Source organism: Bacillus sp. N447-1 (assembly GCF_022701035.1).
Lineage (GTDB): Bacteria > Bacillota > Bacilli > Bacillales > Bacillaceae_G > Bacillus_A > Bacillus_A cereus.
Window position 1 is genome coordinate 3,623,610 of record NZ_CP065509.1, and the last position, 57,671, is coordinate 3,681,280.

Genomic DNA, 57,671 nt, shown 5'->3' on the forward strand with positions numbered 1-57,671 from the left:
ATGTTTTTGAATTTCTTCTTTAAGCTCTGGGCTTTAAGATAAGAATATAAGAAAAAACATATGAGGTGAAGGAAATGAAAAGATACATTGCACTATTTAGTATTTTAGTTGTATTCGCAAGCTTGTTAGTTGGTTGTGATTTAAACCGTATGGGTAAAGATGAGTACTACGTTCAAATTACAGTAGATGGAAAAGAAGTTCATAGTAAAGCTGATAATGGTCAAAAATTTAAAGATTATGAATATAAGTTGACTGGCTTTGATAAAGACGGTAAAGAGAAAGAATTAGAATTTACAGCTCAAAAAAATCTTCGTAAAGAAGCATTCCTACGCGTATATCACTCAGATAAAAAAGGTGTATCAGCTTGGGAAGAAGTAAAGAAAGACGAGCTTCCAGCGAAAGTGAAAGAAAAATTAGGCGTGAAATAAGACAGATAGAAAAGGAATTGACGAACAGGGTCAATTCCTTTTTTTGCTTTCAAATTCTTCTTCTGAAATGACTTTAAATCCGTGTCTTTTAAATAAAGCAGTTGTCACTCCGAAACCAGTTTGTTTATTCCCGTTAAATTCTCCAGTGTAAATTGTAGAACTACCACAAGATGGACTACGTTCTTTCAAAATAATATATTCTGGGTGTAAATTTTTAATTTGTTCTAGCGCTTTATAAGCACCGCTCACGAAAGCTTCTGTAACATCTTCACCATCTTTTGTCATCACTTTCGCTTTTCCGTCTAAAACGTCGTCGCCATTCCCGCCAATAATTTCAGCTGAGGGGCGAGGTGTTGGTAATCCCCCTAATACTTCAGGACAAATGAGGACTGTATCTTCTTTTTGCAAAAGCTCCTCTATTTTTGAAACGAGATTGTCATTTCCGTCATATCGACAAGCTATACCACCTAAACAAGCGCTAATTACGATCATATTTTCATCTCCATTAAAAAAATATTAAATTCCACGCCAAATTCTCTTCCTGCCTCTTACTTATAAATGAGGTGATATAAATGGGAAGCTTATATAATTTAATGAAACCATACAGTGAATTTCGAAGTAAAGAAGAGTTTAATACATATCAAAAACAAGTTTTGAAACATTATCGATTTCAATTAAATAAAACGGATGCTACCATTATTCATTTTTTAGGAAAGTATGCAGTGAATGAGAAACAGAAAACAGTGGGGGTTGCTTGTCCATTAATGGAGACGATTGCTACAAATGTTGGAAAGAGTATTCGTACAGTACGCCGCTCTATTGCAAAGTTAGAGGAACTAGGAATTATAAAGCGTGTTGCGACAAAAGAAAGACATAGGCGCGGCGGATATAGTGCGAACTTATATGTATTTCTTATATCTGCAATTGACCGCATGGATGACCGTATGAAAATGTCCGCATGTGAAAGTGAGGATTATACAGCTGGCTGTAGCGGAAAGGAGCAAAAAAGCGAAAGGGAAACAATTCTTTCTAAAAACATTCCACAAATAAAAGAGAAAAGAAAAATAACGTACGAGCTTGATGAGACGTATTGCCGTCATGATATACCGAAGCCTTTTATATATGCACTTCTGCCGATGACGAGTAATCCGAAGAAGATTAATATATTTTGGAGTAAGGTGGAACTTGCATATAAAAAGAGTGGATTACTAGAGCAAGGTGTTTTACTGGAGCAAATATTAGCTGATGAAGAAGTGTATGGGAATTTCATTTGGCGCGTGAAAAGTGTTGTGAGGGCGTATAAATACGGGGAAATCCGTAAAAATGTGAAGGCACTTTTATATAGTACAGTGCGGGATTTATTTTTAGAGGTTGGATTAGAATGGGGAGCAGCTGTGAGAAGAAGTAAGGGGATACCGTTATTTGATCCTTTTAAAAAGGAGCCATGCGTAAATGCATGACTCCAAGTAGTTAATCAAACTTTCTTACAACTGGAACACGAATCGCTACAAAGAGTACGAAGACAATAACGGCGATTGCACCGCTTTTCATAACGGTTACGATTGGAATTCCTATTGCAAGCGCGATGGATGTGAATGCATAAGAGAGCGGGATAAAGCCCATTGATGATAGCATAAGTAAACTCATTACGCGTCCCATCATTTCTTCTTTGACTGTCGATTGAATCATTGCCATAAGCGGTACAATCGCCATTGCGATTGTAATACCGTAAAACATGCCAGCTAATAATGCTTGCCATAGTACGGTACTAAAGTTGATGGATAAGAAGAAGACACCAGACAGTAGCATCATGATAATACAAAATAGACCGCGTCTACGATTAATATTTTTTAAACCGACAATGACAGCACCGATTGCCATTCCGCCGCCTACAGATGCTTCTAAGTAACTAAACTGGAGCGAATCACCATGCAGCACGTTTTTAACAAAAAGCGGGAAACCAACTTGCATCGGACCGATTAAAAATAAGTTTAAAAAAGCGCTACAAATAAGGAAAGTTGAAAGGAATGGCGATTCCTTTACATATAAGATTCCTTCTTTAATGGAAGTGAACATACCTTTATCTGTATCTTTTTGTTCTGGCATCGTAAATTGTATTTTTTGAACGAGTATGGCAGCGACAATCAGTAATAAAATCGTAATGGAAAATATTGTCTCATAGTTCGTGAATTTAATGAGAATTCCGCCAAGTACAGGGCCTAAGATGACCGATGCTTGGTTCGTCATTTGTGTAAGTGAATTCGCTTGTGTTAACCGGCTTTTTTCTACCAATTCCGGTAAGATAGATCCATCTGCTGACCAGAAGAAAGCATCAGCAAGTCCAAAGAATAAAGCGAATAAAGCAAATGTATATAGCGTTACATCACCAACGATAAACCATGTGAGAATGGTTGCGACAAGAATCGCTCGAATGATATTGGAGTAAAACATAATATTTTTTTTCGGGAATTTATCAGCTACAGCGCCGCCGACAATCATAAAAATAAGCCTTGGAACACTAAGAGCTACGAAAACAACACCGAGTGAAGCTTCAAGGTTTAATGTTTTTGCTATGTACCACGTTTGTGAAAAAGTAAAAAAGGCTAAAGCAAAGCTTGAAAAAAGAGTAGCTGCCCAAAGAAAAAGGAAATTCGTATTTTTTAATAACGGTTTTCCGCTTCCTTCTAAAGCAGTTTTATTTTGTTGTAGTTCCTCCATATTGCTTCCTTTCTATGTGACAAATTTAAACTAAAAAACCAGTAAACGCCCGATTGGTGAGGGCTAATACTTAATGGGAGATGCCCCCACTGATTATAGTTTCACTTTATACAGTTTCTAATATTTCTATACTGCACTTTCTCATTGTAGACAATAATAATGAATTTGCCCAGTAGCTATTTAACGACAAAAAAAGATGCCGAATGGGCATCTTTTTTTAGGCTAACGCAATATAAATATCCAATTGTGCATGATTTGGGTCTAATGCTCTTTCGTCGTAAAGCTCGAAGTCTGTTGTGAAGGCACGTTTATTTTCTTTCGACCATTGCCAAATATATTCCCAAGCTTCGCAAACGACTTCAGCAACTGGTCCCTTTCTCGTTGTAAATACCGCATATGTAGCAGCAGGTATTGTTAAAGTTGTCATATTTTCAGGAACGTCTTCTAATGAAGAAACGGGCGTACCGATTGTGAATGTATATGTACCAGTTTCATCTGATTCGTAGTTTGAGTAGAAAGCAAATGTTGCTTTCGTTTTTTTGTTTGGGATGTGATGCATCATTTGTTCTTGAAAGTATCGGTTCCAGAGCTCGGGAATTTTTCCTTCAGTAGATGCCTCTATTTCGTTAGTCGTCGTAATCGAAACGCCGATTGCTTGGAAAGCTTCTTTTTTTACGATAATGGGTTCGTTTATCATTACAAATTCCTCCTTTAAAATAAGAACGTATGTTCTTTTATGATATAACATATTTTTACATGTAACGGTTATTGTTTTTTGAAAATTTTAATCATAAATAACAAACTGAAATGACTAAAAATGGTAAAATTTCTATTGTATGTATGAATAGATTAAGAGATATGTTAAGCTTTTTATGTATCCTTAAACTGTTATATAAACCTATACAATAGGGCATTTTTACTATGTTAAAAATGGTGAAGGTTTGTATAAGTGTCCGATATATATATATGCTATTTTTGATAAATTAAAATAGTAATATTCTATGAGATTTATATTGTTGACATTGGGATTTCAACGATACATTTTCGTAGGTCGGATTGTTGCGAGTGGATATATATTGCTATGTATACGGCTACGAAATTAAGTAGACGGATAGCAAGTATATAGAAAGGAGAAAGGTAGAAAATATGAAGCAAGTATTGAAGTGTTTTAATGTCGTAACGATGATCACACTTCTCCTATCCATCATATTGCCTTCACCCAGTGCTTTTGCTACAGAGATAAATAAAAAAAGCTGGGATGAGCTACAAGGAAATGATGTGAAAATTAAGGCAGAGCAAGTAAATGCTGAAATATATAAGGGAGAAGTAGCAGAGAGGGAGCACGTATTTCAATATACGATTGAAAATACGGGAGCTACACCAATTCAAGAATTGGTGCTTAAACAAAATAATGAAAATGAAATTACGTTCCCTTCGCAATCTGTGAAAGTAAACGGAGAGAAGTTACCTGAAAATAAGGTAGCGGATTTCTATGTAGAGGAAAAAGATAAGGGAGGAAAGGTTCTTTCTTCTAATCTTAAAATTAAAGATTTAAAATCACATGAAAAAATGACTGTGTTAATAAAAGCTCGTCGTGCACAACATTTTAATAATGAGTATAAGCAAAAAATTAGTGTGCAAAAGGATCAACTACAAATAGGGAACATGTCTGTAGATGTTGAGGGAATCCCTTCTGAAGAAAAGGTAGCAGCTAATGCCGATGAGGAGGCTGACAGTAGTAAGAAAGAAGTTGGCCCATCAGCTAATAATACAATTAAAAAAGTTGATGAAAAGCTAAAAGTATCTGTAGAAGATAAAAATAACCCTACATCAAAAACAGAACCACCAAAACAACCAGTAACCGAAGCTGAGAAACTAGAAAAAGAAGCGGAAAATCAGAGCGATGCAAAAGTACAAGCTGCATCAGAGAATGCTTCGAAGGTTCAAATGCAAACAGGGGATAAGCAAGGATTTGGAGATCCACTGTATTCTACAATTACTGCTGGTAATTTAGTACAGACTGGTAATGTAACACTTGGTTTGACGACCGATCATTATGGCAGACAAAGTATGGGTTATAAAACAAATAAAATGACTGTGGACGTTGATAACGATGATAGTACTTTTAATTCGTCAACAGGTGCATTTCCTAATATTCCTGCCGGAAGTAAAGTGAAAAAGGCTTACTTATTCTGGACAGCAGCAATGGGGTTACCAGGAAATATTGCTGATAGAAAGGTTACCGAGGATCAAGTAAGGCAACCAGTCAAAATGAAAATGGGAAATAAAGAATATGCAGATGTAACTGCTGATAGCATACGAAAAGCGGATAGCTTACCTTTTATTTCTAATTACTCGGGTGCTGGTGCTGGTTATGTTGCATATGCGGATGTAACAAATGTAATTGCGCAGCAAGGGATTTCTCAAACTTTGACAGTTGCAAATGTGCCACAAATTAAAGATGTAACAGGTGGCGGCTATTACTGGGGTAACTGGAATCTTATATTAGTTTATGAAAACTATAAAGAAACAGTAAAAGACATGAAGATTTGGGAAGGGCTAGTCTCTCAAAAAAGTACAGCCTGGACAGATATTAGTGTTAATAAAATAAATACACCCAAAGAAGGTACTTTTAAGGCGAAATTTAGTTATTTTTCATCGCAAGGTGATCCAGCTGAGAAAGATGGATATGCATATGATTATGGAGAATATGATTTTGGTGCTGGATATATAAAGATAAAAAATATTAACGGTAAAGATAATGATGCGAATGATTCGTCTATGACAGAAGTACAAGTAGACGGTACTAACGAGTTTGTTACGAAAAAATATCCAGGATATAATCCGGATTGGACGAATTCATTCAGTACTGACATTCATACGTATCATCTTGAAGGACCGAATCAAGTAAAAAATGATTTAAAAGAAGCAAAAATGCGTTTTAGAGCAAATAGTGGCTATGGTGATATTTACGTATTAAATAACGCTACATTTGTTACAGAACATAATGCTCCAAACTTACAAGTTGATAAAAAGGCGTTAGATAGTGCCGGAAAAGAAATTAAGGACATTAAAGCTGGTGAAGAGTTTACGTATCAAATTGAAGTGAAAAATGATACGAAAAATAACCAAGCACCTGTATCTAATGTAAAAGGTTTTGATAAATTAGATGATCGTTTAGAGTATGTTCCGGAATCTATACAATATATTTCTGGAAGTAATAAAGGAAATAAAACAGATAATGCAAGCGATGATGAAGCAGAGTTTGTAAATAATCAAATTGATTTCCGTATGGGTGAAGGGGCAGATGCTAAAGACGGCGGTGTTTTAAAACCTGGTGAGAGTGCTATTATTACATTTAAAGTAAAAGTGAAAGCTTCTGTACAATCAGATACAACAATAAAAAATATCGTTGCGGTAAAGGGAAAAGATAGTACCGAGGTAAATTATGAAACTGCAGATGATGCAAATGTTACGGTTACGCTTCCAAAAGAAGTTCCGGGAGAAATAGAGGCGAGAAAAATAGCTTCTAATAAAACACCGAAGTTAGGTGATGAAGTAGAGTATCGTATTACATTTAAAAATACGGTAAAAGATGGACGTCTAGATGTATTGACAATTGAAGACGAATTACCAAGTAGTCTTGAATACGTGAAAGATAGCTTGAAAGCAGAAGGTGCAAAACCAGAGCCAGTAGAGCTGAAGTTTGAAAATGGTAAAGTAATTGCAAAGTATCCAGAAATTATGGATATGGAAGAAAGAAGTATCGTCTTTAAAACAAAAGTAAAAGAAACTGCAAAAATTGGTGAAGAAATTGTTAATAAAGCAACCGTTAGTGATAAAACAAATCCACCAAAGGATTTAGAAGAGAAGATTACACCACAGCATAAGTCCGGTAAAATTGCTGCAAAGAAAAAAGCAACAAATAAAAAGCCGAAGCTAGGAGAAGAAATTGAATATCAAATTAGCTTCCAAAATACGGTGGAAAACGGAAAACTAGATGCAGTTACAATAGAAGATGAAATTCCAGCTAACTTAGAATTTGTTCAAGGCAGTGAGAGAGCTGAAGGTGCTGAACCAAATCCAGTAGAGTTAAAAGTAGAAAATGGTAAGGTAATCGCAAAATATCCAGAGATTACGGATACAAAAGAGCGAAGCATTGCCTTTAAAGTGAAAGTAAAAGAAGAGGCAAAAGCCGGAGAAACGATCGTTAATAAAGCGGTTGTGAGTGAGCCGAATGGACAAACTGAGCATCCAGAAGAAAAGATTACGCCGGATTATAAATACGGTAAAGTGGATGTTGAAAAAAGCGTAACGAATCAAACACCAAAACTAGGAGAAGAAGTGGAATACCGAATTACATTTTATAATTCGGTAGAAAACGGAAAACTAGAAAAGGTGCTAGTAGAAGATACACTACCTAAAGGTGTTGAATACGTGAAAGATAGTCTGAAAGCTGAAGGTATAAAACCAGAGCCAGTAGAACTAAAAGTGGAAGACGGAAAAGTAATGGCAAAGTATCCAGAAATTACGGATACAGAAAAAAGAAGTATTGTTTTTAAAGTGAAAGTAAAAGATTCGGCAAAAGTAGGGGAAGCAATCGTAAATAAAGCAATTGCAAAAGATCCGAAAAATGAGCCTGTTGAATCAAAGGTTGTTATTACACCGCAAAGTAAAAAAGGTGAAATTGCTGCTACAAAGGTAGTTAATAATAAGAAGCCAAAGTTAGGCGAAGAAATCGAGTACCGCATTAGTTTTCATAATACGGTTGAGAACGGAAAACTTGAAGAGGTGCGAGTGGAAGATACAATTCCAAAAGGTCTTGAATATGTAGAAAATAGCATCAAGGCCGAAGGAGAAGCACCTGGACCAGTAGAATTAGCTGTTGAAAATGGAATAGTCAAAGCTAAGTATATCGATATTATGGATATGAAAGAAAGAAGTATCGTCTTTAAAGTAAAGGTGAAGGAAGAAGCAAAAGTAGATAAAGAGATTGTCAATAAAGCAATTGTTGATGATACGAAAAATCCACCGATTGAGCCGGAGGAAAGAATTACTCCGCAACATAAGGATGGAATAATTGATTCGAAGAAGACAGTAGATAATCCATCACCAAAACTAGGAGAAGAAGTAGAATACCGAATTAGCTTTAAGAACACGGTAGAAAACGGAAAACTAGAAAAGGTAATAATAGAGGATACAATTCCTAACGGTTTAGAGTATGTAAAAGGCAGTGAAAAGGCTGAAGGTGATAAACCAGCTCCATTAAAGTTAAGTGTGAAAGATGGAAAAGTCATTGCTGAATACGAAAATATTACGGATATGAAAGAAAGAAGTATTGTCTTTAAGGTAAAGGTGAAGGAAGAAGCGGAAGTAGGTAAGGAAATCATCAATAAGGCAATTGTGGATGATATGAAACATCCGAAAGAACCAGAAGCAAAAATCACACCATTACACAAAGATGGAAAAATTAAAGCAAAGAAAAGCGTAAATAATGAAACACCGAAGTTAGGAGAAGAAGTAGAATACCGAATTAGTATGAAAAATACGGTTAAGTACGGAAAGCTAACAGACGTGATAATAGAGGATACTTTACCAGAAGGTTTAGAGTATGTAGAAAATAGTTTGAAAGCAGAAGGTGCCGGAACAGATTCAGTAGAGCTGAAATTTGAAAATGGTAAGGTAATGGCAAAATATCCAGAAATTATGGATACAGAAGAAAGAAGTATCGTTTTTAAAGTGAAAGTAAAAGAAGGAGTAACAGTCGGTAAAAAAATCATTAATAAAGCAACTATTGATGATTCGCAAAATAAGCCAGTTAATCCGACAGCGGAAATTATTCCTCAGTATAAAGATGGAAAAATTGAAGCGAAAAAGATGGTAAATAATGAAACGCCGAAGTTAGGAGAAGAAGTGGAATACCGAATCAGCTTTAAAAATACGGTAGAACATGGAAAGCTAACAGAGGTAAAGATAGAAGATGATTTACCAAATGGATTAGAGTATGTGAAAGATAGTGTAAAAGCAGAAGGTTCTAAGCCAGATCCAGTGGAATTGAAATTTGAAAACGGTAAGGTAATGGCAAAGTATCCTGAGATTACAGATACAAAAGAGAGAAGTATTACCTTTAAAGTGAAAGTAAAAGGTAAAGTGAGCGATTCAATTGTTAATGAAGCGATTGTGAGCGATACGAAACATCCGCCAGAAACACCGACAGCAGAAATTATTCCGCAACATAAAGACGGAAAAGTGAAAGCGAAGAAGACGGTAAATAATGAAACGCCGAAGTTAGGAGAAGAAGTAGAATACCGAATTAGTTTTAAAAACACGGTAGAAGACGGAAAACTAGCAGAGGTGAAAATAGAAGATACTTTACCAGAAGGTTTAGAGTACGTAGAAAACAGTGTGAAAGCAGAAGGTTCTAAGCCGGATCCAGTAGAATTGAAATTTGAAAATGGTAAGGTAATGGCGAAGTATCCAGAGATTACGGATACAGAAGAAAGAAGTATCACTTTTAAAGTGAAAGTAAAAGATGAAGTGAAAATCGGTAAAAAAATCGACAATAAAGCAATTATTGATGATACGAAAAATGAGCCAGAAACACCGACGGCAGAAATTACTCCACAGCATAAAGACGGAAAAGTGGAAGCGAAGAAAACGGTAAATAATGAAACACCGAAGTTAGGAGAAGAAGTGGAATACCGAATTAGCTTTAAAAATACGGTAGAAAACGGAAAGCTAGCAGAGGTGACAATAAAAGATGATTTACCAAATGGATTAGAGTATGTGAAAGATAGTTTACGAGCAGAAGGTTCTAAGCCAGATCCGGTAGAACTGAAAGTGAAAGATGGAAAAGTAATCGCAAAATATCCAGAAATTATGGATACAGAAGAAAGAAGTATCGTCTTTAAAGCGAGAGTAAAAGAAGAATTTAAGGTTGGTGAAGGCATTGTCAATAAAGTAGTTGTTGATGATACAAAAGATCCAACAACTTCAGAAGTAACAATTACGCCAGAATATAAAGACGGTAAGCTTAAAGCAGAGAAATTTGTAAACAATAAAAAACCGAAATTAGGAGAAGAAGTAGAATACCGAATTAGTTTTAAAAACACGGTAGAAAACGGAAAACTAGTAGAGGTTACAGTAGAAGATGAAATTCCAGCTGGATTAGAGTACGTGGAGAACAGTTTACAAGCAGAAGGTTCTAAACCAAGTCCGGTAGAATTGAAATTTGAAAACGGCAAGGTAATGGCAAAGTATCTAGAAATTGCGGATACAAAAGAAAGAAGTATTATTTTTAAAGTGAAAGTAAAAGAAGAGGCAGAAATAGGCAAGGAGATTGTTAATAAAGCAATCGTAGTAGATACAAAAAATGAGCCAGAAGAGCCTCGTGTGGAAATTACTCCGCAATATAAAGATGGTAAAATTGCTGCGCAGAAAGTAGCAAATAATCATAAACCGAAACTAGGAGAAGAAGTAGAATACCGAATTAGTTTTAAAAACACGGTAGAAAACGGAAAACTAGTAGAGGTAAATATAAAGGATACATTACCAAATGGTTTAGAGTATGTAGAAGGCAGCATCACAGCAGAAGGTTCTAAACCGAAACCAGTAGAGCTACAGGTGAAAAATAATAAGGTAATGGCAAAGTATCCAGAAATTACAGATACAGAGGAAAGAAGTATTGTCTTTAAAGCGAAGGTAAAAGAAAGCGTAAAAGTGGGAGAAGAAATCGTAAATGAGGCAATTATAGATGATACAAAGAATCTGCCAGAAGAGCCTTATGTACCGATTACACCACAATATAAAGATGGGAAAATTGAGGCAAGAAAAGAAGTAAGTAATCATGAACCGAAGTTAGGTGAGGAAATCGAATATCGAATTATTTTTAATAATACGGTGAAAGATGGAAAACTAGCAGAGGTAAAAATAGAAGATGAAATTCCAGCTGGATTAGAGTTTGTAGAAGGAAGCGAAAAGGCTGAAGGTGAAGAGCCAAAACCAGTGGAGTTGAAAGTAGAAAATGGTAAGGTAATGGCAAAGTATTCAGAGATTATGGATACGAAAGAAAGAAGTATCGTCTTTAAAGTGAAGGTGAAAGATTCAGTTGCAATAGGTAAAGACATCACAAATAAAGCGATTATCCATGTTGATGATCCGAACCATCCAGTAATTGATCCGACAGCAAAAATTACACCGCAATATAAAGACGGTAAAATTGCTACTCATAAAAAGGTGAATAATCATAAACCGAAGCTAGGGAAAGAAATCGAATACCGAATTTCATTTAATAATACGGTGAAAGATGGAAAACTGGCAGAGGTGAAAATTGAGGATGAAATTCCGTCTGGTTTAGAGTATGTGAAAGATAGTCTAAAAGCAGAAGGTGATAAGCCAGCACCAGTAGAGTTGAAAGAAGAAGCTGGTAAGGTTAGTGCGAAGTATGAAAATATCACTGACATGAAAGAAAGAAGCATTATCTTTAAAGTGAAGGTGAAAGATTCTGTTGAAGTGGACAAAGCAATTGTAAATAAAGCAATTGTTGATGATACAAAAAATCCACCAGAGCGACCAGAAGTAGAAATTACCCCGCAGCATAAAGACGGTAAAGTTAAAGCTGATAAAAAGGTAAATAAAAAAGATCCAAAGCTAGGAGAAGAAGTAGAGTACCGAATTAGTTTTAAAAATACGGTAGAAAACGGAAAACTAGCAGAAGTGAAAATTGAGGATCAATTACCAACTGGTTTAGAGTATGTGAAGGATAGTTTAAAATCAGAAGGTAATGAGCCAGCGCCAGTAGAGTTAAAAGAAGAAGCTGGGAAAATTACAGCGAAGTATGAAAATATTACTGATACAGCTGAGCGTAGTATTATCTTTAAAGTGAAAGTAACGGAAGTAGCAAAAGTCGGTAAGAAAATCGTGAATACGGCAATTGTGGATGATGACAATCCGAAGAATCCGCCGCAAAAACCAGAAGCGATTATTACGCCGGAGTATAAGGACGGAAAACTAAAAGCTGAGAAAACAGTAAATAATCCAGCTCCAAAATTAGGAGAAGAAGTAGAGTATCGAATTACTTTCCGTAACATAGTAGAGCATGGAAAAGTAGCGAAGGTGAAGATTAAGGATGAATTACCAACTGGCTTAGAGTTTGTAGAAGGTAGTGAAAGAGCCGAGGGAGAGAATCCGAAACCGTTGTATGTGAAAGTGAAAAACGGAATCGTCCTTGCGGAATATCCAGAAATTACGGATATGAAAGAAAGAAGTATCGTCTTTAAAGTGAAAGTGAAAGAAAAAGCTAAAGTAGGCGAAGAGATTGTGAACAAGGCGATTGTGGAAGATACAATAAATCCACCAGAGCAACCGAATATCTCTATTCAGCCTCAATATAAAGATGGTGCATTACAAGCAGAAAAAACAGTAAGTAATCATGAACCAAAGTTAGGAGAAGAAGTAGAATATCGAATTAGCTTTGAAAATACGGTAGAGAACGGAAAACTAACTGAGGTAAAGGTAGAAGATGAAATTCCAGCCGGTTTAGAATATGTACAAGATAGTATAAAGTCTGATGGGCCGGAACCATATCCGGTGGAACTGAAAGTAGAGAATGGAAAAGTAACAGCAAAGTATCCAGAAATTACGGATACGAAAAAAAGAAGTATCATCTTTAAAGTGAGAGTACAAGAGACGGTACAAGTAGGAAAAGAGATTGTAAACAAGGCGATTGTTGATGATAATAATCCGACGACTCCGCCAGTTGAGTCACTTATACCAATCACACCGCAATATAAAGATGGGAAACTAGAGGCAAGGAAAGAAGTAAGTAATCATGGACCAAAGCTAGGGGAAGAAATTGAATATCGAATTACTTTTAACGGCACAGTAGATGGCGGGAAGTTAGTTGATGTAAAGATTGAAGATGAAATTCCGTCTGGTTTAGAGTATGTGAAAGATAGTCTGGAGGCCGTAGGTGATAAGCCTGTGCCTACAGAACTTAAAGTAGAGAATGGAAAAGTAACAGTGAAGTATCCAGAAATTACGGATACGAAAGAAAGAAGTGTCATCTTTAAAGTAAAGGTAAAAGAAACAGCAAAAGTTGGAGGAGAAATAACAAATAAAGCGATTATTGAAGTGGATGATCCGAAACATCCAGTTATAGAACCGACAGCGAAAATAAAGCCAGAATATAAAGATGGTAAGTTAACAGCAGCGAAGACAGTAAGTAATAAAGAGCCAAAGCTAGGAGAAGAAGTAGAATACCGAATTAGCTTCAAAAATACGGTGGAAAACGGAAAACTAGATGTAGTTACAATAGAAGATGAAATTCCAGCCGGTTTAGAATACGTGCAAGGTAGTATTAGATTTGAAGGGGCTGAGCCAAATCCAATAGAGTTAAAAATGGAGTTTGGAAAAGTAATCGCCAAGTATCTAGAAATTAGAGATACGAAAGAACGTAGTATTATTTTTAACGCGAAGGTAAAAGAAGCGCCGAGTAAAGGGATAACAAATAAAGCAGTAGTGGACGATAAAATAAATCCGCCACTTGAGCCTACAGTTACAATTTTACCGAAAACAAAAGAAGATTTTAAGATACCAGAAGATCCGAAAGAGCCGAAGGAGCCAGAAGTGAAACCAGAAGATCCGAAAGAGCCGAAGGAGCCAGAAGTGAAACCGGAGGATCCGAAAGAGCCGAAGGAGCCAGAAGTGAAACCGGAGGATCCGAAAGAACCGAAGGAACCAGAAGTGAAACCGGAAGATCCGAAAGAACCGAAGGAACCAGAAGTGAAACCGGAAGATCCGAAAGAACCGAAGGAGCCAGAAGTGAAACCGGAAGATCCGAAAGAACCGAAGGAGCCAGAAGTGAAACCGGAGGATCCGAAAGAACCGAAGGAGCCAGAAGTGAAACCAGAAGATCCGAAAGAACCGAAGGAGCCAGAAGTGAAACCGGAAGATCCGAAAGAGCCGAAGGAGCCAGAAGTGAAACCGGAAGATCCGAAAGAGCCGAAGGAGCCAGAAGTGAAACCGGAAGATCCGAAAGAACCGAAGGAGCCAGAAGTGAAACCAGAAGATCCGAAAGAACCGAAGGAGCCAGAAGTGAAACCGGAAGATCCGAAAGAACCGAAAGAACCAGAAGTGAAACCGGAAGATCCGAAAGAACCGAAGGAGCCAGAAGTGAAACCAGAAGATCCGAAAGAGCCGAAGGAGCCAGAAGTGAAACCGGAGGATCCGAAAGAACCGAAGGAGCCAGAAGTGAAACCGGAGGATCCGAAAGAACCGAAGGAACCAGAAGTGAAACCGGAAGATCCGAAAGAACCGAAGGAGCCAGAAGTGAAACCAGAAAATCCGAAAGAACCGAAGGAGCCAGAAGTGAAACCGGAAGTAAGATTGGAAAAATTAATTAAAGAGCCGCAAGTAAAAACAGAAAGAGAATTACCGAAAACAGGGGCAGCGTCTCCATGGATGATGTCAGTTGGTGCTGGAATTTCATTCTTAGTTGGCGGAGTATTATTCGTATTAGGTAGAAGAAGAAAACAATAATTTTTTTAGACGAAAAGCACACTGAGTTCGATAGTTTATCGAATTCAGTGTGCTTTCGTGGTATATAAAATAAAAGCTCCTTCCACGTATGGAAGGAGCTTTTATTTCTACATATTAAAACATGCTTGAGCTATGCATTGGTTGAAGTTTTGCATTTGGATCGAAGTAAGCTTTTGCATTGTTTACTGCTGTTGGTGCTTCACCGAAGCCGCAAGCAATGAGTTTTACTTTTCCTTCATATGTACAAATGTCACCAGCAGCGTAAATGCCAGGAATATTTGTTTCCATTTTTGAATTTACAAGGATGCTGTTTTTTTGTATATCTAAGCCCCAGTTTTTAATTGGGCCAAGAGAAGAAACGAAGCCATAGTTTACAATTACGTCATCAACATCGATGATAACTTTTTCTTCCGTTTTTACGTGCTGAAGAACGACTTGTTCAATTTTGTCATCACCAATGAGTTCAACTGGAACATACGGTGTACTTACTTCTGCACGAGAATTCATTAAGTTTTCGACGCTATGTTCATGCGCACGGAATTTATCGCGGCGATGAACGATTGTAACTTTTTCAGCGATCGGTTCTAACATCATTGTCCAATCAACAGCTGAATCGCCGCCGCCAAATACTACGACGCGCTTACCGGCAAATTTATTCATATCATCAACGAAATAATGTAAGTTTTTCTTTTCATACTTTGCTGTACCTTCTAATTCTAAGCGGCGTGGTTGGAAAGCACCATTGCCAGCAGTAATAATAACTGATTTAGAATAGTGAGTTTGCTTATTCGTAACAAGTTTAAATATACCGTCAGCTTGTTTCTCAAGCGTATCGACAGCTTCTTCTAAACAAACGGTTGGGTCAAATTTCTTCATTTGCTCTTTTAAGTTATCAACTAATTCTTGTGCGCGCACTTTTGGGAATCCAGCTACATCATAAATGTATTTTTCAGGGTAGAGTGCGGATAATTGTCCTCCAAGTTGAGGTAAGCTTTCAATGATTTTTACACTTGCTTGTCTCATACCGCCATAAAATGCTGTGAACAGCCCTGTTGGACCACCACCAATAATTGTTATGTCGTAAACTTTTTGATTTTCTGCCACTTTCATTCCCCCTATAGATGGAATTTTGATATTGATTTCATATATTGTTCATATGTACACGAAAATCCTGCAAATGATGACACTTTCAAATAAATGATAGCATATTTGAGTTCATAATACTTCTGAAAACGACTGAATTGTGTGTAAGTTTTCGCATAGGTTCTTTTTTATTGTATAAAATATACAGAAAGGAAAATACATGAAAAAAAGTCTAAAAAACCCTTGAAAACGCTATGTTATTTTAAAATATTGATAATTCTCCAGACGCTTGAATTCTGGAATAAAACCGACTAATATAGGGAAGTATTATGTTAAATTTCTATGACAAAATTCGTACGATTTTTTGACTGCGTTTTGTTATGATATAGAATGTGATAAATTCCACATTCTTGACAAATAGAGTTTTTAGTACTTGGTATTATTTCTCATTACTATTATATAAAGAAAAGGGTTGTGATTTGGTGAAGACTCCAAAAATCGTAGTTTTAGGTGCAGGTTATGGCGGGATGATTACGACTGTTCGTCTGCAAAAAGCATTATCTGTAAATGAAGCTGAAATTACGCTAGTAAACAACAACAGCTATCACTACCAAGCGACTTGGTTACACGAGAGCGCAGCTGGTACATTACAAGATGAAAAAATCTGTCTAGATATTCAAGACGTTATTGATACAAATAAAGTAAACTTTGTACAAGACACAGTAGTAGAAATTAAAGCTGCTGAAAAACGCATTATCTTAAAAGACGGCGAGTTAGAGTATGACTACTTAGTAATTGGTCTTGGTTTCGAATCAGAAACATTCGGAATTACAGGATTAAAAGAGCATGCATTCTCAATCGCTAACATTAATGCAACTCGTGAAATTCGTGAGCATATGGAAGCTAGTTTCTCTAAATATGCAACTGAACAACGCGATGAGTTAGTAACAATCGTAGTTGGTGGTGCTGGATTTACTGGTATCGAGTACGTAGGTGAGCTTGCAAACCGTGTTCCTGAACTTTGCAAAGAGTACAATGTACCACGTGAAAAAGCACGTATCATCTGTGTAGAAGCTGCTCCAACAGCACTTCCAGGTTTCGATCCAGCGTTAGTAGAATACGCTGTAAAACAACTTGAGAAAAAAGGTGTAGAATTCCGCATCGGTACAGCAATTAAAGAAGCAACTGAAGAAGGTATTATCGTTGCGAATGGCGATGACACTGAATTAATTAAGTCTGAAACAGTAGTTTGGGCTGCAGGTGTTCGTGGTAACGGTATTGTGGAAGAGTCTGGATTTGAAGCAATGCGCGGACGTGTAAAAGTTGATGAGTACATGCATGCTCCAGGATACGAAGATGTATTCATGGTTGGTGACGCAGCGTTAATCATTAATGAAGAAATTAACCGTCCATACCCACCAACAGCACAAATTGCAATTCAACAAGGTTACAATATTGCACACAACTTAACTGTATTAGTTCGTGGTAAAGGTGAAATGAAAAAATTCGCATTTGATAATAAAGGATCTGTATGTTCTTTAGGTCATGACGATGCAATGGGCGTTGTTATGGGTAAAAAGTTAACAGGTTGGAAAGCTTCCTTCATGAAGAAAGTAATCGATAACCGTTACCTATTCTTATTAGGTGGACCTTTATTAGTTCTTAAAAAAGGTAAATTAAAGTTCTTTTAATATATAGTAGAAAAAGCAGAAACGGCTAAGAGCTGTTTCTGCTTTTTTCATATTAAAAATATAGTATAATATAAAAAGAAAGAATATTCTGTCCGTTCTGAAAGAGGAGGTTATTACATCATGGAGAAACGAGGGAAGGTATGGCTAGCTGTTAGTGGTTTAGTAGCTACAAAAGATGGTAGGTGGCTATTTGTTAAGAAGAAATACAGTGGATTAAAAGGGAAATGGTCTTTACCGGCTGGTTTTGTAAATGAAGGTGAGACGGTTGATGAAGCTGTGAAACGCGAAGTGTTAGAAGAGACAGGCATTGTCGCTCATGTGAAGGGGATCATTGGTGTTCGATCGGGTGTTATTCGTAATGAGATTAGTGATAATATGATTATTTTTCTTTTGGAGCCTGAAGGAGAAAATATTATTATACAGGAGAAAGAATTGTCTGAAGTGGCGTTCTTACATCCGGATAAGATTGTAGACGATCCGAATACGTCTGTGCTTATTAAATATTTGTTAGAAGGAAGATCAGAACTACATCTTGAAGTGGACAAAACATTAAATCCAGGCGAACCATTTGGTTATACAGCTTATCACGTATTTACGGCACGTGCGAAGGAGAGGGGAAAAGAGTGAGTATACCGGTACTACTTATTTCAATGATGTTATTCTTTATTTTGTTCTTTGGAATTGGATTTTTACTCAACATGATTTTGCGAGCTACTTGGGTAATGGTTATTGTGTATCCGATTGTTTGTATGCTTATTATTAATAAAGCGAGTATGTGGGATTATTTTTCAAAACCGAAAGAAACATTTTCTTCATTTGGGACAAGTGTATCGCACTTAGGACAAGCAGACGTATTTATTCTATCTACTGGATTAGTAGGGGCTGCTTTAGCAGGAGTCGTAATCAAGAAACTTCGGAAAAGCGGATATCAAATGTTTTAATCTCCAATTAAGTTGGAGATTATTTTTTTGCATATTCCTTCATGGTATAGGGAATGATTAACGATGAAGGAGTGTGGAATATAAAAATGTTAAAACGATATTGTATTCGCATTATGATGACTTGTTTACTTGCAATTGCATTATGCGTAACATGGAATGCTTTCACAGGAGTTTCTTTATTAGAGATTGTAAAGAAGTATGAGGGAACGAGTGCAAAAGAAGTACATGCAGCAGAAGTTAAGAGAAATGTTGCTCCGAGTAAAGAAGTGATAAATGCTTTAGAGCAGGCAAACGACTGGTCTAAATATCGTTCAATTGAAATGACTGCAACAGGTTATACATCGGGGATTGAGTCAACTGGTAAGAGGCCAGGGCATCCAGAGTATGGTATTACATATTCAGGTGTTAAAGTGAAAAGGGATTTATATTCCACAATCGCTGCGGACTTACGCGTATTTCCGATTGGAACGATTCTATTCGTACCAGGTTATGGATATGGTGTAGTAGCTGATAAGGGCGGTGCAATAAAAGGAAACCGTCTTGATCTATATTATGATACGGTGAAAGATGTTTATAGCCAATGGGGTAAGAAAAAAGTAAATGTGTACGTAGTAAAAGTAGGAAATGGTAAGTTTACAGAAGAAGAGTTAACGATGTTAAATCAAGACGAAACGATGCAAGTGTTTCGTGGTCAATATTTAAAACAAAGATAGTCTAGTCGTAATTACGCTAGACTTTTTTTCTTGGCTTATTTCATAATAGAGGGGATTTTACACGTCATATAACTGTAGTTAGAATTGTCGCATTTTATCGAAAATAAAGTTATAATGGTGGTAGAGAAATTTAGGGGGTCTGAACATGTTTCAAGTACAAAAAGAATTAGCAGGTCATGAAGCAGTAATTGTTGCTTTATTTGAAGAAGAGAAAATGAGTAGTTTTGTACAAGAACTGGACAAAGCGTTTGAAGGACAATTACAAGTTTTACTAGAAGAGAAAGAATTATCTACGAAGAAAAAGGCCATTTCGAAAGTGCATAGCTTAGGAAAAACAAATGTGAAACGTTATTACTTTGTTGGTTTAGGCAAGAAAGAGTCTTACACGACAGAAACGTTACGTGCGGCTCTTGGTAAGGCATTTAAAACACTGCAAGCAGCAAAAGTACAAGATGCAGCAATCTTACTTGATTCTTTCGTAACAGAGAAATTAGACGCGATTGATGTCGCTCATATTGCAGCAGAGGTACAAGGCCTTGGTACATATGAATTACAAACGTATAAATCAGATAAAAAGGATCGTGTAGAGTTAGAGAAGTTCACGGCTATTACATCGGAAGATGCACAAGAAATTGAAGCCGCATTAACAGTTGGCTACGTACATGGACGTGCAACAAATTCAGCTCGTACACTTGTAAATATGCCGCCAAACGTATTAACAGCGACAAAGCTTGCTGAGTATGCTGTTGAATTAGCGGAGAAGTATGATATGGACTATAAAGTTCTTGAGAAAGAAGAGATGGAAGATCTTGGTATGGGTGCGTTACTTGCAGTAAACCAAGGTAGTGTAGAGCCACCAAAAATGATCGCTCTTATTTATAAGGGAAAAGAAGAGTGGAAAGATGTCATTGGGTTCGTTGGAAAAGGTATTACATACGATACAGGTGGTTATTCTTTAAAACCACGTGAAGGCATGGTCGGTATGAAAGGTGATATGGGCGGTGCAGCTGCTGTATTAGGTGCGATGGAAATTATCGGTGAACTTCGCCCAGAACAAAATGTGATCGCTGTTATTCCTTCAACTGATAACGTTGTAAGTGGTACGGCATTTAAGCCAGACGATGTAATCACATCTATGAGCGGAAAAACAATTGAAGTATTAAATACGGATGCAGAAGGTCGTCTAGCTTTAGCTGACGGTATTACGTATGCGAAAAAACTTGGTGCAAACTACCTTGTTGATGTTGCAACATTAACAGGCGGTGTAATTGTTGCACTTGGAAACTATACGACAGGCGCAATGACAAATAATGAAGAGTTATTTGAGCAAGTGCTAGAGGCTTCTATGGAAACAGATGAGCCAATTTGGCAACTACCGATTTTTGATCGTGATAAAGAACGCGTTCGAAACAGTAAGTTTGCTGATTTAAATAACTCACCAGGCCGTGAAGGACATGCGGTTATGGCAGGTACATTCTTAGGCGAATTCGCTGAAGATACACCGTGGGTACACTTAGATATCGCTGGAACATCAGAAACAAAAGGCGCGCACGACTTAGGTCCAGCTGGAGCAACTGGTGCAATGGTACGTACACTTGCAACACTTGTGGAGCGTTTTGGAGAAGAATAAGAGTATAAGTGAAGACTGTTCCAATATTTTGGAACAGTCTTCTTTTTATAGGTTTGTTTACCCCGCTATTTGCCGGGTAGTAAGACTCGCACCCAAAAATTCAGCGAAAGCAAAGCAGTTAGGTGGGGTTGTCGTAAAAGCCCGATTGGTGAGGGCTGATTAAAGTTTCACTTTATAAAGAAATCGTATACAAAATCCCGTTTAAAGCAAAAGAAGTACGGCCCGTTTCTTCAGAGACAACTAATATAAGTGCATCACTCTTTTCTGATAAGCCAATTGCAGCTCTGTGACGTGTTCCTAGCTCAGGATCAACTTCTGTACTTTTCGTTAAAGGAAGAATATTAGCAGCTGAGACAATATGATTATTTTTTACGAGAACGGCACCGTCATGAAGAGGGTTACCTGGATAAAATATTGATTCGAGTAATGGTGCAGTTAAATGAGCGTTTAATGTCGTTCCAGTTTGAATGAGAGCTTCAAGCGTCTCGTTTCTTTCCACAACGATAAGAGCACCATGTTTTCTGGCGCTTAAGTGTTGGATAGCTGTCGTAATAAAAGATGAACTTTCCGTATAAGGTGATAAATATGCCTGAATATAGTATGTAGCTGCCAATGTTTGTACATTTGCTAACATATGATGAATATCTTCCATTTTGCATAAAATACATTCGTCTTCTTTATCGATTGCGTTCCTCATAATCGATAGTTCTTTTTCAGCAATTTCAATCATTTGCTTTGTTTGTATTTTGAGCTCTTCTGACAAGCCCCATTCGTGCATAATCCTCATTCCCTTTAGTGGAGTATTTAACAATAGTGTATACAAATATTCCTAGTAAAATCCTGCTAGATTTTATAAAATATTGAGATACAGCATGTTTTTTTCATATAATAAAGGTATGACGAGCGAGAGGAGAGAGAAGAATGAATTGGAAACAAGAATTTAGTCGCTGGCTTTCTTACGCACAATTAGATGCAGAATTAAAAGAACAGCTAGAAAATATGAAGCAAGATGAGAAGAAAATCGAGGATAGCTTTTATAAAAATCTAGAGTTTGGCACAGGTGGTATGCGTGGTGAACTTGGTGCTGGTACGAACCGTTTAAACGTATATACAGTTCGTAAAGCAACAAAAGGATTAGCAAGCTTTATTGAAAAATTAGGTGAGGAAGCGAAAAAACGCGGTGTTGTTGTAGCCTATGATTCTCGTCATAAATCACCTGAGTTCGCAATGGAAGTTGCTGCTACACTTGGGGCACGCGGTATCACAACATATGTGTTTGAAAGCTTACGTCCAACGCCAGTACTTTCTTTCGCAGTTCGTCATTTACATACAGTAAGTGGAATCGTTCTTACGGCAAGCCATAATCCACCTGAATATAACGGATACAAAGTATACGGTGAAGATGGTGGACAGTTACCTCCAAAAGAAGCAGATGAGTTAATTAGCTACGTAAATGCAGTAGAAGATGAATTAACAGTTGAAGTCGCTGATGTAGAGCAATTAAAAGCTGACGGTTTATTACATATTATTGGACAAGAAGTAGATGATGCATATGCTGCAGAATTGAACAATGTCATCATTAATAAAGAAATGGTGCAAAAGGTCGGCAAAGACTTAAAAATCGTCTTTACACCATTGCACGGAACATCAAATATTTCTGTACGCCGTGGTTTAAAAGAAGTTGGATTTACAGATGTAACAGTTGTAAAAGAGCAAGAGTTACCAGATCCAAACTTCTCTACAGTAAAATCACCGAACCCAGAAGAGCACGCAGCGTTTGAGTATGCCATTCGTGATGGTGAAAAGGTAGGTGCAGATGTATTAATCGCAACTGATCCTGACGCAGATCGTCTAGGTGTAGCAGTGCGTAATCATAATGGTGAGTTCCAAGTATTAACAGGAAACCAAACAGGTGCATTAATGCTTGATTACTTACTATCTCAAAAGAAAGAAAACGGAACGCTTCCGGAGAACGGTGTCGTATTAAAAACAATCGTAACGTCTGAGATTGGTCGTACAATTGCAAAAGCATACGGTTTAGATACAATTGATACGTTAACTGGATTTAAATTTATCGGTGAGAAAATTAGACAGTATGAAGAAAGTGGACAATATGAATTCCAATTCGGTTATGAGGAAAGCTATGGTTATTTAATCCGCCCATTCTGCCGTGATAAAGATGCAGTACAATCTGTCCTATTTGCATGTGAAGTAGCTGCATACTACAAATCACAAGGGAAAACGTTATATGACGGTCTATTAGAAGTATTTGAGAAGTACGGTTTCTTCCGTGAAGACCTTGTATCGTTAACGTTAAAAGGAAAAGATGGAGCTGAAAAAATCCAAGAGATGATGGCAACGTTCCGTGAGAATCCGCCGAAAGAAGTAGCAGGCTTAACAGTCGTAGCAGTGGAAGACTATAAAGCAAGCATCGTTACATCTTTACAAGATGGACATAAAGAAGAGATTCACTTACCGAAATCAAATGTGTTAAAATATCAATTAGAGGATGGTTCATGGTTCTGCCTACGTCCATCTGGAACTGAGCCGAAGATTAAGTTTTACTTTGGTGTAAAAGATAGTTCTTTACAAAATAGTGAACAAAAGTTACTTACTATTAAAGAAGACATTATGAATCGTTTATAATACAAAGTAATTTTAAGTAGTAAGGAACAAAAGGGAGCGAAATCTCCCTTTTGTTTTATGTAGGAAATGCTTGCTATTGATTCCGACAGGAGAGAGGGTATTTTGTGATGAAAAAAGTAAGAAAAGCGATAATCCCAGCAGCTGGATTAGGAACACGTTTTTTACCAGCAACGAAAGCAATGCCGAAAGAAATGTTACCGATAGTAGATAAACCAACGATTCAATACATTGTAGAAGAAGCAGTGAAATCGGGTATCGAAGATATTATTATCGTTACTGGTAAAACAAAGCGCTCTATCGAAGATCATTTTGATAACGCATTTGAACTAGAACAAAACTTATTAGAGAAGAAAAAATATGAGTTGCTTGAAAAAGTACAAGCTTCTTCAAAAATGGTAGATATTCATTACATCCGTCAAAAAGAGCCGAAGGGACTAGGACATGCTGTTTGGTGTGCGCGTAAATTCATTGGTGATGAGCCGTTTGCAGTGTTACTAGGTGATGATATTGTCCAAGCTGAGAAACCGTGTTTACGTCAATTAATGGATGAGTATGAAAAAACACTTTCTTCTGTTATTGGTGTACAAACTGTTCCAGAGTCGGAAACACATCGCTATGGAATTATCGATCCATTAGAACAAGAAGGTCGTCGTTACCAAGTTCGCAATTTCGTTGAGAAACCAGCACAAGGTACAGCTCCTTCAAACTTAGCAATTATGGGCCGTTACATTTTAACGCCCGAAATCTTTATGTTCTTAGAACAGCAACATGTCGGTGCTGGTGGTGAAATTCAATTAACAGATGCAATCCAAAGCTTAAATGAAATCCAACGTGTATTTGCTTACGATTTCGAAGGAAAGCGCTACGACGTAGGTGAAAAGCTAGGATTCGTTCAAACGACAATTGAAATGGCCCTGCAACACCCAGAATTACGTGATGACATGGTTGCAATGATGAAGAAAATTTTAGAAGAACAAGCGAATCAAGAGTCTTAATATAAAAAAAGAGTTATTGCAGCAAGCTGCAATAACTCTTTTTTATTATGAAATCGTCGAATGAGAATGCTGATAAGCAGAGCGACGCACAGCATAGTATATGCGAGGTGCGATAATAGCACCGATAATTGTAAATGCAATATCTTTTACTGCAAACCACATCATAATCATCCAAGCAGCTTTATAGCTCATATTACCGCCCATAAAGAGATTGACTGCTCCGTACATGTAAGTAGTACCGATTATATAAGTTAAAATAATTCCAGTGAAAGAGGCAATTGCAAATGTAATGAAAGTGGGTCTTTCTTTTTGTTCTACTAGTTTTCCTGATACGTAAGCAACGATAATAAAGGCGATAATAAAACCACCAGTAGGATCTAAAAGTGCTCCAAATCCAGCTTTGAAGTTAGCGAAGATTGGTGCGCCGGCTAAGCCAACGAGCATATATACAGTCATGGATAAGGCACCAAGTCTACTTCCAAGAAGAAGACCTGCTAAAATTGCGAAAAATGGTTGCATAGATAATGGGATGCCTGCTACTTGTAAGAAAGGTGCCCAAGATACAATATTTGCACCGATGGCCATAAGAGCAACGAACATGGCAGCTAATGCTAAATCTAAAACATGTAATCTTCTCATAATGTTAACCTCCTGTTGTTTTTAGGTTAACATTATCGTAGCGAAAATATTTACTTGTTGTCAATCAAAATATTTTGATAAGAAGGCTTTAAATAGTCTCTTAGCAACGTATATGGAATACGAAATTGCGGAATTCCACTTGAATAGGGAGCAATCTCATATAAAGGGAAATAAATGACGAGATTGTCTGGCTCTAAAAAGAAGTGAAATTTTTTCATACTCATTACTTTTTCAGTTGCATCAGGAAAATAAATGCTTTCATTTTGTTTAATTTGTCGTACAATCTCTGCACGGATTACATCTTTATATTTATCCTTTTGTTGAAATAAATCGTCTAAGTGCAGCACCTTTTTTTCGTTTAAATCAAATGTATTTGCCTTCCACGTATAAAGACCGTGTGCTCCGCCAGTATATTGATAGTAATTCACATATAGGCTAAGAAAAGGTGGTTTGTTTAAAGAGACTTTATAATCAACATTTGCTACGTACGGATGAAAAGGTGTACTAGATCCTGCTGTCTCTTTATAATATTTTTTTGCTTCTTTTTCTAATTTGTTTTTAAATTTGTCAGTGGATTTTTTGTAGTATAAATTGAGTTTATTTTGAAATTTAGAATCAGAAAAGTTGTGAAAAGAAGGCCTATTTATTTGATATTCTATATAAGGTTTCTTACCTTTTTGCGTTACAGTCTTAACATCGATTGTCAGGTTAGATGCTTTGGCTGTTATTGCACAATTTGGTACAATAGTCAGCAAGGAGAACATAAGCAGTAATATACAAAATTTCTGTTTCATTTAGGTGAAGCCTCCTTATATAAGTGTTATAAGTAGTTTGAAAATAAATAGGTAAAATTATACATTTAATTAAAGTAAGAGAAGGGGGAAGCGATATGGCAAAAACTTTAATGGATTCACTTGGAATTGAGTTGTTAGAGATGACAGAAGATAAGGTAGTTGCTACGATGCCTGTTGATGAGCGTACGCATCAACCGTTTGGATTTTTACATGGAGGTGCATCGGTTGCATTAGCGGAAACAGTGGCAAGTGTTGGTTCATATAATTTAATTGATCAAGAAAAATGTATTTGTTTCGGATTAGAAATTAATGCAAACCACATTCGCTCAAAGAAAGATGGAATTGTAACGGCGATCGGAACACCGATACATAGAGGACAATCGACAATGGTTTGGGATGTTCGTATTATTGATGAAAATGATGATTTACTATGTATATCAAGATGTACAGTAGCAATTAAAGAAAAACGTGAAAAGTAAAAAAGAGGCGCTCTTACGAGCAGCCTCTTTTTCTTATAATTAGAACTGGATTTTCTTCTCTAAGAAACCTTTTAGTTCGCTAATTGGCATACGAACTTGTTCCATTGTGTCACGGTCACGTACTGTAACAGCTTTGTCTTCAACTGAGTCGAAGTCGTATGTGATACAGAATGGTGTACCGATTTCGTCTTGACGACGGTAACGTTTACCGATAGAACCAGTTTCATCAAAGTCTACCATGAAGTCTTTAGCTAATTCTGCGAATACTTCAGTAGCACCTTCAGATAGCTTCTTAGATAATGGTAAGATAGCTGCTTTGTATGGTGCTAAAGCAGGGTGGAAACGAAGAACTGTACGAGAATCGTTTTCTAATTGCTCTTCTTCATATGCATCACATAAGAATGCTAATGTTACGCGGTCTGCGCCTAAAGATGGCTCGATGCAGTATGGCACGTAACGCTCATTCGTTTGTGGATCAATATAGTTAAAGTCTTCGTTTGAATGTTCCATGTGACGTTTTAAGTCGAAGTCTGTACGAGATGCAATGCCCCAAAGTTCGCCCCAACCGAATGGGAATTTGAATTCAATGTCAGTTGTTGCATTACTGTAGTGAGATAACTCTTCTTCACCGTGGTCACGAAGACGCATGCTCTCTTCAGACATACCAAGTGAAAGTAACCAGTTTTTACAAGTTTCACGCCAGAATGCAAACCACTCTAAATCTTCACCAGGCTTACAGAAGAATTCAAGTTCCATTTGTTCGAATTCACGTGTACGGAATGTGAAGTTACCAGGCGTGATTTCGTTACGGAAACTCTTACCGATTTGGCCGATACCAAATGGAAGCTTTTTACGCATAGAGCGTTGAACGTTTTTGAAGTTTACGAAAATACCTTGTGCTGTTTCAGGACGAAGGAAGATTTCGTTTGTGCTAGACTCTGTAACACCTTGGAATGTTTTGAACATTAAGTTGAACTGACGGATTTCAGTGAATTCTTCACTACCGCAATCAGGACATTTTACTTCATGTTCTTTCATTAAGTCAGCCATTTGGTCGAAAGTAAGACCGTCAACAACCATTTCGATGCCTTTTGCATCTAAAGCATCCTCAATTAATTTGTCAGCACGGTGACGAGCTTTACATTTTTTACAGTCAATCATTGGATCGTTGAAGTTACCAACGTGACCAGAAGCGATCCAAGTTTTAGGGTTCATTAAAATAGCTGCGTCTAAACCAACGTTGTGTGGAGATTCTTGAATGAATTTTTTCCACCAAGCTTTTTTAACGTTATTTTTTAATTCGATTCCAAGTGGACCGTAATCCCAAGTGTTTGCAAGACCACCGTAAATTTCAGAACCAGGGAAAACAAAACCGCGATGTTTCGCTAAGTTTACAACTTGTTCCATTGAATACATAAGAAAATCCTCCTTTTGAAAGTTAACGTATTGGCGATGACATACTCTGATACTTTGGAAACGAGCAGTATATGCTAAAAAGAACATAAAAAAACGCTCATCCCAAGGCTTATTTGCCTAGGGACGAGCGTTTGCCCGCGGTTCCACCCTAGTTGATACACAAAAGGTGCATCCACTTTATCATGTATTGCTCGGGACTGCCGTTTCCTTGCGGCTTCAGGCTTTCACTATCCCTGAATCGCTTTTTATGCAAGTACTTATAAGTCCGTCATCGCTACTTATATTAATAATAATGAACATATTCTAACACGTTCTTTTTTAAATCTCAATAGAGGAACGCGTCTATCTATGATAGAGTCTCGCCTATTTTTTCATTATTTATTCCGTAATTTTGCTTAATATGCTTAATTGCTTCACGCTTACTTAATGGAGCGAGCTCATTGTTTTGAACGTATTCCCAAACTACATCCGGATTTGTTTTTGCATATTCACGAAGGACCCAGCCAATCGCTTTTTGAATGAAAAATTCTTTTGAAGAATGTAGTTGTCCAATAATCCAGAAAAGAAGTTCTTCATCCATCTTTTGTTTATATTTTAGTTGGAATAAAATAGCGGCACGTTGTAACCATATGTTATCTGATGCAATCCATTTTGGAATATAGGCAGAAATTAATTCTGGATGTTTTAAAAAGATATCGCCTAAAAATGTAGGGACGATGCTATCGACAGAGTCCCACCAAGATTTTGTGACAATCAGTTCTTCTAAGAAGGGGATATGAGTTTCGTTTATATGCTTTTTATATTTTTGCATAATATCAAGTGCGGCCGCTTGGAATTCACGTTCTGGTAAGTCCCAAAGCTCACGTATGATAATTTGGAAGTCTTTTTGATCTGGGAGAGTATGTATTTGAATGATGTCTTTTAATAATTGGCGTCTTTCCGGTGTTTGAATACCTAGAAATAGGAAGTGATTTTTCATATAACGAGCCATAGGTTCTGCTTTTTCAGGATTTTGATGAGCTGTGAAATGCTCTTGTAATGCTTTTACAAATGGATGCATAAGTGTTGCTCCTCTCTTATTCTCTTTCTTCTCTTATTATACAAAGAGTTTGGATAAATTTTAAAACATAACTTGCAATGTAATGAAATATGTTGAAAGTAGAGAGGAGAGGATAAGATGGAGGATCAAGGCGTATTAGCAGGTTTCTTTGCTCTTAGTTTTGCGTTTATTCTTGTTATATTGATTTGGGCAATTATTTCATATTTGTTAACGGCTTTTGCACTTTATTCGATGGCGAAAAATGATGGTGCAACGGACGGGGTGCTTGCGTTTATTCCGTTTTTGAATAGTAAGACATGGGGTGACTTAGCGAAAGATAAATTACCAGATTTTTTGAAAGAAGAAGCAGGGTGGAAAGTATTCGGTATATACGTTGCATGTTTTATTTTTAATTTCGTACCAATTATAAGTTTACTAGCAACAGCTGTATCGATTGTATTGTCCATTTATCTTATCTACGCTATTTTAGACAGATACGGAACGAACTCTATATTATTTACGATTATTCATGTAATCACATTTTCAGTGTTCTTACCGATTCATTTATTTATCATTCGAAATGAACCGGTGAGATATAAAGAGTAGATTTTTCTTTTTTGTTGATAAGTCGATATATTTTAGATATAAGTAAAAAAGCGCCCTGATTATCAGAGCGCTTTTTTTACTACATAAGATAGCGTAAATAAATATAAATGTGAGAAATGATTAATGAAACGATCATAATTGGGAAACCGACTTTTAGGAAGTCCATGTAACTAAATTTATGTCCTTCGCGGCTCGCGATACCTGCAACGATTACGTTAGCAGAAGCTCCGATTAATGTTCCGTTTCCGCCCAGACAAGCACCTAGTGCTAATGCCCACCATAATACATCGATTTGTGCGTCAGATGGTGATAAGCCTAGCCCAACTGCCATATCGTTAATAAGTGGAATCATTGTTGCAACGAATGGGATGTTATCAATTGTTGCAGAGGCGATACCAGATACCCATAAAATAAGGATGGATGCGTAAGAAATATCTCCGCCTGTTATACCAATTACTTTTTGAGCTAACATTTTGATAAGACCGATATCGATAAGTCCTCCAACAAGTACGAATAGCCCTGCGAAGAAGAAGATTGTTACCCACTCTACACTTGCGAATACCTCTTCAATTTCATGTTCTTTCACACCAATTAACATAAGTACAGTAGCACCAGTTAAGGCGATAATAGCGGCATCAATATGGAAAATAGAATGAGTCATGAAACCTACAATTGTAAGTCCAAGTACCGTTAAAGATTTTTTCATTAATACTGGATCTTTAATGTATTGTTTTTCATCTAAGCTCATTAATTTTTTAACTTGTACAGGATCGGCAATTAATTGTTTACGGTACATGAAGTAAAGTATTGTTGCTGTAACTGCAATAATAATAATTACGATTGGTGCTAGATTTAATAGGAAAGCATTGAAGTCTAAATGCTTATTTGCAGAACCAATCATAATGTTAGGTGGATCACCAATTAATGTTGCTGTTCCTCCAATATTTGAAAAAATAATTTCAGAAAGTAAATAAGGAACAGGATTTACTTGCAGTATGCGCGTAATAGATAAAGTAACTGGAACAACAAGAAGTACAGTTGTAACGTTATCTAAAAATGCGGAGCCAAGCGCGGTAAGTAGGGAAAGGGAAATTAAAATTTTAATTGGATTTCCTTGTGCCCCTTTTGCTGCTTTAATGGCAACGTATTGGAAAACACCTGATTTACTCGTAATGTTCACCAAAATCATCATACCGATGAGTAGCGTAATCGTTCCCCATTCAATATGTTTCGTAAAGGCGTTATGTAAATCGACGACCCCCACAATTACCATGAATGCTGCACCGAGAAGTGCGATGACAGCGCGATTAATTTTTTCAGAAATAATAATGGCATATGTAATTAAAAAGACTGCGATAGCAAAATAATACTGCCAGTTAGCGAGTTCTTGCGTTGTTTCGTGCAAAAATCTCATCTCCTTTCATTCATTTTTCTTAGTGTGTCAAATATTAACTAGATGAAACACACATAACGTCATTATAAAGTAGAAAAACTGCGGATGTAAATGAAAGGAGAGATTTTGTCATATTTTCTGCATAGGTCATTTTTTCTTATTTTTTAAAATATTTGTGGGCATTTGACATATATATAAGATACATCCAATCTGAATATTTAAAATGGAATTAGCATTCGAGCTTGTTCGTGTAGGAGTGTCAAATAGAAAGGAATGACAAAAATGATAAGGAAGGGATCGTATGGATGAACAACGATTTTTATTTTTAGACTTTGAGTTTACGATGCCCCAGCATAGAAAGAAACCGAAAGGATTTTTTCCAGAGATTATTGAGGTAGGACTCGTTTCAGTTGCTGGCTGTAAGGTAGAAGATACGTATTCATCACATGTCAGGCCGAAAACATTTCCTTCTTTAACGGATCGATGTAAGAAGTTTTTGGGAATAAAACAAGAAGTCGTGGATAAAGGGATTTCATTTCCTGAACTCGTTAAGAAGCTTGCAGAATACGAAACGAAATGTAAACCGACAATTGTAACGTGGGGAAATATGGATATGAAAGTGCTGAAACATAATTGTGAAATGGCAGGGATAGCTTTTCCATTCTTCGGACAGTGTCGTGATTTATCGCTTGAGTATAAGAAGTTTTTTGGAGAAAGAAATCAAACAGGATTATGGAAAGCAATTGAGGCGTATGGAAAAGTAGGGACAGGGAAGCATCATTGTGCGCTTGATGATGCGATGACGACGTACAATATTTTTAAACTAGTAGAAAAAGATAAAGAGTATTTAGTAAAGCCAGCACCTCCAACATTAGGAGAACTTGTTGATTTTTCAAAAGTGTTAAAGAAAGTGAGCACACAGTAACGACCAAATTGCACATTATGTAATTTGGTCGTTTTGTTTTTTAGAGTTTGTAGTCTTTCTTTAACTGTTGTAATGTTTCTAGACTACGCTCTGCAAAAGGTGAATCATCTTCAGAAAATGAATTCATTTGAGTTTCTAATGCTAATTTTAGTGACTCGGTATAATCCGGAATTTCTCCTTCATATTTTTTCACCATTTGCTCTGGAATGTTCGTCTGTTCACGGAAAGCTAAAGCGCGTCTTTCATGGAAAAATGGTACGTCAGCTTGTTTTACGTTATGTAAGTCACCTTGCACCGGATGTTTTAAAACAGCTAATACTTTTACGACGTAACTGCCAGGGCGGCTATTTGTAACTTCGCCGATGTATTTTCCTGTTTTATAAATACCAGTAACGATTTCGCCAATTTCAAATGTTTCTCTCATATTTTTCACCTCAAGTTTATAGTAAGGAAAGTAGGAGAAGGAGTCAAAGAAATCATTTGCTTTCAGAACGCCCCTTGAGAATATAGATAGGTTCCACTATAATTTAAAATGATATAACAGAAAATTCTGATGTTTTATAAATCCTATAATAAGGAGTGTTCTATATGATGCCTTTATATTTTCCGGAAGATAAAACAGAATATATTATTCCAGGGATTGTTTGCGTTCTATTTATTATCGGTGCTATTGCCACGTGGCGCATGTTTATTCGTGTATCAAAAAGAGAAGCAGAGCGATTGCAGAAAGTTGAAGAAAAACTATTAGCTGAAAAGAAACAGTAATGCATTTTTGTATGTTTCCCTCTATGCTCGGACAATCTAAGGGCAGAATATATTTTGGAGGGAATAAAATGAAGAAACGGCTTTTTTTCAGTTGTTGTTTATTATTTCTGATGGCAGGTTGTGACCAAGGAAAGCCGAAAGAAATTGAAGTGAAATTACATAATGCTTCAGGAGATGAAGTAGGGACTGCGAAAGTAGTGCAGCAAACAAGTGGCGTGAAAATTACGATTAAAGGAGAAGGTTTCACGCCAGGACCACACGGACTACATGTACATGAAATTGGAGAGTGTAAGGCACCTCGTTTTGAATCATCCGGGAATCATTTTAATCCTGATGATAAAAAACATGGTCTTCTTAATCCGAAGGGTGCAGAAAACGGTGATTTACCGAACGTAGTTGCAGATGGTTCTGGAAAGATTAAAGCGGAAATCGATGCACCTCACATCACACTTGAAGAAGGAAAAACGACGATTCATAGAAAAGATGGAGCGTCTATTATTATTACAGAAAACCCTGATGATGGTATGACTCAACCGACAGGTAAATCAGGGGATCGAATTGCTTGTGGCGTAATTGTAAAAAAAGCATCGGATATGAAGAAAAAGTAAAAGCTACCGTGAATGGTAGCTTTCTTTGTGAAATGTAATTGAAAATATATCAGCGATTATTGGAATTTATCGACTGTAACTCAAATTATATCGGCGATTATTGGAATATATCGACCGTAACTTGAAATATATCGACTTACCGACAAAATATTACAAAGGAGTCTGTCCAAGAATGATTAGGGGGACAGACTCCTTTCTTATTATGAAAACGTATGACGCAGTCTGTTTAAAATTTCTTCTAAAACAGATCGTGGACAGCCGATATTAATTCGAATATGTTCTTCGCCACCTAACCCGTATTTCTCACCAGGTTCAACAATGATTTTTCCTTTTTCCTCAAGTAATGCAGTACGCTCGTTTTGAGAAAGCTTTAGACGAGAACAATCAATCCATAATAAAAAGCTACCTTCTGGCTTCGTTACGGAAAGAGCAGGTATGTGAGTTTTAATATATTCACAAGCAAATTGAGCATTATCTTCTATATATAATCGAATTTCGTTTAGCCAATCATTACATTCTGTATAGGCACTTTGCATCGCTGTATAAGCGAAGATATTTAATCCGTGGAAGCCTTGTCTATATTGGATAGATGTAAAGGCTTGACGGAGTTTTTCATTTGGAATGATAATAATCGATGCTTGTAATCCAGCGATATTAAATGTTTTACTTGGAGCCATACAAGTAATCGTGCGAGCTGCTAATTCTTCAGATAAAGAAGCGAACGGTGTATGTGTATGATCTGCATAAATAATATCGGAATGAATTTCATCCGCCACAACGATTACGTTATATTTAGTACATAACGATCCGAGCTGCAAAAGTTCCTCTTTCGTCCAAACGCGCCCGATTGGGTTATGAGGGCTACAAAGAAGCATGAGTTTGATGCCTTGCTGAAACTGCTTTTCTAAATGCTGGAAGTCTATCACATATGTATCATTTTGTTTCTGTAATGGACTCACGTATAACTGTCTGTTGTTTGTTGTGACCATTTCGAAAAATGGAGGATAAATAGGTGGTTGTACGAGAACGGATTCGTTTTCTTTTGTGAAAGCCTGTATGCTCGTACTAAGAGCTGGAACGATTCCGGCGCTAAAGACAATCCATTCTTTTTGAATATCCCAGTCGTATTGTTGTTTTGTCCAGTTACAAATAATATTCCCAATATTTTCGGGAGGAAGTGTATAGCCAAAAATCGGATGTTCGATTCGTTGTTTTAAGGCAGTTTGAATTGGTTTTGGTACTTCAAAATCCATATCAGCAATCCAAGCATGGATAAGTTCTTCGTTTTTATATGTATCCCATTTTATACTATGCGTTCCACGTCGATTGATTGCTTTATGAAATAGTTGCATAAGTTTGCTCCCTTCTTCTGTAAAACCAATAAGTTATGAAAGTTCTCTCTCTTCTTATAGAATAGCTGATGTGATAGGATAAAGAAAAGTATTAAAAAGTGAAAAGGCGGGAAGCGAATGGGTACATATGAAAAGATGATAGAGGTTGTGAAGAATTGGGATCCGTTTCAAATGGGACCGGAGTTTTATGAAACAGAAGCGAGCGATGTTGTGAACGTCATAAGTGTGTTTGACGATCCAAAATACATCGCAAAGAAGATTCAACATATATACTTTATGTCTTTTGAGGAAGTACCTGCGCTTGAAAAATGTGAGAAGTTAGCTGTGGAATTACTTGTAATAAAAGAAGGCGGAAGTTGTTCATTGTAGGCTGTCGGAATTTCCGACAGCCTTTTTATATTACTGCGCAGAAAAAGCCATAATTTCTTCATAAACATGTTCCGGTTTTTCTTCAGGTAGTAAATGTCCTGTGTTTTCGTAAGAAATAAATTTCGAATTCGGTAAATCTTTGTGTAGACGATGACCTACATGTACAGGGACGACGCGGTCTTTTTCACCCCAAATGAGTAGGATAGGTGTTTCGATTTTTTGTAATTCAGTTGAAGATAAGTCACCTTCACGGTCTCGTATCATGCGAGTTAAAGCGGGAAATATACGGTTGTCATAAAAAGGAGCGGAGTAACCTTTTTTCATTTCATCGTCAATTAATGAGTGATCATGAACGACATTCATTAAGTTATGAACAATGCCGCGCCGTATAATCCAGTTCTTTACGTATAAATGAAAGAACGGTAAATAAGAAGAGTATAGTAAAGGTAAGGTTGCGCGCGCTAAATAGCTCGAGCTACATAGTAAAATCGTCTTTGAAATGAGTTCAGGACGTATACGGTTTACATAGAGAGAAATTTGCCCACCCATAGAATGCCCAACTAATACAATGTTTGAGAGAGATAAATGTTCAATTAAATCAATAATAATCGTTGCTAAATTGTGATAAGAATACTTAAACAGATGAGACTTATCACTTTTTCCGAACGGTGGTAAATCAAGAGCAATGACTGTTCCTTCCTTCGCTAGTAAAGGAATGAGACGGCGGTAACTGAATGAGGAAGATAAAAAGCCGTGAACGAGTACGAAAGTAGGGCGTTCTGTTTTATTATCATGTTCATACAATTCGTAATGAACAGTAGTGCCGCGAGTGGAAAAAGTGAAATAAGGACAAGTATATTTATGATTCATTTTTTGTCACTCCATTGATTTTTGTTCATATCATCTCCAAGGAAGAAGAAAATATGTTAACAAAAAAAGGCAAGATGACGATGTCATCTTGCCTTTCGTTTATTCAGTATTACCCGCGCACAATATTAGGCGGTGTTTTTCCTTGTAATCCTGCAACTAAATTTTCAGCGGCGGTCATGGCCATTTGCTGACGAGTTTTTAATGTTGCAGATCCGATGTGCGGTAAAGTCACAACATTTTGTAATGATAAGAGTGGATTATCTTTTTGAATTGGCTCTTGTGTAAAAGTATCGATGCCTGCTGCAAAGATTTTCTTTTCTGTTAAAGCATGGATTAACGCTTCTTCATCTACTGTTTTCCCCCGAGAAGCATTAATGAAGATTGCTGTTTCTTTCATTAATGAAAATTCCTTTTCTCCGATAAGGTGATATGTTTCATCTGTTAATGGAGTAAGAAGAACAATAAAGTCAGACTGCTTCAGTAGCGTCTGTAAATCACAATATGTAGCATCGAATTTTTGTTCAGCTTCTTCTTTACGACGGCGGTTATAGTAAAGAACATTCATATCAAATCCGAATTTTGCTCGTTTTGCAACGGCTTCTCCAATTCGGCCCATACCGATAATACCAATTGTGCTATGGTGTACATCTAGTCCGAAGTGTTCTTTTCCGATTTCAGCGTTCCATTCACCATTTTTTACGTAAGAATCGAGTTCGCAAACGCGGCGCCCAGCTGATAGCATAAGGGCGAAAACGAGATCAGCTACTGTATCATCTAATACGTATGGTGTATTCGTTCCGATAACCTTTCGATTTTTCATCGCTTGTAAATCAAAATTATCGTAACCAACAGAAATGTTGCTCACTACTTTTAAGTTAGGAGCCACTGTCAGTAATTCTTCATTAATAGCAGATCCGAAATTTAATAACCCATCTTTATCTTGTATTTTCTCTAATAGAACATCACGAGGTACTTTCTCATTTTGATCCCATTTTTCATAATCACAGTGTTCTGATAAATAGTTTTCTACAAATGTCGGAACTGGTTCAGCAATATAAATTTTTGGTTTCACGGTTCCATCCCCTTTCGCTTTATCACGCATTTTTCCGCTGATTAAAGTTTCACTTTATTTTGACATAATTCAATAGAAAAATCTTCTTTTCAAACTGGAAAGGGTATTTGTATAATTTAGACACAAACGAAAAGGAAGGATGATTTATATGGTGACAGAAAAAGAATTAGAATTATTAGCTTGTCTTGAAAAGAGTAGTCGATTATCTGTAGATACATTAGCGAAGCTGTTAAATATAGAAGTAGAAGAAGTAAAGAAGATGGTTGCGAGATTAGAAAATGAAAAGATTATTGTGGATTATGTAACACATATCGATTGGACGAAAGTGAAAGAACATACAGGTTTAACGGCAATGATCGATGTGAAAGTTACGCCAAAGCACGGCGTTGGGTTTGATGCGGTTGCTGAGCAAATTTATCGTTATTCAGAAGTGAAATCCGTTTATTTAATGTCAGGGACATATGATCTTTCTATTACATTAGAAGGTAAAACGATGGGGGAAGTAGCGATGTTTGTTTCTGAGAAATTAGCAACAATTGAATCTGTCGTTTCTACAACTACTCATTTCATTTTGAAGAAGTATAAACATGAGGGCGTTATTTATGAAAAAGACGATGATGATAAGCGAATTGTGGTGACACCATGAAGCAATTTGAACTATCTAGATCAGCAGAATCTTTAAAACCATCTGGTATTCGAAAATTTTTTGATTTAGCAGCAAATATGAAAGGTGTTATTTCCCTCGGGGTAGGAGAGCCGGATTTTGTTACCCCTTGGAATGTAAGGCAAGCATGTATTCGTTCTTTGGAACAAGGGTATACGTCATATACAGCAAATGCAGGATTATTGGAGCTCCGTCAAGAAATAGCAAAGTATCTAAAAAAACAATTTGCAGTATCTTATGATCCAAGTGATGAAATCATTGTTACAGTTGGAGCGAGCCAGGCGTTAGATGTAGCGATGCGTGCCATTATAAATCCTAATGATGAAGTGCTCATTGTTGAACCAAGCTTCGTTTCTTATGCACCACTTGTGACATTAGCTGGAGGAGTTCCGGTTCCTGTGGAGACTAAGCTAGAAAACGAGTTTAAAGTACAACCAGAACAAATTGAAGCAGCTATTACAGCGAAAACAAAGGCGATTTTACTTTGTTCACCAAATAACCCGACAGGTGCAATGCTAAATAAATTCGAGCTTGAAGAAATAGCAGTGATTGTTGAGAAGTACAATCTAATTGTATTATCTGATGAAATTTATGCAGAGCTTGTATACGACGAAGCATATACAAGTTTCGCGAGTATTAAAAATATGCGCGAGCATACGATTTTAATTTCAGGATTTTCAAAAGGATTTGCGATGACAGGATGGCGTCTCGGTATGATTGCAGCTCCTGTTCAGTTTTCAGAATTGATGCTCAAAATTCACCAATATTCCATGATGTGTGCACCGACGATGTCTCAGTTCGCAGCACTTGAAGCGTTACGTGCGGGGAATGATGAAGTAATTCGGATGAGAGATAGTTATAAGAAGCGTCGTAATTTTATGACGACATCTTTCAATGAAATGGGCTTAACGTGTCATGTGCCGGGCGGAGCATTTTATGTTTTCCCTTCTATATCTTCAACAGGATTATCTTCAGCGGAATTTGCAGAACAGTTATTGCTGGAAGAAAAAGTAGCTGTTGTCCCTGGTAGCGTATTTGGCGAAAGTGGTGAAGGGTTTATTCGTTGTTCTTATGCGACGTCGCTTGAACAACTTATGGAAGCAATGAAGAGAATGGAACGGTTTGTTGAAAATAAAAAAAGGACAAAACGTAATACGTTTTGTCCATAAAAGGGGGGGAATACTAGAAAGCCATGTGTTAGTAGTCTATCCCAATATTGGAGAATTATACTTCTTTAAGGGAAATTTTTCATGAATTTTGAATGAGTTCTGTCATAGTGGTATAATTTACTAATATAAGGTATGCGCATTCTAGATATTGTTATCTAGAATGCGTACTAACCAATCGGATATTTAAAATAAATATATCTGCTTTGCTCTCTATAATTGTAGAGAGAATGGTAAACGTATGGGAGTGTTTCATATGTCAGAACAATATACAACAGGAGTGGTTGTAACAGGGAAAGTGACTGGAATTCAAGATTACGGTGCGTTTGTAGCGTTAGATGCAGAAACACAAGGACTTGTGCATATATCTGAAATTACAAATGGATATGTAAAGGATATTCATGACTTTTTAAAGGTCGGCGATACAGTAGAAGTAAAGGTACTTTCAATTGATGAAGAGCACAGAAAAATGAGTTTATCGTTAAAAGCGGCGAAAAGAAAACAAGGAAGGATTCTTATACCGAACCCATCTGAAGACGGATTTAATACGCTGCGAGAAAAGTTGGCAGAATGGATTGAAGAGTCCGAGTTAACAAAGTAAAAGAGGAACGCATATGAGCGTTCCTCTTTTACTTTATCTTATGATATATATTTGCAAATATGATTGCATGCAATCATATTCGTATGTCGGAGGTGAAAGGACATACTGATTATCGAATTTCGTTTGTTTCTGGGTGCGTACCAAGATTTTCAGATGGTTTAAACAGTAAACCAAGGTTGATAAGCCCAGATATACCAACGATGCCGTAAATAATACGTGCAAGAGCTGAATTTTGTCCACCGAAAATGGCTGCTACTAAGTCAAACTGGAAAAACCCGATTAGTCCCCAGTTCACAGCGCCAATTACAGTAAAGACTAATGCGATACGTTGCAAAGTACTCATGAAAAAGCCCCCCTTAATTGTGAAGCATGAGCAAGCGATGAGTTAATTAACTCTTTTATAGAATGGGGTAGTTATGTTGTTTTTATACATAAAAAATGTTTAGAAAAGGATGTATATACATCTATACCGAAAAATGCGAATTTTTATGCAAAAAATGAACTTTTTCTAAAAAATATATATTGGTTACGTTTACAATTGCCTAATCGCTTGATTTACAACTTCAGTTTCGCTAAAGTGAATACAGAAATACATATCCATAATTGGAGGGAAAAAGATGAGTACACATGTAACGTTCGACTATTCTAAAGCGTTATCCTTCATCGGTGAACATGAAATCACTTATTTACGTGATGCAGTGAAAGTAACACATCACGCAATCCACGAAAAAACTGGAGCTGGGAACGATTTCCTTGGGTGGGTAGACCTTCCGCTTCAATATGACAAAGAAGAATTCGCTCGCATTCAAAAATGCGCAGAAAAAATTAAAAATGACTCTGACATTTTACTTGTTGTAGGTATTGGTGGTTCTTACCTAGGAGCACGCGCAGCAATCGAAATGTTAAACCATTCTTTCTACAACACGCTTTCTAAAGAACAACGTAAAACTCCACAAGTGCTATTTGTTGGACAAAACATTAGCTCCACTTACATGAAAGATTTAATGGACGTATTAGAAGGTAAAGACTTCTCTATTAACGTTATTTCCAAATCAGGTACAACAACAGAGCCAGCACTAGCATTCCGTATCTTCCGTAAGTTATTAGAAGAAAAGTATGGAAAAGAAGAAGCTCGCAAACGTATTTATGCAACTACAGATAAAGCGCGTGGTGCATTAAAAACATTAGCTGATAACGAAGGTTACGAAACATTTGTTATTCCAGATGATGTTGGAGGTCGTTTCTCTGTATTAACGCCAGTTGGTTTATTACCAATCGCAGTAAGTGGCTTAAATATTGAAGAGATGATGAAAGGTGCAGCTGCTGGTCATGATGACTTCGGAACATCAGAACTAGAAGAAAATCCAGCTTACCAATACGCAGTAGTTCGTAACGCTTTATACAATAAAGGAAAAACAATTGAAATGCTTGTTAACTATGAGCCAGCACTTCAATACTTCGCTGAGTGGTGGAAACAGTTATTTGGTGAAAGTGAAGGAAAAGATCAAAAAGGCATTTTCCCATCTTCAGCAAACTTCTCAACTGATTTACACTCATTAGGTCAATACGTTCAAGAAGGGCGTCGTGACTTATTTGAAACAGTTCTTAAAGTAGGTAAATCTACACATGAACTAACAATCGAATCAGAAGAAAACGATTTAGACGGATTAAACTACCTTGCTGGTGAAACTGTAGACTTCGTAAACACAAAAGCATACGAAGGTACATTACTTGCACATAGCGACGGGGGAGTACCAAACTTAATCGTAAATATTCCTGAATTAAATGAGTACACATTCGGTTACCTTGTATACTTCTTCGAAAAAGCATGTGCGATGAGCGGCTACTTATTAGGCGTGAATCCATTTGACCAACCTGGAGTAGAAGCATACAAGAAAAACATGTTTGCTTTACTTGGTAAACCAGGATTTGAAGAATTAAAAGCAGAATTAGAAGAGCGTTTAAAATAATAAAAAGCGACCGGATTCCGGTCGCTTTTTATTATTTTATCGAAAAGTCCATCAGTATATTCAAACTAAAGTGGGTATGCTAAAGGAAAAGTCTAGGAGGGATGGGCTTGATTCCGATTCAATCAAATTTAGAAGGACGTACATATGCGTTATATAAGTTAGAAGAGATTATGAAACCACTTGGATATAGCATCGGTGGTAATTGGGATTATGATAAAGGATGCTTCGATTACAAAATTGATGAAGAAGATGGGTATCAATTTTTACGAGTTCCATTTACAGCCATTGATGGAGAACTAGATGTACCAGGCGTAATAGTTCGTCTTGGAACGCCGTATATTCTTTCGCACGTATATCAAGACGAACTAGATGATAATGTGAATACTTTAACAGCTGGAACGAGTGGAATGGATCAATTTGCTGAGCCGAAAGATCCAGATGGAGATGTGAAAAGAAAATATATCAATATTGGGAAAGTGCTCATGCAAGAATTAGAGCGTCATTTTACTAATGGTGAATAACAATGAGTATGTCGCTTTCAATGAGAACAAAGGAATGAACTGGATTAATCATATATTGTTCGTCGCGCTTTATACCTAGTAAGAGAATGTTTTGCTTTAAAAGAGTATAGCTACAATTGGCAAAAGTTTGTCCGGTGCAGGACGATGGAAGCTCCATCAGTTGTAATTTATTATCAGAGATTTCGTCGTAAAGTGAAAATAGTACACCTGAAATGGAAGGGAATAAAAGAGAAGCGGTAAATACATAGCTCGTTAATTTATTTCCTTCTATAATTTCTGACACGCCAGCTCTCGTTGCGTTTTGTATTTGTTCAGAAGTAAGAAGTTCAGCGATGCAGTGAATGTTTGGGTTGAGCCCTTTTGCAGTTAAAATATTTAAAATGGACTGTGTATCCGCTAAGCTTTCGTTTTTTTCTTTATCAGCTGTTATTAATATGGTGTGTGCCGTTGCAATATTGGCTTTTAATAAAGTTTGATCGTGATGCGGACAACCTTTTATAAATTCTAAATGATGAAATGGTTTTGGGAGTAAAGAAAGTGTTTCATCAATTAAAACGATATCAAGGTTTGGTTGTAATACGTGCATTTGCTTTACAACATGTTTTGCGCGCTCATTCCAGCCAACGATAATCATATGACCGTTAGAAGTAGCGGCTTCTTCACCTTTAATTTTCATATATTGTTTATTAATCATTTCAGTAGCAAACAGCACCATATAATAAGAACAAAAGCCAGTTCCTAATAAAATAATACTTATACCTATTAGTTTTCCTATCGTCGTATGGGGAGCAAAGTCTCCATATCCAACTGTAAAAATGGTAACGATTGACCACCAAATTCCGTCAAACCATGTAGTGAAATGAAAAGGTTCTAATCTATGTATAAGAAAACCGGAAAAAGCAGTCAGTACAATAATAAAACAAATTAAACGAAAAATAATGGAATCACGAAATGTATCTACTAAATTCGGACGGGATTTCAATTGCCTATTCCTCCTTACTTTGTAGGACTACATTCATTGTTGCCATTATAGAAAAAAGAAAAACTCTCTAATTAAAGAGAGTTTGTTTTATGTTACATACTTTCCACTTCAGTTTGTTGGACACTTTCAAGATGCTGGAGAGCATAGTAAACATCAGCAGTATGTCTTTTTTGATCAATGGACAGTTTAAGATGTAAATAGTGAGAACCGTTTTCTAATGTTTTAAGCTTCATATTCTTAACTTTTATATCCATTTCTTTTATTTCTTCAATTACGATTGGGATATTGTCCATATTTCGTACAACAAGTTTCACAGCGATATCACGTTGACGAAATGATCTAGGGCCTACATATTTCATCGCGAGTGGTATAAGTTCGACACTAATCATAAGGAAACACATTCCGAATATCGCTTCAATATAGAATCCGGCCCCAACAGCAATACCAATACCAGAAGCACCCCAGATCATAGCGGCAGTCGTGAGCCCTGCAATGCTATCGTTACCTCTTCTTAAAATTACGCCAGCACCTAAAAAACCAATTCCTGATACAATTTGAGCGGCAAGTCGAAGTGGATCCATATTCATATGATCGGTATGTGGTAAGTTATAAGCTGCTTTAATAGAAACAATCGTTAGGAGGCAACTAATAATAGAAATAACTAAACACGTTTTTAAACCAAGTGGTTTCCGTTTTAATTCACGTTCTAAACCAATGGCAAATCCTAAAATAGCCGAGAGACCTAGTTTGATTAATAAATCGGTATAGTCCATATATATTCCTCCCTGTATGATATGCTATATGAATAAAACGCTTATTATAGAAAGAAACGTCTTTTGATAGAGTAACTTTATATAAAATATATGTAGGAATTGCTCATACATGAAAGAGATATTTCGTTTAAGTATATGATATAAAAAAAGAAATGTGGGCAGTTTTAAAAAAAGTTTATAAAAGGTGTTGCATTTCATTTTTCACCATGATATATTAATAACCGTCGCTGATGCGGAAACGCAGAAAACGACAAAAAAGAAATTGAAAAACTTAGTTGACATCGAAAAACGAAGATGTTAACATAAGGAAGTCGCAAATGAGCGACCAAGTAGTTCTTTGAAAACTGAACGAAACAAACAACGTGAAACGTCAATTTTTATTTTAGATGCTAGACAAACTAACTTTATTGGAGAGTTTGATCCTGGCTCAGGATGAACGCTGGCGGCGTGCCTAATACATGCAAGTCGAGCGAATGGATTAAGAGCTTGCTCTTATGAAGTTAGCGGCGGACGGGTGAGTAACACGTGGGTAACCTGCCCATAAGACTGGGATAACTCCGGGAAACCGGGGCTAATACCGGATAACATTTTGAACCGCATGGTTCGAAATTGAAAGGCGGCTTCGGCTGTCACTTATGGATGGACCCGCGTCGCATTAGCTAGTTGGTGAGGTAACGGCTCACCAAGGCAACGATGCGTAGCCGACCTGAGAGGGTGATCGGCCACACTGGGACTGAGACACGGCCCAGACTCCTACGGGAGGCAGCAGTAGGGAATCTTCCGCAATGGACGAAAGTCTGACGGAGCAACGCCGCGTGAGTGATGAAGGCTTTCGGGTCGTAAAACTCTGTTGTTAGGGAAGAACAAGTGCTAGTTGAATAAGCTGGCACCTTGACGGTACCTAACCAGAAAGCCACGGCTAACTACGTGCCAGCAGCCGCGGTAATACGTAGGTGGCAAGCGTTATCCGGAATTATTGGGCGTAAAGCGCGCGCAGGTGGTTTCTTAAGTCTGATGTGAAAGCCCACGGCTCAACCGTGGAGGGTCATTGGAAACTGGGAGACTTGAGTGCAGAAGAGGAAAGTGGAATTCCATGTGTAGCGGTGAAATGCGTAGAGATATGGAGGAACACCAGTGGCGAAGGCGACTTTCTGGTCTGTAACTGACACTGAGGCGCGAAAGCGTGGGAGCAAACAGGATTAGATACCCTGGTAGTCCACGCCGTAAACGATGAGTGCTAAGTGTTAGAGGGTTTCCGCCCTTTAGTGCTGAAGTTAACGCATTAAGCACTCCGCCTGGGGAGTACGGCCGCAAGGCTGAAACTCAAAGGAATTGACGGGGGCCCGCACAAGCGGTGGAGCATGTGGTTTAATTCGAAGCAACGCGAAGAACCTTACCAGGTCTTGACATCCTCTGAAAACCCTAGAGATAGGGCTTCTCCTTCGGGAGCAGAGTGACAGGTGGTGCATGGTTGTCGTCAGCTCGTGTCGTGAGATGTTGGGTTAAGTCCCGCAACGAGCGCAACCCTTGATCTTAGTTGCCATCATTAAGTTGGGCACTCTAAGGTGACTGCCGGTGACAAACCGGAGGAAGGTGGGGATGACGTCAAATCATCATGCCCCTTATGACCTGGGCTACACACGTGCTACAATGGACGGTACAAAGAGCTGCAAGACCGCGAGGTGGAGCTAATCTCATAAAACCGTTCTCAGTTCGGATTGTAGGCTGCAACTCGCCTACATGAAGCTGGAATCGCTAGTAATCGCGGATCAGCATGCCGCGGTGAATACGTTCCCGGGCCTTGTACACACCGCCCGTCACACCACGAGAGTTTGTAACACCCGAAGTCGGTGGGGTAACCTTTTTGGAGCCAGCCGCCTAAGGTGGGACAGATGATTGGGGTGAAGTCGTAACAAGGTAGCCGTATCGGAAGGTGCGGCTGGATCACCTCCTTTCTATGGAGAATTGATGAACGTTGTTCATCAATAAAAGTTTCCGTGTTTCGTTTTGTTCAGTTTTGAGAGAACTATCTCTCATATATAAATGTATGTTCTTTGAAAACTAGATAACAGTGTAGCTCATATTTTTTAATTTTTAGTTTGGTTAAGTTAGAAAGGGCGCACGGTGGATGCCTTGACACTAGGAGTCGATGAAGGACGGGACTAACGCCGATATGCTTCGGGGAGCTGTAAGTAAGCTTTGATCCGAAGATTTCCGAATGGGGAAACCCACCATACGTAATGGTATGGTATCCTTATCTGAATACATAGGGTAAGGAAGACAGACCCAGGGAACTGAAACATCTAAGTACCTGGAGGAAGAGAAAGCAAATGCGATTTCCTGAGTAGCGGCGAGCGAAACGGAACATAGCCCAAACCAAGAGGCTTGCCTCTTGGGGTTGTAGGACATTCTATACGGAGTTACAAAGGAACGAGGTAGACGAAGCGACCTGGAAAGGTCCGTCGTAGAGGGTAACAACCCCGTAGTCGAAACTTCGTTCTCTCTTGAATGTATCCTGAGTACGGCGGAACACGTGAAATTCCGTCGGAATCTGGGAGGACCATCTCCCAAGGCTAAATACTCCCTAGTGATCGATAGTGAACCAGTACCGTGAGGGAAAGGTGAAAAGCACCCCGGAAGGGGAGTGAAAGAGATCCTGAAACCGTGTGCCTACAAATAGTCAGAGCCCGTTAACGGGTGATGGCGTGCCTTTTGTAGAATGAACCGGCGAGTTACGATCCCGTGCGAGGTTAAGCTGAAGAGGCGGAGCCGCAGCGAAAGCGAGTCTGAATAGGGCGTTTAGTACGTGGTCGTAGACCCGAAACCAGGTGATCTACCCATGTCCAGGGTGAAGTTCAGGTAACACTGAATGGAGGCCCGAACCCACGCACGTTGAAAAGTGCGGGGATGAGGTGTGGGTAGCGGAGAAATTCCAATCGAACCTGGAGATAGCTGGTTCTCCCCGAAATAGCTTTAGGGCTAGCCTTAAGTGTAAGAGTCTTGGAGGTAGAGCACTGATTGGACTAGGGGTCCTCATCGGATTACCGAATTCAGTCAAACTCCGAATGCCAATGACTTATCCTTAGGAGTCAGACTGCGAGTGATAAGATCCGTAGTCAAAAGGGAAACAGCCCAGACCGCCAGCTAAGGTCCCAAAGTGTGTATTAAGTGGAAAAGGATGTGGAGTTGCTTAGACAACTAGGATGTTGGCTTAGAAGCAGCCACCATTTAAAGAGTGCGTAATAGCTCACTAGTCGAGTGACTCTGCGCCGAAAATGTACCGGGGCTAAATACACCACCGAAGCTGCGGATTGATACCAATGGTATCAGTGGTAGGGGAGCGTTCTAAGGACAGTGAAGTCAGACCGGAAGGACTGGTGGAGTGCTTAGAAGTGAGAATGCCGGTATGAGTAGCGAAAGACGGGTGAGAATCCCGTCCACCGAATGCCTAAGGTTTCCTGAGGAAGGCTCGTCCGCTCAGGGTTAGTCAGGACCTAAGCCGAGGCCGACAGGCGTAGGCGATGGACAACAGGTTGATATTCCTGTACCACCTCTTTATCGTTTGAGCAATGGAGGGACGCAGAAGGATAGAAGAAGCGTGCGATTGGTTGTGCACGTCCAAGCAGTTAGGCTGATAAGTAGGCAAATCCGCTTATCGTAAAGGCTGAGCTGTGATGGGGAAGCTCCTTATGGAGCGAAGTCTTTGATTCCCGCTGCCAAGAAAAGCTTCTAGCGAGATAAAGGTGCCTGTACCGCAAACCGACACAGGTAGGCGAGGAGAGAATCCTAAGGTGTGCGAGAGAACTCTGGTTAAGGAACTCGGCAAAATGACCCCGTAACTTCGGGAGAAGGGTGCTTTCTTAACGGAAAGCCGCAGTGAATAGGCCCAAGCGACTGTTTAGCAAAACACAGCTCTCTGCGAAGCCGTAAGGCGAAGTATAGGGGTGACACCTGCCCGGTGCTGGAAGGTTAAGGAGAGGGTTAGCGTAAGCGAAGCTCTGAACTGAAGCCCCAGTAAACGGCGGCCGTAACTATAACGGTCCTAAGGTAGCGAAATTCCTTGTCGGGTAAGTTCCGACCCGCACGAAAGGTGTAACGATTTGGGCACTGTCTCAACCAGAGACTCGGTGAAATTATAGTACCTGTGAAGATGCAGGTTACCCGCGACAGGACGGAAAGACCCCGTGGAGCTTTACTGTAGCCTGATATTGAATTTTGGTACAGTTTGTACAGGATAGGCGGGAGCCATTGAAACCGGAGCGCTAGCTTCGGTGGAGGCGCTGGTGGATACCGCCCTGACTGTATTGAAATTCTAACCTACGGGTCTTATCGACCCGGGAGACAGTGTCAGGTGGGCAGTTTGACTGGGGCGGTCGCCTCCTAAAGTGTAACGGAGGCGCCCAAAGGTTCCCTCAGAATGGTTGGAAATCATTCGTAGAGTGCAAAGGCATAAGGGAGCTTGACTGCGAGACCTACAAGTCGAGCAGGGACGAAAGTCGGGCTTAGTGATCCGGTGGTTCCGCATGGAAGGGCCATCGCTCAACGGATAAAAGCTACCCGGGGATAACAGGCTTATCTCCCCCAAGAGTCCACATCGACGGGGAGGTTTGGCACCTCGATGTCGGCTCATCGCATCCTGGGGCTGTAGTCGGTCCCAAGGGTTGGGCTGTTCGCCCATTAAAGCGGTACGCGAGCTGGGTTCAGAACGTCGTGAGACAGTTCGGTCCCTATCCGTCGTGGGCGTAGGAAATTTGAGAGGAGCTGTCCTTAGTACGAGAGGACCGGGATGGACGCACCGCTGGTGTACCAGTTGTTCTGCCAAGGGCATAGCTGGGTAGCTATGTGCGGAAGGGATAAGTGCTGAAAGCATCTAAGCATGAAGCCCCCCTCAAGATGAGATTTCCCATAGCGTAAGCTAGTAAGATCCCTGAAAGATGATCAGGTTGATAGGTTCGAGGTGGAAGCATGGTGACATGTGGAGCTGACGAATACTAATAGATCGAGGACTTAACCATATAATATGAAGCAATGTTATCTAGTTTTGAAAGAATATAAAAAACTTATTGACTTTCGAAAGTAAATGAGTTACAATAATTCTTGTCTTAAATGAATACAGTCTGGTAATGATGGCAGAGAGGTCACACCCGTTCCCATACCGAACACGGAAGTTAAGCTCTCTAGCGCCGATGGTAGTTGGGACCTTGTCCCTGTGAGAGTAGGACGTTGCCAGGCAAATGGAGGATTAGCTCAGCTGGGAGAGCACCTGCCTTACAAGCAGGGGGTCGGCGGTTCGATCCCGTCATCCTCCACCATTTAGCCGACTTAGCTCAATTGGTAGAGCAACTGACTTGTAATCAGTAGGTTGGGGGTTCAAGTCCTCTAGTCGGCACCAGAAATCATGGCGGTTGTGGCGAAGTGGTTAACGCACCGGATTGTGGCTCCGGCATTCGTGGGTTCGATTCCCATCAGTCGCCCCATTTTTCTTAAATAAATTAATATGCGGGTGTGGCGGAATTGGCAGACGCACCAGACTTAGGATCTGGCGCCTTTGGCGTGGGGGTTCGACTCCCTTCACCCGCACTTTTAATTAAATAACTCATACATGTCTTGCGGAAGTAGTTCAGTGGTAGAATACAACCTTGCCAAGGTTGGGGTCGCGGGTTCGAATCCCGTCTTCCGCTCCAATTTTCAATATGACATGCCGGGGTGGCGGAACAGGCAGACGCACAGGACTTAAAATCCTGCGGTGGGTGACCACCGTGCGGGTTCGACCCCCGCCCTCGGCACCATATGCGCCCGTAGCTCAATTGGATAGAGCGTTTGACTACGGATCAAGAGGTTAGGGGTTCGACTCCTCTCGGGCGCGCTTTTATTAACGGGAAGTGGCTCAGCTTGGTAGAGCACCTGGTTTGGGACCAGGGGGTCGCAGGTTCAAATCCTGTCTTCCCGATATTCCTAAAAAACATGGGGCCTTAGCTCAGCTGGGAGAGCGCCTGCCTTGCACGCAGGAGGTCAGCGGTTCGATCCCGCTAGGCTCCACTTATATTAATATCATTTATGGCGGTGTAGCTCAGCTGGCTAGAGCGTACGGTTCATACCCGTGAGGTCGGGGGTTCGATCCCCTCCGCCGCTACCATAAAGGACCTTTAGCTCAGCTGGTTAGAGCAGACGGCTCATAACCGTCCGGTCGTAGGTTCGAGTCCTACAAGGTCCACCATTAGACGTATATATCTCGGAGGTATACCCAAGTTCGGCTGAAGGGATCGGTCTTGAAAACCGACAGGCGGCGAGAGTCGCGCGGGGGTTCGAATCCCTCTACCTCCTCCATTTTTTCTAAAGTAAATATTTTATCATCGCGGGGTGGAGCAGCACGGTAGCTCGTCGGGCTCATAACCCGAAGGTCGCAGGTTCAAATCCTGTCCCCGCAACCAAATGGTCCCGTGGTGTAGTGGTTAACATGCCTGCCTGTCACGCAGGAGATCGCCGGTTCGACCCCGGTCGGGACCGCCATTTTTACATAAAGGCTCGGTAGCTCAGTCGGTAGAGCAGAGGACTGAAAATCCTCGTGTCGGCGGTTCGATTCCGTCCCGAGCCACCATTTTGAAGTCGCAAGCCGACTTAGCTCAATTGGTAGAGCAACTGACTTGTAATCAGTAGGTTGGGGGTTCAAGTCCTCTAGTCGGCACCACTTTCAAAATGAGCCATTAGCTCAGTTGGTAGAGCATCTGACTTTTAATCAGAGGGTCGAAGGTTCGAGTCCTTCATGGCTCACCATTTACAATTTAATGCGGGTGTAGTTTAGTGGTAAAACAAGAGCCTTCCAAGCTCTGGTCGAGAGTTCGATTCTCTTCACCCGCTTTTCAATTATGGGCCTATAGCTCAGCTGGTTAGAGCGCACGCCTGATAAGCGTGAGGTCGATGGTTCGAGTCCATTTAGGCCCACCATAATTGTTCCGCAGTAGCTCAGTGGTAGAGCTATCGGCTGTTAACCGATCGGTCGTAGGTTCGAGTCCTACCTGCGGAGCCATATTTATAGAGAAGTACCCAAGTGGCTCAAGGGGCTCCCCTGCTAAGGGAGTAGATCGCGAACGCGGTGCGAGGGTTCGAATCCCTTCTTCTCTGCCAGAACTGGCCCGTTGGTCAAGTGGTTAAGACACCGCCCTTTCACGGCGGTAACACGGGTTCGAATCCCGTACGGGTCATACTAAAAGAGATAGCATAATCTGCTATCTCTTTTTTGTTGTATAAAAATGGACTTTGGATAGTCTGCTTTTTTATGCAATAGAAGAAATATGAAGTATTCGCTGTTGCAGTTGGGTACATAGAGAGCCGTAAATACAATCATGTTAATTATTTGGACCTGTATGAATATGAAGGAATTAACTTCAACTTGAACTTTTACCCCAGCTGTATGGCTGTAGCCTCCTACACTTGGAGAAACCGATGAAAAATGCATCTGGGAGCTACTGTGGGAAATAAATAATATATAGAAGAAGTTGCTTTCTCTCAATAGCTGTGATCTACTGAAGACAGTTTTTTTATGTTGTCAGTATTGTCGAGTTTTGTCGGTAAGTCGATATATTGCAAAAATCGCTGATATAATTTGAGTTACGATCGATAAATTTTAATAATCGCTGATATATTTGGAGTTACGGTCGATATATTCTAAAAATCGCTGGTATAATTTCACTTACCGACAAAAACCACAAGAAAATCCCTTTCACAATCTAAAGAAAACGCCTCCATTGAAATGGATTCCACACCTATTCCAATAACTTTACACTCTATGTGAAAAAGTTCACAAATAGGTCATAATTTGTGAAGTAATTCACAATAATACGTGCTACAATATGAATGTAAAGAAGTTAAACAACATTAAATTAGTATTTTAATTAATTACTTAAACAATCATAAAAAAATATATGTGAACAATAGAGAGGGGAAATTACCATGAAAAAAGGTATCAATCGTGTAGTATTAGTAGGAACAGGAGCTGTAGGTTGTAGTTACGCTTACTCAATGATCAACCAAGGTGTAGCTGAAGAATTCGTATTAGTAGATGTTAATGAAGCAAAAGCAGAAGGGGAAGCAATGGACTTAAGCCATGCGGTACCATTCTCTCCATCACCAACAAAAGTTTGGAGCGGTAGCTATGCAGATTGTAAAGATGCAGATTTAGTAGTTATCACTGCTGGATTACCACAAAAGCCAGGTGAAACTCGTTTAGACTTAGTTGAGAAAAATACAAAGATCTTTAAACAAATCGTTCGCGGTATTATGGATAGCGGATTCGATGGAATCTTCTTAATCGCAACTAACCCAGTTGACATTTTAACTTACGTAACTTGGAAAGAATCTGGTTTACCAAAAGAGCGCGTAATTGGTTCTGGTACTACTTTAGACTCTGCTCGTTTCCGTTACATGTTAGGTGACTACTTAGATGTAGATCCACGTAACGTTCATGCTTACATCGTTGGTGAACACGGTGATACTGAACTTCCAGTATGGAGCCACGCTACTATCGGTGTACAAAAATTAGAAACAATCTTAGCTAACAACGAACAGTACAAACAAGAAGACTTAGATAAAATCTTCGAAAATGTACGTGATGCAGCTTACCATATCATCGAGCGTAAAGGTGCAACTTACTACGGAATCGGTATGTCACTACTTCGTGTAACTAAAGCAATCTTAAACAACGAGAACAGCGTATTAACTGTATCTGCATACCTTGAAGGCCAATACGGTGAGAAAGATGCTTACGTAGGTGTTCCAGCTGTAATTAACCGCGAAGGTGTACGTGAAATCGTAGAGCTTGAGTTAAATGAAGAAGAAAAAGCGAAGTTCGCTCATTCTGTAAAAGTATTAAAAGAAACAATGGCACCAGTACTATAATAATTGCTAAATCATTCAGGGGCGGGACACTGCTTCCTACCTCTGAATTCATATAATTTAATATAAATTCCTTTTCCGGTTTCCCTTGTATATCCCCAATATACCCCTTTTGCTGGATAAGGGTCGTTTATAGAAAAAGAGCACTCTATTTTACGTAGAGTGCTCTTTATTATTCCGCTATTTGCCGGGCAGTAAAACCTCAATTGATTAAAGTTTCACTTTATTATTTTTTAGGCGTTAATCCTAATTTCTTTAAAATATCTGCCAGTGTACCGCTTTTTGATTTTTCTACAGGTGTTTGTGATTTAGATGCATCTGGCCCTTTTTTCAAGAAGTTCTTTTCAACGAAGCGAATATCTTTTTCGTCGACAATACCATCTTTATTAAGATCTCCGTCTTTTACAGTTAGTCCTTTTTTACCATAGTTGCTAGCAATGATTTCAGCATCTTTAATATCGATTACTTTATCACCATTTACATCGCCGGCAAGGTTTTCGTCAGGTCTTGCATAATAATATTGGCCAAGCAACTTACCGTCTTTTTCAGTACCAAGTTTCGTTGTTAGGCGGCTTGTTAAATGTCCTGGCACCTCTACATATAAGTTATAGTCGCGTTTATTAACTGGAAGTCCATTTAGTTTGAAGTATCCGTATTTATCTAGTGAGCCTTCAAACTTATGACGGTAAGAATCAGTCGCATATACTTTTACGCCAAGCTTTGTATAATCGAACTTTTCATCTAAATATCCGCGTTCATTTAAGAATGCACCAGGTTTAATATTTCCTTCTATTAATGAGTTTAAGGACATAACTGAGAATGTTTGATCTTGAAGTACACGCATTCTATTTGGTTCTGATTCACCTTGTTTCCAGTAAACAAAAATTGGTGATTCTAATTGAGCGTTTGCTTCATAAAACTCATCATTTTCTACTTTGAACGTTACATCAATGAACGGGAAATCACCATCTAATCCAGCAAAATTTTTGTCATCGATAGCTCCGCCAACTGTAACAGAGCCTGCCTCTAGTTTCGGTTCATTTACTTTTGCGGTTACCCCTTTTTGGGAAAGTAGCTTTTCAAAAGCAGGATTAAATTTCGCATTTGCAAATTTGAAGTTCTTCTCTAGGAAGTTTACATTAAATTGCCCAGCAACAAATTGTTTTACGTGTTTCGCGTTTAGTGTTACTGTGAACTCGTCATTTTTATATAATTCTTTTTTATCGTAACTAGTTTTTGCATATTGAGCACCTTGCGGGATAAACCAGTAGTTATTTACACCGTTTGGATAGTCAGGACCTGCAGTTGCATAATCGAAAATATATACGCCTGTGTTCATTGGACCTTCCGTTCTGAAGGAGTCAGGTGTAATGCCAACTTTAAAGTCGCCATTTGCATTAATCGGTAAAAACTTATGCAAGTATGGAGAATAGTCATAGTACATAACGCCATTCGCTTCTTGCGTAATGTTTAATCCTTTTCCTTTTAAGTAATCAACGTTTGAATCGTATACATTTCCTTTAATCCATAGTGCTTTTTTGCCATCTTCTACTGTATAATTTTCTTCATTTAACTCGTAAATACCAGGTTTTAATCCAGTTAATTTCACTTCTGGTGGTGTATTATCAATTACAACATAATCACCTTTTACACGTGCTTTCCCAGCCTTATCATAACCGACAAACTCAATTGTGTAGTCTCCTTCTGGTAAGTTGATTTTCTCATTACCGATTGGTTTTGCAGGATCATTTGTAAAAGGATACACTTTTCCATTAAAGAATGAATCTAAGTAGTAATACACATCAGTTTTTAGGCCACTCGTGTTTAATGTTCCAATGAAGCCAAGAGCTTTATTTGTTTTGGAATCTTTTACGATAAGATCTAACGTTTCAAGTTCGCTGTTTAATTGGAATGCTCCGTGAACATACGATTCACCGTATGGATTGAATTTAGATGTATCAGTTGAAATTGCTTTTCTTGATAGTATTGCATTTTCAATACCAGGCTCTGATACACGAATAGAGAATGGGATTTGATATGTTTCTTCTTTATTTTTTGTGTTCGTAATATGAATGTACCCTTCATATCGGCCTTGTTTCACACCGGCTGGAACATTAATTTTTGCTTCAATTTCACCTGTTTTGCCAGCATCAAGAGTAATTGTTTCTGGAGCAGAGATTTTTACACCGTTTGCGACAGCATCGTTAATAGTAGACGATGCTGGTGTATAAGAAATTTCTGTTTTAAATTCTTTTTTCTCTTGTTTATTATGATTAGTTACTTTTATATTTCGTTTTTGTTCAAGAGCTTCACCGTCTTTTTGATAAAACTTACCGAATGCAATAGATCCAGTTTCTTCGGGTACTTCAATTACTTCATCATTTACAACAGTTTGTGTCGTATCTAATACTTTAAAGCTTGTTTCTGTACGAACGGCGTTGTAAGCATCTACTCGCCCAGCTCCAACTTCATATACGGAATATTTTTCTTTTAAATCATTAGCTGTGTTCATAAGAGACGCTTTTACATCGAACGGAGAGTAGTCTGGGTGTTCTTGTAAAATTAGAGCAGCAACGCCAGCGATATGAGGAGAAGCCATAGATGTTCCTTGCATACGCTCATAGGAAACAGCGTAGTTTTCACCCTCTTGCGGGTCGTTAATATATTCAGGAACTGTTGAAAGGATAGCGACACCAGGCGCTGTAATATCAGGCTTAATATCATCATTTGCTGTAACAGGACCGCGTGAGCTAAAGTCTGCAAGATGATCGCCTTCTGTTTGAATGTAATTAATTTCATCGAGAGTTAAGGAGGTGCTACCTTGTTCGATTTGAGCTTTTAGTTTTTCACCTTCTTCTTTCGTTAGGCGGAATGCTGGAATGTATTTTGTACTTTCGCCAACGTAGAAAGGAATTTCTCCATCCACATTGTTATAAATAATAACGGCTTTTGCACCTGCTTGTTTTGCATTAGCAATTTTTTCATCAAATGACAGTGTACCGCGTGCAACGAGAGCGATTTTTCCTTTTACATCTTTTTTACTAAACTCGTCAGGCGTACCAATTCCTACATATTCAATAGGTAAAGTTTGTCCCTTGAAATCTTCTATTTTATCAGTGAAGTTTTTGCCGAATAGAATTAGGTTAGGAAATTGTAATTGTCCAGCATGACCTGATAGTTTCGGTAAGGAAATAGAGCTATCACTTGCTCCAACCGTAATTGCAAATGGTGAAGCACCTGGTGATCCGAGTGTTGATGGATTTGGTCCAGAGTTACCAGCAGCAACGACTGTAACAACGCCTGAAAGCATTGCATTATTAACAGCGATAGATGTTGGATCGAGTGGATTGTTGCTATCATCACCTAACGATAAGTTAATAACGTTCATACCGTCAGAAATGGATTTATCAATTGCAGCGATAATACCTGAACTATCTCCACTTCCGTATGGACCGAGTACACGATAGTTATACAGTTCAATGTCAGGTGCAACACCTTTTACTGCTGAATCAGATTGGTTCTTCTTTTGGGCAGAAACGATACCTGCTACGTGAGTGCCGTGGGCTGTGTAGAAGGAAGAACCACGGTTATCAAATTCAGGAGCACCAGATTGTTGCCATTCTGAATAAGTAGTTTCCATTGGATCTGCATCATTATTAATAAAGTCCCAACCCTTTACTGAGTTTAGGTCTACTTTGCTAGAGTCCTCACCAGGTTTCGCGCGATAGCCTTTATATACGTCTTTTAAGTCAGGATGATTGTAATCAATACCTGTATCTAATACACCAACTTTAATTCCTTTTCCGGTAATGCCCTCACTATGTAACTTATCTACTCCAATTTGCGGGATGCTATCTGTTAGTTTTTGAGGCGCTTTTTGCTCAGCTTGTTTTGGTAAATTTAATTTCACTTCGTAATCTTTCCAAATACGTTTTACAACGCCAATTCGTAACAATTCTTCTACTGTATTTGCTGGTAATGTCATCGCAACACCATTTATCGCATGCTTATAAGAACGTTTAATTTGTACAGACTGGAAGTTTCCTGATTTTACTGATGGGCTGAATTGATAAAGACGTTTTAGTCCTTTTTCGAATTCTTCATGTTCTTGATCAATACGTGCTTTTATATTTTCAGGAGCAGACTGTAATCCTTTTTCTTTTTGTTTTAATTCATTAATCTTTACTGGAGCAGTTTGAAATTCTACGATGATATTTACAGGCTCAGAACTACTCGTATTAATATCTGGTGAAATTGTAAAACCAGGGTTGGCATCTACCGTTTGTAATGCCAGGCGTTGTTCTTTAGAAAGCTTAGATAATATAGAATGAGCATTTGAAGATTCAATTTGGTTAATAGGACTTTCAGCAAGTACATTGAACGGAATAGCAGTTGAAAACAAAACGCCAGCTGTTACAATTCCGGTAACAAAACGATTTTTCTTTTTCATTTATAGGCCTCCGGTAATTTATATTTTTAAAAATTATTTCTCCACGCCAGCTGTTTGCTCAGTATGGAATGTCCAGTTTAGCTGCAGGGAATCACCTTGAAATTTATTTTGATCTTGGTCGTTATCTTCAAATGAGAAGAGGACGTGTAAGTAATCTGTTTCACCAGATTTAATACCATCTATTAAGTTATGACGTTCTAGAGACGTAGCGACATCTTCAGGTTTCATAGTTTTTAATTGTGATAGTTTTGTTTCCCACACAATCTCATGATCATCGTTTGGATTAGATGGCTGTCCATCATTTACTAGAAACTTGACGATAATGTGATCACCTAAATCTTCACCGTCATTATTTTGCTTTGCATCTGTAACTTCATATGATGTTTCAAGTGCTACTTTTGCGATATCCAATGTACCTTTATTTTCAAGCTTGAAGTTCCTTTCAATAAAATCACCTGGTTTTAAATCTTTCACATTAACGATTACACTTGGATTAATAGAAAGATCTAGTGTTCCAGCTTGAAATGAGTTACTTGATGTTTCTGAATCACTGAAATAGGCGAATACACCGCCGAATGTAAGGGATAAGCCAAGTGAAGCGGTGATAACTCCCATTCCTACTTTTTGTTTTAATGACATAAGAAAGCCTCCTAGTTAAATTTGTATAGCAACCGTTCGCAACAAGGATAAATAAGTAAACATAGTAGTCCGCTATGAATTGTAGTTACGAAAGAACAATGTTCTTTATTGAGAACAAGTATATGCTTATGAATTTCGCATTTCAATAAAATTGTGACAAAAAATATTGAGAAACATTTTTTTATGACAGATTATTTTGTTTTGATTTTGAGTGGAAAATAGCATGAAAAATAGGATAAACATAATAAAATAAAGGTTGAGAAAAAATAATTGATAAAAATATAGAAGGATAATAAAGCGTTT

The 57,671-nt window shown here is 38.4% G+C and carries 41 protein-coding genes, 22 tRNA genes and 3 rRNA genes; 47 read left to right on the forward strand and 19 right to left on the reverse strand.

Features of this window, described 5'->3' with window-relative positions:
* The first annotated feature begins 74 nt into the window (after window positions 1-74).
* Window positions 75-428, forward strand: a complete 354-nt coding sequence (locus IQ781_RS18300; RefSeq protein ID WP_000833148.1) for a YxeA family protein — start codon at window positions 75-77, stop codon at window positions 426-428.
* 30 nt (window positions 429-458) lie between these two features.
* Here the strand turns inward: IQ781_RS18300 and IQ781_RS18305 are convergent, their stop codons facing one another.
* Window positions 459-920: a 2-thiouracil desulfurase family protein gene (locus IQ781_RS18305; protein ID WP_016125639.1), complete on the reverse strand. Its 462-nt coding sequence runs from the start codon at window positions 918-920 to the stop codon at window positions 459-461.
* Between the two features lie 80 nt (window positions 921-1,000).
* Between IQ781_RS18305 and IQ781_RS18310 the strand changes: the two genes are divergently transcribed.
* Window positions 1,001-1,888, forward strand: coding sequence for a helix-turn-helix domain-containing protein (locus tag IQ781_RS18310; RefSeq protein WP_016125638.1), 888 nt, complete (start codon window positions 1,001-1,003; stop codon window positions 1,886-1,888).
* A 10-nt stretch (window positions 1,889-1,898) separates the two neighbouring features.
* On the opposite strand, the gene IQ781_RS18315 is transcribed toward IQ781_RS18310, so the two are convergent.
* A complete protein-coding gene (locus tag IQ781_RS18315) occupies window positions 1,899-3,146 on the reverse strand; it encodes an MFS transporter (RefSeq protein WP_048656031.1) in 1,248 nt (415 codons plus the stop codon).
* 217 nt (window positions 3,147-3,363) lie between these two features.
* Complete coding sequence (locus IQ781_RS18320; protein WP_139847260.1) at window positions 3,364-3,843, reverse strand: GyrI-like domain-containing protein; 480 nt, start codon at window positions 3,841-3,843, stop codon at window positions 3,364-3,366.
* A gap of 449 nt (window positions 3,844-4,292) precedes the next feature.
* Between IQ781_RS18320 and IQ781_RS18325 the strand changes: the two genes are divergently transcribed.
* Complete coding sequence (locus IQ781_RS18325) at window positions 4,293-14,684, forward strand: isopeptide-forming domain-containing fimbrial protein (RefSeq protein ID WP_242808146.1); 10,392 nt, start codon at window positions 4,293-4,295, stop codon at window positions 14,682-14,684.
* Between the two features lie 114 nt (window positions 14,685-14,798).
* Here IQ781_RS18325 and IQ781_RS18330 read toward each other — a convergent pair whose 3' ends face one another.
* The gene (locus tag IQ781_RS18330; protein ID WP_000829785.1) at window positions 14,799-15,788 is read right to left on the reverse strand and encodes an NAD(P)/FAD-dependent oxidoreductase; all 990 of its coding nucleotides are present in this window, start codon (window positions 15,786-15,788) and stop codon (window positions 14,799-14,801) included.
* A 461-nt stretch (window positions 15,789-16,249) separates the two neighbouring features.
* Here IQ781_RS18330 and IQ781_RS18335 point away from each other — a divergent pair, with 461 nt between their 5' ends.
* From IQ781_RS18335 to pepA, 5 genes are all read left to right on the forward strand, one after another.
* Complete coding sequence (locus IQ781_RS18335) at window positions 16,250-17,458, forward strand: NAD(P)/FAD-dependent oxidoreductase (protein ID WP_000856612.1); 1,209 nt, start codon at window positions 16,250-16,252, stop codon at window positions 17,456-17,458.
* 120 nt (window positions 17,459-17,578) lie between these two features.
* Window positions 17,579-18,085 (forward strand): NUDIX hydrolase, encoded by a 507-nt coding sequence (locus IQ781_RS18340; protein ID WP_000415315.1) that lies wholly within the window; start codon window positions 17,579-17,581, stop codon window positions 18,083-18,085.
* A complete protein-coding gene (locus IQ781_RS18345; RefSeq protein WP_000027016.1) occupies window positions 18,082-18,399 on the forward strand; it encodes a YuiB family protein in 318 nt (105 codons plus the stop codon). The genes IQ781_RS18340 and IQ781_RS18345 overlap by 4 nt, the downstream gene beginning before the upstream one ends.
* An 86-nt stretch (window positions 18,400-18,485) precedes the next feature.
* Window positions 18,486-19,112, forward strand: a complete 627-nt coding sequence (locus tag IQ781_RS18350; RefSeq protein WP_000920103.1) for a 3D domain-containing protein — start codon at window positions 18,486-18,488, stop codon at window positions 19,110-19,112.
* A 145-nt stretch (window positions 19,113-19,257) separates the two neighbouring features.
* A complete protein-coding gene (gene pepA, locus IQ781_RS18355) occupies window positions 19,258-20,742 on the forward strand; it encodes a cytosol aminopeptidase (RefSeq protein ID WP_000487946.1) in 1,485 nt (494 codons plus the stop codon).
* A gap of 172 nt (window positions 20,743-20,914) precedes the next feature.
* On the opposite strand, the gene cdaS is transcribed toward pepA, so the two are convergent.
* A complete protein-coding gene (cdaS, locus tag IQ781_RS18360; RefSeq protein WP_000545252.1) occupies window positions 20,915-21,520 on the reverse strand; it encodes a sporulation-specific diadenylate cyclase CdaS in 606 nt (201 codons plus the stop codon).
* A 143-nt stretch (window positions 21,521-21,663) separates the two neighbouring features.
* Between cdaS and IQ781_RS18365 the strand changes: the two genes are divergently transcribed.
* Both IQ781_RS18365 and galU read left to right on the forward strand, forming a co-directional pair.
* Entirely contained in the window at window positions 21,664-23,388 is a 1,725-nt protein-coding gene (locus tag IQ781_RS18365) for a phospho-sugar mutase (protein ID WP_001104219.1), read from the forward strand.
* 107 nt (window positions 23,389-23,495) lie between these two features.
* Complete coding sequence (gene galU / locus IQ781_RS18370) at window positions 23,496-24,383, forward strand: UTP--glucose-1-phosphate uridylyltransferase GalU (protein ID WP_002097988.1); 888 nt, start codon at window positions 23,496-23,498, stop codon at window positions 24,381-24,383.
* A gap of 45 nt (window positions 24,384-24,428) precedes the next feature.
* On the opposite strand, the gene IQ781_RS18375 is transcribed toward galU, so the two are convergent.
* A complete protein-coding gene (locus tag IQ781_RS18375) occupies window positions 24,429-25,022 on the reverse strand; it encodes a biotin transporter BioY (protein ID WP_001253379.1) in 594 nt (197 codons plus the stop codon).
* A gap of 50 nt (window positions 25,023-25,072) precedes the next feature.
* A complete protein-coding gene (locus IQ781_RS18380) occupies window positions 25,073-25,816 on the reverse strand; it encodes a DUF3298 and DUF4163 domain-containing protein (protein ID WP_000810326.1) in 744 nt (247 codons plus the stop codon).
* Window positions 25,817-25,911: 95 nt separating this feature from the next.
* Between IQ781_RS18380 and IQ781_RS18385 the strand changes: the two genes are divergently transcribed.
* A complete protein-coding gene (locus IQ781_RS18385) occupies window positions 25,912-26,295 on the forward strand; it encodes a hotdog fold thioesterase (protein ID WP_001140612.1) in 384 nt (127 codons plus the stop codon).
* Window positions 26,296-26,334: 39 nt separating this feature from the next.
* Here the strand turns inward: IQ781_RS18385 and IQ781_RS18390 are convergent, their stop codons facing one another.
* The gene (locus tag IQ781_RS18390; RefSeq protein WP_053514385.1) at window positions 26,335-27,711 is read right to left on the reverse strand and encodes a glycine--tRNA ligase; all 1,377 of its coding nucleotides are present in this window, start codon (window positions 27,709-27,711) and stop codon (window positions 26,335-26,337) included.
* Window positions 27,712-28,057: 346 nt separating this feature from the next.
* Entirely contained in the window at window positions 28,058-28,771 is a 714-nt protein-coding gene (locus tag IQ781_RS18395) for a DNA alkylation repair protein (RefSeq protein WP_000553305.1), read from the reverse strand.
* A 117-nt stretch (window positions 28,772-28,888) separates the two neighbouring features.
* Between IQ781_RS18395 and IQ781_RS18400 the strand changes: the two genes are divergently transcribed.
* Window positions 28,889-29,356, forward strand: coding sequence for a hypothetical protein (locus tag IQ781_RS18400; RefSeq protein WP_000390061.1), 468 nt, complete (start codon window positions 28,889-28,891; stop codon window positions 29,354-29,356).
* Between the two features lie 79 nt (window positions 29,357-29,435).
* On the opposite strand, the gene IQ781_RS18405 is transcribed toward IQ781_RS18400, so the two are convergent.
* Window positions 29,436-30,761, reverse strand: a complete 1,326-nt coding sequence (locus IQ781_RS18405; protein WP_000545209.1) for an ArsB/NhaD family transporter — start codon at window positions 30,759-30,761, stop codon at window positions 29,436-29,438.
* A gap of 289 nt (window positions 30,762-31,050) precedes the next feature.
* Here IQ781_RS18405 and kapD point away from each other — a divergent pair, with 289 nt between their 5' ends.
* Window positions 31,051-31,674 carry a 3'-5' exonuclease KapD gene (kapD, locus tag IQ781_RS18410; protein WP_000344356.1) on the forward strand — a complete coding sequence of 208 codons (624 nt, stop codon included), beginning with the start codon at window positions 31,051-31,053 and terminating at the stop codon, window positions 31,672-31,674.
* Between the two features lie 40 nt (window positions 31,675-31,714).
* Here kapD and kapB read toward each other — a convergent pair whose 3' ends face one another.
* A complete protein-coding gene (gene kapB, locus IQ781_RS18415; protein ID WP_001209344.1) occupies window positions 31,715-32,098 on the reverse strand; it encodes a kinase-associated lipoprotein KapB in 384 nt (127 codons plus the stop codon).
* Between the two features lie 164 nt (window positions 32,099-32,262).
* Between kapB and IQ781_RS18420 the strand changes: the two genes are divergently transcribed.
* Both IQ781_RS18420 and sodC read left to right on the forward strand, forming a co-directional pair.
* On the forward strand, window positions 32,263-32,439 hold the full coding sequence (locus IQ781_RS18420; protein ID WP_000982757.1) for a hypothetical protein: 177 nt from the start codon (window positions 32,263-32,265) through the stop codon (window positions 32,437-32,439).
* Between the two features lie 68 nt (window positions 32,440-32,507).
* Window positions 32,508-33,047 carry a superoxide dismutase [Cu-Zn] gene (gene sodC, locus IQ781_RS18425; RefSeq protein WP_000746520.1) on the forward strand — a complete coding sequence of 180 codons (540 nt, stop codon included), beginning with the start codon at window positions 32,508-32,510 and terminating at the stop codon, window positions 33,045-33,047.
* A gap of 200 nt (window positions 33,048-33,247) precedes the next feature.
* On the opposite strand, the gene IQ781_RS18430 is transcribed toward sodC, so the two are convergent.
* A complete protein-coding gene (locus tag IQ781_RS18430; RefSeq protein ID WP_139847286.1) occupies window positions 33,248-34,399 on the reverse strand; it encodes a MalY/PatB family protein in 1,152 nt (383 codons plus the stop codon).
* A gap of 117 nt (window positions 34,400-34,516) precedes the next feature.
* Between IQ781_RS18430 and IQ781_RS18435 the strand changes: the two genes are divergently transcribed.
* Entirely contained in the window at window positions 34,517-34,768 is a 252-nt protein-coding gene (locus tag IQ781_RS18435; RefSeq protein ID WP_000537641.1) for a YugE family protein, read from the forward strand.
* Between the two features lie 30 nt (window positions 34,769-34,798).
* On the opposite strand, the gene IQ781_RS18440 is transcribed toward IQ781_RS18435, so the two are convergent.
* A complete protein-coding gene (locus IQ781_RS18440; protein WP_001015861.1) occupies window positions 34,799-35,638 on the reverse strand; it encodes an alpha/beta fold hydrolase in 840 nt (279 codons plus the stop codon).
* A gap of 109 nt (window positions 35,639-35,747) precedes the next feature.
* A complete protein-coding gene (locus tag IQ781_RS18445) occupies window positions 35,748-36,740 on the reverse strand; it encodes a 2-hydroxyacid dehydrogenase (protein WP_002041993.1) in 993 nt (330 codons plus the stop codon).
* 118 nt (window positions 36,741-36,858) lie between these two features.
* On the opposite strand from IQ781_RS18445, the gene IQ781_RS18450 reads away from it, so the two are divergent.
* The 3 genes from IQ781_RS18450 (at window position 36,859) to yugI (ending at window position 39,141) form a co-directional block, all read left to right on the forward strand.
* Window positions 36,859-37,356: an Lrp/AsnC family transcriptional regulator gene (locus IQ781_RS18450; protein WP_000255696.1), complete on the forward strand. Its 498-nt coding sequence runs from the start codon at window positions 36,859-36,861 to the stop codon at window positions 37,354-37,356.
* Window positions 37,353-38,543, forward strand: a complete 1,191-nt coding sequence (locus tag IQ781_RS18455) for an aminotransferase (protein ID WP_060634680.1) — start codon at window positions 37,353-37,355, stop codon at window positions 38,541-38,543. Before IQ781_RS18450 ends, IQ781_RS18455 begins: the two co-directional genes overlap by 4 nt.
* A 253-nt stretch (window positions 38,544-38,796) precedes the next feature.
* Window positions 38,797-39,141 (forward strand): S1 domain-containing post-transcriptional regulator GSP13, encoded by a 345-nt coding sequence (gene yugI, locus IQ781_RS18460; protein ID WP_000003763.1) that lies wholly within the window; start codon window positions 38,797-38,799, stop codon window positions 39,139-39,141.
* 109 nt (window positions 39,142-39,250) lie between these two features.
* On the opposite strand, the gene IQ781_RS18465 is transcribed toward yugI, so the two are convergent.
* Window positions 39,251-39,484 (reverse strand): DUF378 domain-containing protein, encoded by a 234-nt coding sequence (locus IQ781_RS18465; RefSeq protein ID WP_000105788.1) that lies wholly within the window; start codon window positions 39,482-39,484, stop codon window positions 39,251-39,253.
* 274 nt (window positions 39,485-39,758) lie between these two features.
* Between IQ781_RS18465 and IQ781_RS18470 the strand changes: the two genes are divergently transcribed.
* Together IQ781_RS18470 and IQ781_RS18475 are read left to right on the forward strand one after the other, a co-directional pair.
* A complete protein-coding gene (locus IQ781_RS18470; RefSeq protein WP_000103654.1) occupies window positions 39,759-41,111 on the forward strand; it encodes a glucose-6-phosphate isomerase in 1,353 nt (450 codons plus the stop codon).
* A gap of 107 nt (window positions 41,112-41,218) precedes the next feature.
* On the forward strand, window positions 41,219-41,632 hold the full coding sequence (locus IQ781_RS18475) for a YugN-like family protein (protein WP_000612334.1): 414 nt from the start codon (window positions 41,219-41,221) through the stop codon (window positions 41,630-41,632).
* On the opposite strand, the gene IQ781_RS18480 is transcribed toward IQ781_RS18475, so the two are convergent.
* Window positions 41,619-42,614 (reverse strand): potassium channel family protein, encoded by a 996-nt coding sequence (locus IQ781_RS18480; RefSeq protein ID WP_000842320.1) that lies wholly within the window; start codon window positions 42,612-42,614, stop codon window positions 41,619-41,621. The two genes, IQ781_RS18475 and IQ781_RS18480, sit on opposite strands and share 14 nt — an antisense overlap.
* Before the next feature lie 92 nt (window positions 42,615-42,706).
* The gene (locus IQ781_RS18485) at window positions 42,707-43,387 is read right to left on the reverse strand and encodes an MgtC/SapB family protein (RefSeq protein ID WP_000386676.1); all 681 of its coding nucleotides are present in this window, start codon (window positions 43,385-43,387) and stop codon (window positions 42,707-42,709) included.
* A 404-nt stretch (window positions 43,388-43,791) separates the two neighbouring features.
* Here IQ781_RS18485 and IQ781_RS18490 point away from each other — a divergent pair.
* From IQ781_RS18490 to IQ781_RS18615, 26 genes are all read left to right on the forward strand, one after another.
* Window positions 43,792-45,342, forward strand: a 16S ribosomal RNA gene (locus tag IQ781_RS18490).
* A gap of 146 nt (window positions 45,343-45,488) precedes the next feature.
* Window positions 45,489-48,402: ribosomal RNA gene (locus IQ781_RS18495) — 23S ribosomal RNA — on the forward strand.
* A 101-nt stretch (window positions 48,403-48,503) separates the two neighbouring features.
* Window positions 48,504-48,619: ribosomal RNA gene (rrf, locus tag IQ781_RS18500) — 5S ribosomal RNA — on the forward strand.
* The 16S, 23S and 5S rRNA genes sit together here with 22 tRNA genes alongside, the layout of an rRNA operon.
* Before the next feature lie 4 nt (window positions 48,620-48,623).
* Window positions 48,624-48,699 (forward strand) — tRNA-Val (locus tag IQ781_RS18505).
* Between the two features lie 4 nt (window positions 48,700-48,703).
* A tRNA-Thr gene (locus IQ781_RS18510) sits at window positions 48,704-48,779 on the forward strand.
* Between the two features lie 9 nt (window positions 48,780-48,788).
* Window positions 48,789-48,864 (forward strand) — tRNA-His (locus tag IQ781_RS18515).
* Window positions 48,865-48,886: 22 nt separating this feature from the next.
* Window positions 48,887-48,967, forward strand: a tRNA-Leu gene (locus tag IQ781_RS18520).
* 29 nt (window positions 48,968-48,996) lie between these two features.
* Window positions 48,997-49,071 (forward strand) — tRNA-Gly (locus IQ781_RS18525).
* A gap of 16 nt (window positions 49,072-49,087) precedes the next feature.
* Window positions 49,088-49,176, forward strand: a tRNA-Leu gene (locus IQ781_RS18530).
* 3 nt (window positions 49,177-49,179) lie between these two features.
* A tRNA-Arg gene (locus tag IQ781_RS18535) sits at window positions 49,180-49,253 on the forward strand.
* A 10-nt stretch (window positions 49,254-49,263) separates the two neighbouring features.
* Window positions 49,264-49,337: transfer RNA gene (locus IQ781_RS18540), tRNA-Pro, on the forward strand.
* 16 nt (window positions 49,338-49,353) lie between these two features.
* Window positions 49,354-49,426, forward strand: a tRNA-Ala gene (locus IQ781_RS18545).
* A gap of 20 nt (window positions 49,427-49,446) precedes the next feature.
* Window positions 49,447-49,523, forward strand: a tRNA-Met gene (locus IQ781_RS18550).
* Window positions 49,524-49,527: 4 nt separating this feature from the next.
* Window positions 49,528-49,604: transfer RNA gene (locus IQ781_RS18555), tRNA-Ile, on the forward strand.
* A 17-nt stretch (window positions 49,605-49,621) separates the two neighbouring features.
* Window positions 49,622-49,714 (forward strand) — tRNA-Ser (locus tag IQ781_RS18560).
* Between the two features lie 27 nt (window positions 49,715-49,741).
* Window positions 49,742-49,818 (forward strand) — tRNA-Met (locus IQ781_RS18565).
* Between the two features lie 3 nt (window positions 49,819-49,821).
* A tRNA-Asp gene (locus IQ781_RS18570) sits at window positions 49,822-49,897 on the forward strand.
* Between the two features lie 12 nt (window positions 49,898-49,909).
* Window positions 49,910-49,985 (forward strand) — tRNA-Phe (locus IQ781_RS18575).
* A gap of 14 nt (window positions 49,986-49,999) precedes the next feature.
* A tRNA-Thr gene (locus IQ781_RS18580) sits at window positions 50,000-50,075 on the forward strand.
* 10 nt (window positions 50,076-50,085) lie between these two features.
* Window positions 50,086-50,161 (forward strand) — tRNA-Lys (locus tag IQ781_RS18585).
* A gap of 13 nt (window positions 50,162-50,174) precedes the next feature.
* Window positions 50,175-50,245: transfer RNA gene (locus IQ781_RS18590), tRNA-Gly, on the forward strand.
* A gap of 10 nt (window positions 50,246-50,255) precedes the next feature.
* A tRNA-Ile gene (locus IQ781_RS18595) sits at window positions 50,256-50,332 on the forward strand.
* Between the two features lie 7 nt (window positions 50,333-50,339).
* A tRNA-Asn gene (locus IQ781_RS18600) sits at window positions 50,340-50,414 on the forward strand.
* 7 nt (window positions 50,415-50,421) lie between these two features.
* Window positions 50,422-50,512 (forward strand) — tRNA-Ser (locus tag IQ781_RS18605).
* A 5-nt stretch (window positions 50,513-50,517) separates the two neighbouring features.
* Window positions 50,518-50,589 (forward strand) — tRNA-Glu (locus IQ781_RS18610).
* A gap of 748 nt (window positions 50,590-51,337) precedes the next feature.
* On the forward strand, window positions 51,338-52,282 hold the full coding sequence (locus tag IQ781_RS18615) for an L-lactate dehydrogenase (protein WP_000715339.1): 945 nt from the start codon (window positions 51,338-51,340) through the stop codon (window positions 52,280-52,282).
* Between the two features lie 223 nt (window positions 52,283-52,505).
* Here the strand turns inward: IQ781_RS18615 and IQ781_RS18620 are convergent, their stop codons facing one another.
* Both IQ781_RS18620 and IQ781_RS18625 read right to left on the reverse strand, forming a co-directional pair.
* Window positions 52,506-56,729, reverse strand: a complete 4,224-nt coding sequence (locus IQ781_RS18620; RefSeq protein WP_100651184.1) for a S8 family serine peptidase — start codon at window positions 56,727-56,729, stop codon at window positions 52,506-52,508.
* A 33-nt stretch (window positions 56,730-56,762) separates the two neighbouring features.
* Window positions 56,763-57,368 (reverse strand): CalY family protein, encoded by a 606-nt coding sequence (locus tag IQ781_RS18625; protein WP_063220423.1) that lies wholly within the window; start codon window positions 57,366-57,368, stop codon window positions 56,763-56,765.
* Window positions 57,369-57,671: the final 303 nt, after the last annotated feature.

Excerpts from the sequence above, each read along its gene's own strand:
- IQ781_RS18300 (WP_000833148.1), top strand. The coding sequence starts at position 75 with ATGAAAAGATACATTGCACTATTTAGTATTTTAGTTGTATTCGCAAGC.
- IQ781_RS18305 (WP_016125639.1), bottom strand. The coding sequence starts at position 920 with ATGATCGTAATTAGCGCTTGTTTAGGTGGTATAGCTTGTCGATATGAC.
- IQ781_RS18310 (WP_016125638.1), top strand. The coding sequence starts at position 1,001 with ATGGGAAGCTTATATAATTTAATGAAACCATACAGTGAATTTCGAAGT.
- IQ781_RS18315 (WP_048656031.1), bottom strand. The coding sequence starts at position 3,146 with ATGGAGGAACTACAACAAAATAAAACTGCTTTAGAAGGAAGCGGAAAA.
- IQ781_RS18320 (WP_139847260.1), bottom strand. The coding sequence starts at position 3,843 with ATGATAAACGAACCCATTATCGTAAAAAAAGAAGCTTTCCAAGCAATC.
- IQ781_RS18325 (WP_242808146.1), top strand. The coding sequence starts at position 4,293 with ATGAAGCAAGTATTGAAGTGTTTTAATGTCGTAACGATGATCACACTT.
- IQ781_RS18340 (WP_000415315.1), top strand. The coding sequence starts at position 17,579 with ATGGAGAAACGAGGGAAGGTATGGCTAGCTGTTAGTGGTTTAGTAGCT.
- IQ781_RS18350 (WP_000920103.1), top strand. The coding sequence starts at position 18,486 with ATGTTAAAACGATATTGTATTCGCATTATGATGACTTGTTTACTTGCA.
- pepA (WP_000487946.1), top strand. The coding sequence starts at position 19,258 with ATGTTTCAAGTACAAAAAGAATTAGCAGGTCATGAAGCAGTAATTGTT.
- cdaS (WP_000545252.1), bottom strand. The coding sequence starts at position 21,520 with ATGCACGAATGGGGCTTGTCAGAAGAGCTCAAAATACAAACAAAGCAA.
- IQ781_RS18365 (WP_001104219.1), top strand. The coding sequence starts at position 21,664 with ATGAATTGGAAACAAGAATTTAGTCGCTGGCTTTCTTACGCACAATTA.
- galU (WP_002097988.1), top strand. The coding sequence starts at position 23,496 with ATGAAAAAAGTAAGAAAAGCGATAATCCCAGCAGCTGGATTAGGAACA.
- IQ781_RS18375 (WP_001253379.1), bottom strand. The coding sequence starts at position 25,022 with ATGAGAAGATTACATGTTTTAGATTTAGCATTAGCTGCCATGTTCGTT.
- IQ781_RS18380 (WP_000810326.1), bottom strand. The coding sequence starts at position 25,816 with ATGAAACAGAAATTTTGTATATTACTGCTTATGTTCTCCTTGCTGACT.
- IQ781_RS18385 (WP_001140612.1), top strand. The coding sequence starts at position 25,912 with ATGGCAAAAACTTTAATGGATTCACTTGGAATTGAGTTGTTAGAGATG.
- IQ781_RS18390 (WP_053514385.1), bottom strand. The coding sequence starts at position 27,711 with ATGTATTCAATGGAACAAGTTGTAAACTTAGCGAAACATCGCGGTTTT.
- IQ781_RS18395 (WP_000553305.1), bottom strand. The coding sequence starts at position 28,771 with ATGCATCCATTTGTAAAAGCATTACAAGAGCATTTCACAGCTCATCAA.
- IQ781_RS18400 (WP_000390061.1), top strand. The coding sequence starts at position 28,889 with ATGGAGGATCAAGGCGTATTAGCAGGTTTCTTTGCTCTTAGTTTTGCG.
- kapD (WP_000344356.1), top strand. The coding sequence starts at position 31,051 with ATGGATGAACAACGATTTTTATTTTTAGACTTTGAGTTTACGATGCCC.
- kapB (WP_001209344.1), bottom strand. The coding sequence starts at position 32,098 with ATGAGAGAAACATTTGAAATTGGCGAAATCGTTACTGGTATTTATAAA.
- IQ781_RS18420 (WP_000982757.1), top strand. The coding sequence starts at position 32,263 with ATGATGCCTTTATATTTTCCGGAAGATAAAACAGAATATATTATTCCA.
- sodC (WP_000746520.1), top strand. The coding sequence starts at position 32,508 with ATGAAGAAACGGCTTTTTTTCAGTTGTTGTTTATTATTTCTGATGGCA.
- IQ781_RS18430 (WP_139847286.1), bottom strand. The coding sequence starts at position 34,399 with ATGCAACTATTTCATAAAGCAATCAATCGACGTGGAACGCATAGTATA.
- IQ781_RS18435 (WP_000537641.1), top strand. The coding sequence starts at position 34,517 with ATGGGTACATATGAAAAGATGATAGAGGTTGTGAAGAATTGGGATCCG.
- IQ781_RS18440 (WP_001015861.1), bottom strand. The coding sequence starts at position 35,638 with ATGAATCATAAATATACTTGTCCTTATTTCACTTTTTCCACTCGCGGC.
- IQ781_RS18445 (WP_002041993.1), bottom strand. The coding sequence starts at position 36,740 with ATGCGTGATAAAGCGAAAGGGGATGGAACCGTGAAACCAAAAATTTAT.
- IQ781_RS18450 (WP_000255696.1), top strand. The coding sequence starts at position 36,859 with ATGGTGACAGAAAAAGAATTAGAATTATTAGCTTGTCTTGAAAAGAGT.
- IQ781_RS18455 (WP_060634680.1), top strand. The coding sequence starts at position 37,353 with ATGAAGCAATTTGAACTATCTAGATCAGCAGAATCTTTAAAACCATCT.
- yugI (WP_000003763.1), top strand. The coding sequence starts at position 38,797 with ATGTCAGAACAATATACAACAGGAGTGGTTGTAACAGGGAAAGTGACT.
- IQ781_RS18465 (WP_000105788.1), bottom strand. The coding sequence starts at position 39,484 with ATGAGTACTTTGCAACGTATCGCATTAGTCTTTACTGTAATTGGCGCT.
- IQ781_RS18470 (WP_000103654.1), top strand. The coding sequence starts at position 39,759 with ATGAGTACACATGTAACGTTCGACTATTCTAAAGCGTTATCCTTCATC.
- IQ781_RS18485 (WP_000386676.1), bottom strand. The coding sequence starts at position 43,387 with ATGGACTATACCGATTTATTAATCAAACTAGGTCTCTCGGCTATTTTA.
- IQ781_RS18615 (WP_000715339.1), top strand. The coding sequence starts at position 51,338 with ATGAAAAAAGGTATCAATCGTGTAGTATTAGTAGGAACAGGAGCTGTA.
- IQ781_RS18620 (WP_100651184.1), bottom strand. The coding sequence starts at position 56,729 with ATGAAAAAGAAAAATCGTTTTGTTACCGGAATTGTAACAGCTGGCGTT.
- IQ781_RS18625 (WP_063220423.1), bottom strand. The coding sequence starts at position 57,368 with ATGTCATTAAAACAAAAAGTAGGAATGGGAGTTATCACCGCTTCACTT.